This window comes from Stenotrophomonas sp. 2619, assembly GCF_040548725.1.
In the GTDB taxonomy this organism is placed as follows: Bacteria; Pseudomonadota; Gammaproteobacteria; order Xanthomonadales; family Xanthomonadaceae; genus Stenotrophomonas; species Stenotrophomonas maltophilia_AP.
In genome coordinates this window covers 172,720-229,887 of record NZ_JBEPSF010000002.1, presented here as the reverse complement: position 1 = coordinate 229,887, position 57,168 = coordinate 172,720, and the positions used below count along the sequence as shown (strand labels likewise).

Below are 57,168 nucleotides of genomic sequence, written 5' to 3'. Positions count from 1 at the left end.
TGAGCGCCGCACTGAGCGCGCTGGGCAGGGCCTGGGTGGGGTCCAGGCCGGGGAACTCGTCCACCGGATGTGCTTCAAGCAGCCACCCGCCTTCGTCCCACCGGCTCAGCCAGCCTTCGGCAAAACGCGGGGCGTCGCCCGGCAGCGCCAGGGCCAGCCGATGCAGGCGCAGGGTGTCGCGCTCGTCACGGGCCAGGAAGTGGGCCAGCGCCTCGCCCTGCACTTCCAGGGAGGCCAGCGGCTGGCCGATCAGGCGGCGCACGCTGACGCCCAGCCAGCGCGCGAACGCCGGGTTGCAGCCCACCACGCGGCCGCTGGCGTCGGCCCAGGCAACCGGGGTGCCCAGGACGTCGAGGGCGGGAGGGGCTAGTGCGGAGGTCATTGCACCAATGTAGTGCAAAAGTGGAGGGGGTTGAATCACAAGCAGCGGGCCGCGGGGGAGAGCACTGTGTCGCGCGTCTTCGTTCATCCTGGTCAGCTGGCCGCTAGGGCCCGACAGATCGTAGATCTGTCAGGCAGCACACGAATACTTCTCGAGTGCGTCAACAAGCTCGACTTTAATCTCCGCAGCCGTGCCGATGATGCCATTGGCCAACTTGACCAGCTCGTCATCGAGATCGTCGAGAGCGTAGTAGACCTCCTCGGGAAGCCGCGCGGTGCTTGCTACCTGCATGGCGGCCCGGGAAGTTTCGAGTGCTGAACGCCGGCCGGACCGGAACTGCACCAGCAGTTCGCGTAGAAGCCAGCGTCCAGCGGTTTGCCACTCCGCGTTATAGGTGACGGCCTGCAGCGCCTCCATGGCTGCATCGCGGTCACGTGCCGTGGCAATCTCGATGATCTCGATGGCCGGGGTATCCCGCGCGTCGATTCTGGCGAATGCCCATTCCCTACCGGCATCCACGTGCAGTATGCCCAGCGCCAGCCCGGTCCAGAAGAACGCGCAGGCAGTGGCATCATCTGCGATGTCCACGTACGTCGGATACGTCGCGTCCATGACCGCCTACGCGTGCTGCAGGATGTTGACCAGCCGCCCGAACGGGTCGCGTACGTAGAACCGCCGCACGCCCCAGGGTTCATCGGCCGGCCCGTATTCGAGCGCAATGCCCGCGTCACGCACCCTGCGCAGCGCCTCCTCCAGGTCGTCCACCTCCACGGACAGGTCGGGCACGTCGGTCCCCGAACCGCCCTCCTGCGCGACGCTGACCTGCACGGTCATGGCATTCGGGCTGGCGTAGGTACGGATCCAGCCATGATCCATGGCCAGCTTCAGCCCCAGGATGTCCCGATAGAAGCGATCGGCGAGCGCTGGGTCTTCGGTGCGGAGATTGGCGATGATGCGTTTGACCTGCATGGAGATTCCTTTCCATCTGCGAGGGCGGAGCATGCGCGGGCTGCGTGTGCGACTGTAATGCAGGACGGGGACACGGAGCAGCAGAGGCAATGCGGGGGGCGCACGCGCACAGGCGGCGCCTCAGTCCAGCAGACCCACCAGTGAATGATGCACGGCCACGCCGGCGAGCGCGCCCTCGCCGACCGACAGCGCGATGTTGCCCGCCATGCGGGCCGCGTCGCCGCAGGCGAACACGCCTTCCACGGTGGTCTGCTTGGCCGAATCGGCGGTGATGCAGCCGGCGTCCTGCAGCTCGCACCCCAACTGTTGGGCCAGGTCGCAGGACAGGCGCGACACCGGGGCGACGAACAGCGCATCGGTGACAATGCGGCGGCCATCGGTCAGCACCACGGTGGCCTGCTCATCCACGCGCAGCACGGGCGTGGTTTCGATGACTACGCCGCACGCGTCCAGCCGCGCCTTCTGCGCCGGATCGATGCGCGCGGCATCGCTGCAGAACAGGGTGACGTTGCCCCAGTCGCACAACAGCAGCGCCTGCCCGGCCCCGCCGTCGTCGGAGCAGCCGACCACCCCGATGCGGCCTTCCTGCAGCTCGTAGCCGTGGCAGTACGGGCAGTGCAGCACGCTCCTGCCCCAGCGCTCGGCGAGGCCGTCGATGGTGGGCAGCGTATCGGTGACGCCGTAGGCCAGGATCAGCCGGTGGGCCGAAAAGCGCTGGCCGCCGTCGCACTGGATGCCAAAGCGCTTGCCGCCGTCCAGGACCTCGGCACGTACCGCGCGCCCGGTGAGCCAGGCCAGGGTCGGATAGCGCATCAGTTCGCCACGCGACTGCGCGGCGATCTCGGCCGGGGCCATGCCTTCGCGGCCCAGGAAGCCATGGGCGACTTCCGCGTTGCGGTTGCGCGGGGTGCCGCTGTCGATGACCAGCACGCTGCGCCGGGCCCGCACCAGTTGCAGGGCCGCGGACATGCCGGCATAGCTGCCGCCCACGATGATGACGTCGAATCGGTCGGGGAGTGCGCTCATGGAGCCGGATCACCTTGCCAGGGAGCAGCCCGGGCGGGATGCGAACGGCGAGCATAGGACCGGTGCGTGAAGCAGGCCTCACGCCCTGGGGCTACGGCGCGGTCGGCAACGCCGCACCCTTGGGCCACAGCATCCAGATGGCCCCCTTCTGCTTCATGTCCCCGGCCAGTTTGCCGGCCACATCGCCGGTGCCCCAGAACAGGTCGGCACGCACTTCGCCGGCAATCGCACCGCCGGTGTCCTGCGCGGCCACCGGGCGCACCACCGCCGTGCCGTCCGGGCGCGTGGTGGACAGCCACAGCAGGCTGCCCAGCGGCACCACGGTGCGGTCCACCGCGACGCTGTAGCCGGCGGTGAGCGGCACGTTCAACGAACCGCGCGGGCCTTCGTCGCCGTCGGGGCCCTTGGTGAAGAACACATAGCTGGGATTGCTGGCCAGCAGCTCGGGCACGCGCGCCGGATGGGCGATGGCCCAGGCACGGATGGCGTCCATGGTGACGTCGTCCTTCTTCAGCTCGCCCTGCTCCACCAGCCAGCGCCCGATCGGGCGGTAGGGGTGGCCGTTCTGGTCAGCGTAGGCGATCCGCAGGTGGCGGCCATCGGCCAGCACGATGCGGCCCGAGCCCTGGATCTGCAGGAACTGCAGGTCCATCGGATGGGTGAGCCAGGCCAGTACGGGGGCTTTGACGCCTTGGGCGGCAATCGTCGCGGCATCGTCGTAGGGCTTGAGTACGCGCCCCTCCACACGGCCGCGCAGGCGCTTGCCCTTGAGCTCGGGATACACGCTGTCCAGCTGCACGCTGACCATGTCGCCGGGCACGCCATAGACGGGCACGGTGGCCTGCGCGGTACGGGTCAGGCTGCCGGGGTAGATGGGTTCGTAGTAGCCGGTGATCAGGCCATCGGCGCGGTTGCCGGCGGCGCGCAGGGCGTAGACGTCCAGGCGTTCCTGCAGGAACTGGCGGATGGCGGCCGGGGTGGTGCCGACACTGGCTGCCGCCGTGCAGGTGGATGCCCAGGTGGTGTCGGTCTTCAGGCGCGGGCACCCGTTGCGCCACGCCGCGAAGCCGGCCTGCAGGTCGGCATCGGAGACGGCGGGCAATGCGGTCCAGGCCGCCTTGACGTAGGTGTTGGCGGGCGCGCTGGGGCGCTGCGGGGACACGGCGCAGCTGGTCAGCAGGGCCAGGCCGATGAGCAGTGCCGCGGGAAGTCGGCGTGCGGCGATGAGGCGGGTAATTGTCATGGGCGAGGGTCCTGAAATCGTGGCGCCGATGGTGGGTCGGCTGGCGCAGCTGGAATCGTAGAGCCGACCGTTGGTCGTCTGGCGCGGCTGGGATCGCGTGGCGGTCACGGCGTCTGCCGCAGCAGCGAATGCAGGATGCGGGCGTCTTCGGCATCCAGTGTGGCGGGCAGGTCATCGCGGCCGCGGAAGCGGCGATGGAACGCGCCGACGGCGGCATCGCGGTCGTCCAGCGGGTAACCGAAGGCCTGCAGCGCGAGGTACGCATCGAATCCCGCCGGTGCGGGTCCGTCGCTGTCGCGCGGCCACACGCCGAATCCGGCCTGGGCCAGCTGCTGCCAGGGGAAGAAGCGGCTGGGGTCCTGCTTGCGGGTGGGGGCGAGGTCGGCATGCCCGATCACCTGCGTGCGCGGGATGCGCAGGCGGGTGCACAGGTCGTCCAGCAGGCCGATCACGGCGTCGATCTGCGCGGGCGCGAACGGGGTGTCGCCATCGTTGTCGATCTCGATGCCGATCGAGGTCGAGTTGAGATCGGTGAGGGTGCCCCAGCGGCCCGGCCCGGCGTGCCAGGCGCGGCGGTCGTCGCCCACCAGCTGGTAGATGTGGCCGTCGGCACCAACCAGATAGTGCGCGCTGACTTTGCCCCCGCTGTTGGCGCTGCGCAGGGTGTCCAGGCTTTCCTGCACCGAGTGCTGGTCGGTGTGGTGCAGCACGATGATGACCGGGCTGCGGGCGTTGTAGTTGGGCGACGGTACCCAGCTGGCGAGCGGGCTGCGAATGCCGGGGCTGGCGCACGCAGCGAGCAGCAGGCAGGCGAACAGCGGAAGTACGGTGCGGATGAGGCGCATGCCTGCATTGTGCGGGATTCTGCGCGCGGTTGCCGGCGGGCGGGTGTGTCTGCGTGGGCGGTAGAGCTACGCCATGCGTGGCTGATTGCGAACGCCCAACAAAAAGCCGGCGACCCGAAGGCCGCCGGCGAAGGTACTGCTTCTCTCTCGCTTTTCTTGTTTCTTTCGTTGCCGGGCAGAGCCCGGCACTACGGTGGGTTGCTTGCCGGGCAGAGCCCGGCGTTACGTTGGTTGGTTGCCGGGCAGAGCCCGGCGCTACGTGCCGGTGGCGGTCAGGCCTCGTAGGCGGATTCGCCGTGCGAGGTGACGTCCAGGCCGGTGCGCTCGGCTTCTTCGGTGACGCGCAGGCCGAACACCATGCGTACCACCAGCAGGATCACCGCGGTGACCACGGCGCACCAGACGATGGTGAAGCCGACGCTGACCAGCTGCACCCAGACCTGGTGGCCGATGTCGAGATCGGCCTTGGTGCCGCCCAGCGACTGCGCACTGAACACGCCGGTGAGCAGGGCGCCGACGATGCCGCCGATGCCGTGCACGCCGAATACGTCGGCGGTGTCATCCACGCGCAGCAGGCGCTTGAGACCGGTCACGCCCCACACGCAGACCACGCCGGCCGCCAGGCCGATCACGATCGCGCCCAGCGGGCCAACAGTGCCGCAGGCCGGGGTGATGCCGACCAGGCCGGCCACCGCGCCGGACGCAGCGCCCAGCGCCGACGGCTTGCCCTTGCTCACCGCTTCCACCAGCGTCCAGCCCAGCACCGCGGCGGCGGTGGCCAGGATGGTGTTGAGGAAGGCCAGCGAGGCCACGGTGTCGGCGGCGGCGGCCGAGCCGGCGTTGAAGCCGAACCAGCCCACCCACAGCAGCATCGCGCCGATGTAGGTGAACGGCACGTTGTGCGGCTTCAATGCGGTCTGGCCGTAGCCGATGCGCTTGCCGACGAAGTACGCGCCGACCAGGCCGGCCACGCCCGCATTGATGTGGACCACGGTGCCGCCGGCGAAATCGATCGCGCCCATCGCGCCCAGATAGCCGCCGCCCCACACGATGTGGGCCATCGGGATGTAGCTCAGGGTGAACCACAGCGCCGAGAACAGCAGCACTGCCTTGAACTTGATGCGCTCGGCGAAGGCACCGACGATCAGCGCGGTGGTGATGCCGGCGAAGGTCGACTGGAAGGCGACGAACAGGTAGTCGGGCAGGCCCTTGATCGGGGTGTTGCCGACCGAATCGGGGGTAAAGCCCTTGAGGAAGGCGAACTCGGTGAACGAGCCGAAGAAGGCGTTGCCTTCACTGAACACCGCGCTGTAGCCGTAGGCCACCCACAGGATCAGGATCAGCGAGAACACCACCAGGATCTGGCTGAGGATGGACAGCACGTTCTTGGAGCGCACCAGGCCGCCATAGAACAGGGCCAGGCCGGGCACCACCATCAGCAGCACCAGCAGGGTGGAGGTGAGCATCCAGGCGACGTCGCCGTGGTCGAAGCTGGGCGCGGCAGCGGCCGCGGCGTCGGCGGCCGGTGCAGCCGGCGCGGCGGCAACGGGCAGCGGCTCGACCGCGACCGTTTCCGAGGGTGCCGGGGTGACCTGCGCCTGGGCCTGCGCGGTGCTGGAGAACGCACCAACGGCCAACGCGCTGACCAGCATCAACAGGCACACGGCATGGAACCGGGCTTGCCACCCGGTGAACAAAGAGGTCTTCATTGTGGGCTCCGAGTGGGGTTAGAGCGCGTCAGCGCCGATTTCGCCGGTGCGGATGCGAACGACCTGTTCGACCGCGGTCACGAAGATCTTGCCGTCACCGATCTTGCCGGTGCCGGCCGCGTTCTGGATCGCCTCGACCACCGCGTCCAGGCGGTCGTCGGTGACCACCGTTTCGATCTTGATCTTCGGCAGGAAATCCACGACGTACTCCGCGCCGCGATACAACTCGGTGTGGCCCTTCTGGCGCCCGAAGCCTTTCACTTCGGTCACGGTGATGCCCGACACGCCTGCATCGGAGAGGGCCTCGCGGACCTCGTCGAGCTTGAACGGCCGGATGATGGCGGAGATCAGTTTCATGCGCATGTCCCGATGGTGGATGGAACCGGCGGTGTGTTGCTGGCCGGTGTCAGGTCAGCGGGCGGCCACTTGCACATGGCCGCCCCCTGGTGCGCCGAACGATGCATGGGCCTCGCCACTGCCGTGGTCCTTGCGGGCCACGGTAGCGGTGACGCGGGAGGGAGGAGGGGCCCATGGCACGCGTCCGGTCTCTCTTGCCCCTGGTGGTGCAGCGGACCAACGGTCCGCTCTACCTTTACAGCGGACCAACGGTCCGCTTTGCGGCGTGCCTTGCCGGCTCCCCAGCCGGAAAGGCAGTGACGATGACGAAGGTGGGAGGGAGGTCCTTCGTCATCGTCACCGGTTGCTCAGTTGGCGTAGTACATCTGGTACTCGAGCGGGTGCGTTGCGGCGCGGAAGCGGGTCACTTCCTGCATCTTCAGCGCGATGTAGCCGTCGATGAAGTCGTCGCTCATCACGCCGCCGGCCTTCAGGAACTCGCGGTCCTTGTCCAGCGCTTCCAGGGCCTGGTCCAGCGAGGAGCAGACCTGCGGGATCAGCTTCTCTTCTTCCGGCGGCAGGTCGTACAGGTCCTTGTCGCTCGGTGCGCCCGGGTCGATCTGGTTCCGGATGCCGTCCAGGCCGGCCATCATCAGCACGGTGAAGGTCAGGTAGCCGGACTGGATCGGATCGGGGAAGCGCATTTCGATGCGGCGCGCCTTCGGGTTGGACACCCACGGAATGCGGCACGATGCCGAGCGGTTGCGGGCCGAGTAGGCCAGCATCACCGGGGCTTCGAAGCCCGGGACCAGGCGCTTGTAGCTGTTGGTGCCGGAGTTGGCGAAGGCGTTGATGGCCTTGGCGTGCTTGAAGATGCCGCCGATGTACCACAGCGCCATCTGGCTCAGGCCGCCGTAGCCGTCGCCGGAGAACAGGTTGGTGCCGCCCTTGGACAGCGACTGGTGCACGTGCATGCCGCTGCCGTTGTCACCGACGATCGGCTTGGGCATGAAGGTGGCGGTCTTGCCGTTGCGGTGGGCGACGTTCTTGATGACGTGCTTCATGCGCAGCAGTTCGTCGGCCTTCTGCACCAGGGTGCTGAACTTGGTGCCGATCTCGCACTGGCCGGCAGTGGCCACTTCGTGGTGCTGCACTTCCACTTCGATGCCGACCTGTTCCAGGGTCTTGCACATTTCAGCGCGCAGGTCGTGCAGCGAGTCGGTCGGCGGCACGGGGAAGTAACCGCCCTTCACCGCCGGACGGTAGCCGCTGTTGGCGCCGTCGTACTTGTCACCGGTGCTCCACGCGGCTTCTTCGGAATCGATCTTGAAGAAGGTGTGGCCCATGTCGTTGGCGAAGCGGACCGAGTCGAAGATGAAGAACTCCGGCTCCGGGCCGAAGAAGGCCTGCTCGGCGATGCCGGAGGACTTCAGGTAGGCCTCGGCGCGCTTGGCGATGCCGCGCGGGCAGCGGCCATACGGCTGCATGGTGGCCGGGTCGAGGATGTCGCAGCTGATCACCAGGGTCGGGTCGGCGTAGAACGGGTCGATGTAGGCGCTGGCCGGGTCCGGGAGCAGGACCATGTCCGATTCGTTGATGCCTTTCCAGCCGGCGATCGAGCTGCCATCGAACATCTTGCCTTCTTCAAACAGCGACGGCTCCACGATGCTCACCGGGAAGGTGACGTGCTGTTCGATACCGCGCATGTCGACGAAACGCAGGTCGATGAACTCGATCTGGTTGTCCTTGATCAGCTTCTCAACGTTTTCCACGGACATCGGTGAAACCCTCGGATGGATGATTGCGTAAGTGGATAGAGCAATCGCCGTGCCAACTTTTGAATCTTCACAAGCCGTTGATTTCATTGGGCGCGCACCCGGCTCGCCACTGAAGCGGCCGCACCACATCGGTGCAACGGCCGCACCACGCACACATTTGGTGCGGCGTTTGATGTTTTATGCTCTACCGCGATTTCATCCATTCCGAGTCCCCGCACCCGATGTCCGACCTGCTCTCTGCCCTGTTGTTGGGCATCCTCGAAGGCCTTACCGAATTCCTCCCGATCTCCAGCACCGGCCACCTGCTGATTGCCCAGCACTGGCTGGGCGCGCGGTCGGACTTCTTCAACATCGTGATCCAGGCCGGCGCGATCCTGGCCATCACCCTGGTGTTCCGCCAGCGGCTGTGGTCGCTGGCCACCGGCCTGCACGAGCGCGCCAACCGCGACTACGTGATGAAGCTGGGCACGGCCTTCCTGGTCACGGCCGTGGTCGGCCTGCCGGTGCGCCTGGCCGGCTGGGAACTGCCCGAGACGGTCACCCCGGTGGCTTGGGCGCTGATCATCGGCGGCATCTGGATGATCCTCGTGGAAACCTACACCGCGCGCCTGCCCGACCGCGACGAGGTGACCTGGAAGGTGGCCATTCTGGTGGGCCTGGCGCAGGTGGTGGCCGGGGTGTTCCCGGGCACCTCGCGCTCGGCGGCGGCGATCTTCATCGCGATGCTGTTTGGGCTGAGCCGACGCGCGGCAGCCACCGAGTTCGTGTTCCTGGTGGGCATTCCCACCATGTTCGCCGCCAGTGCCTACGCGTTCCTGGAAATGGCCAAGGACGGCAAGCTCGGCAACGAGAACTGGACCGACGTGGGCGTGGCCTTCCTTGCCGCCGCCGTCACCGGCTTCGTCGTAGTGAAGTGGCTGCTGGGCTATATCAAGTCACACAAATTCACCGCGTTTGCGTTCTATCGCATCGCACTGGGCGCGGCACTGCTGCTGTGGTTGCCTGCTGGCAACTGAACACGGCCGATGCCGGCCTGACCCCGTTTCGCACGCTGCACCGTTTTTCCCCGGGTTCCCAAGGAGATGTCCATGAACCGCACCCGCACCCTGATGCTGATCCTGCCGCTGGCCCTGATGGCCGCCTGCAGCAACCCGTCCACCAACGCACCGGCCGGTACCGGCAGCGACGACCTCGCCCCCGCACCGACCGCTGCGGCCGACACCCAGGCCGCCGCCAAGCTGGACGTGCAGCGCCTGCAGGGCAACCACTGGCTGCTCGACAGCGCCACCGATGCCAGCGGCAAGCGCGTGGACGCCCTGTTTGCCCGTGCCGACAAGCCGGTCACGCTGGACTTCCACGATGGCCGCCTGTCGGTCAGCAACACCTGCAACCGCATGGGCGGCGGCTATACCCTGGCCGACGGCACCCTGACCGTGTCGCCGATGGCGTCGACCATGATGGCCTGCACCGACAAGGCGCTGATGGCGCTGGACCAGGCCGTGGGGGCGCGGCTGGAAGGCGCGCTCAAGGCTGAACTGGCCGGCCAGGGCCAGCTGACCCTGCGCACCGCCGCCGGCGACGTGCTGGTCTTCAACCCCGAGCCGACCGCCGAAACCCGCTATGGCGGACAAGGCGAGACGGTGTTCCTGGAAGTGGCCGCGCAGACCAAGCCGTGCTCGCACCCGATGATCCCGAACATGCAGTGCCTGCAGACCCGCGAAGTGTCGTTCGATGACAAGGGCCTCAAGCAGGGCACCCCCGGCGCGTTCGAGAACTTCTACGGCACCATCGAGGGCTACACCCACGAAGACGGCGTGCGCAACGTGGTGCGCGTGAAGCGCTACAAGATCGCCAACCCGCCGGCCGACGGCTCGTCGCTGGCGTATGTGCTGGACATGGTGGTCGAGTCGGAAACGGTCAGGAATTGACACGCGGAAGGGCGGCCAGAGGCCGCCCTTCTTCGTTTTACCACCGGATCGTGTGTGCCGGGTGGATCAGACCAGCGCCGGGTTCAACGTGTAGGTGCCATGCAACGCCGCTTCGGCCAGCACATGGCCGTGCATCGCCCGATGCACATCGGCAGCGGTGAACGGGGTCGGCAGGTCCAGCTGCGCCACGTCGAGTGCGAACAGCCGGAAGAAATACCGGTGCACGCGTTCGTCGTTGAACGGCGGGTACGGGCCGTCGTAGCCCAGGTACTGGCCGGCCATGTCCGGGTTGCCGGCAAACCAGCCGGTGAAGTCATTCAGGCCCTGCCGCGACCCGGCCGGACCGGCCGGCGTGGTCTTGCCCTTGACCGTGAAGCCTTCGCTGCAGCTGCCGGCCGCGATCTCGCGCAACGTGGCCGGAATGTCGGCCATGGCCCAGTGCACGAAGTCGGCGCGGGGCTGGTCGCGGGGCACGGTGCAGTCGTGCCGTCCCACCGTGTCCGGTACGGTCGGCACATCGGGGTCGATGCACAGCAGCGCGAACGAACGGGTACCCTCGGGCACCTCGCTCCAGGCCAGCTGCGGGTTGCGGTTGGGGGCGAAGCCAGCGGCGTCGCCCGCGGCGAATTCGGCCGCGATCGGCTGGCCATTCTGAAGGCTGGTGCTGCTCAGGCGCATGCGGAACTCCTCATTCTTCCGGGTAACCAAGGCGCACCGCGACCGGCGTCAGCAGCGCGAACGGCGCGGCCATCACGTCGCGGTACTGGCGCCAGTGGCCGGCAGGCAGGCGTGCCGGACCCAGCGTGGGCGCCGGCGGGAAACGCATGCCGAACAGACGGCCGAGGTGTTCGGCCATGACGGCCGGGTCGTTGCCGATGCCGTCGATGTTGACCAGCGCATGCGGGTACAGGTCCTGCTCGTGCAGGGTGGCCACCTGGGCCAGCGAACGCGCCAGCCATTCGGCCGCTTCGTCGATCCCGTTGACCGCGAACGGCGCCGGTGCGCCATGCGCCAGCCAATGCAGCAGCATGTCGCGCGGGTCGCGCAGCACCACCAGCAGGCGGCCTTCGGGCAGCTGCGGGCGCAGCGCCCACAACAGCGCGTTGTCCCACCACAGCAACCAGTCGATCACGTTGGCGTCGGCCAGGCCGCGCGACGGCAGCTGCTCGCGCCACTGCGCCACCAGCTGTTCGGGGCTGAGCGCGCCGGTCGAGAGGTTCTGCAGGGTGTGGTAGCTCTGGAAGGCGTCGTCCGGCGGGGTCTGGCCGAATCGATCGCCACGCAGCACGCCGCTGGCGGTGGCGATGGCCGCGATCACCCGCTCCACGCCCGACCCGGGGGCACCCCAGACCAGCATCGGGCGGGCCACGGTGTCCTCGCCGATGGTGCCCATGTCCGGCCAGCTCAGCGGCGCCTTGGCCTGCGGCGGCAGCGGCAGGCGTTGGCCGGCTTCGGCGGCGTGCGCGCCCACCCAGCTGCGCAGGGCGTCGGCATGCTGCCCGGCCTGGTCCTGGACCGCGCCCAGCCAGGTACGCAGGGTCGGCTTGGCCGCGTCCGGTGCGCTGTCATGGATGGCCTGCACGTGGGCGATCGCCGCCTGCGGGTCGCGTGCCAGCAGGCCGTCCACGATGCGGGTCTCGCCGCTGGCGCGGCCCGGCTCAAGCGCCACGATGCGGCGGGCCATCGCCTCGGCCGCCTCGCCTTCGCCGGCCATGTCGTGCAGGCGCATGCGCGTTTCCAGGGCCGGCAGGTGCTCGGGCATCGCCTGCAGCCAGCGCTCGCCCACGGCAACCGCCTCGGCGGCACCCACCACTTCGATGGACAGCCGCGCCAGCCACAGGTCGTGCAGCTGCGAGTGGGTTTCCAGCAATGCGTCCAGGGTGTCGCGGGCCTGCTGTTCGCGGCCCAGGCGCTGCCAGGCCATCAGCAGCAGCTGCAGCGTGTGGCGATCGGCGGGCGACTGTTCCAGCACCGGCAACAGATGTTCCAGGGCCTGCAGCGGCTGGCCGGACTGCAGTTCCAGCTCACCGGCCAGGCGGCGCGTGGCCGGGGTGTCGCCGTCGGGCTCGGCCAGCACCTGGCGCAGCGTGGCCGCGGCCGATTCGCTGTTGCCCTGGCGCAGCGCCAGCTGCACCAGCAGCGCGCGCAGCGAGGTCACGGCCGGATTGAGCTCCAGCACGCGGCGGAACGCCTGCTCGGCGAAGGCCAGCATGTCCTTGCTCATGTAGGCAAACCCGAGCGCGTACAGCACCCGCGCGTCGTCCGGCAGTGCTCGTGCGGCGGCCGACAGCAACGCCAGCGCGCGGTCGCCCTCGCCCCGGCGCAGCGCGATCATGCCGTTCAACGCGGCCAGCTCGGGGTTGTCCTCGTCCAGGCGGGTGGCGGTGCGGGTGATGCGCTCGGCTTCGTCCACGTCGTTGCGGAGCAGCGCCATGTGCGCCTGCATCAGGTAGGCGGAAAGCTCATTGGGATTGAGCGACGCGGTGCGGTCCAGCGCCGACCCGGCCGCGTCGAACTGGCGCAGCGCCAGCAGCAGGCCGGCGTGCTGCAGGTGCAGGTCGGCGTTGTCGGGGGCCAGCGCCAGGGCCTGCTGCAGGCTCTCCAGGGCGGCATCGAACTGGCCCTGCTGCTGCAGCGACAGCGCCAGCCAGCGGTGCGCCTGCGGCTGCTCCGGCTCGTCGGCGGTCCACTGGCGCGCAAGCTGCACGGCATCGTCGGCCGCATTGCGGCGCAGGGCTTGGAGGATCTTGTCTTGCATGACGGTCCAGCGTGGGTCAAACCTCGATTGTAGAGCACGCCCGCCGGGCCAAGCTCGCTCAGCGCACGGCTTCGGCGCGCAGCCGTTGGGAGACCCAGCGTTCGGAGAAGCCGTCGCCGCGCCAGTTCTCCAGGAAGCCGCAATGGCCGCCCCACGGGGCGATTTCCAGGTGGGCGTGGGCCGGCAGGCGCCAGTTGTCGAAGGTGGCGAACGGGATCACCGGATCGTCCTGCGCCATCAGGATGTCGGCCGGCACGTCCAGCCCGGCCAGCCGGTCGCCGGCAATCGAGTACCCGTCGAAGTAGGCCTGCAGCGAGCCGAAATCGGTGTGGTGCTCGACCAGCCAGGCAGTGAGGGCGCGGATGTCCAGCTTGAGCACCCGGTCGTCCCAGTCGCTCAGCTCGGGGAACAGGTCGCGCTTGCGGCGCAGCGAGCCGGCCCATTTGCGGCGGAAATACCAGTCGTACATCGCCGGGCCGTTCTCGATGCTCTCCATGGTGATGGCCGGGTCCAGCACCGGGCAGACCGACGCCACCCGGCGCAGCGGCACCCCGGCCGACGGCGCCCGCAGCGCCAGGCGCAGCACGAAGTTGCCGCCCAGCGAGTAACCGGCCGCGACCAGCGGCAACTGCGGCCAGCGCTGGGCGATATCGCCTGCGGCATGGACCACTTCGTCGATGCGGTTGGAGTGGAAAATGCCCGGGTTGAGGTGGTGGGTGTTGCCGTGGTCGCGGAAATTCAGCCGCACCACGTCGAACCCTTCCTCCAGCATGCGCGCGGCGGTCATGCGCATGTAGCTGGACTCGGCACTGCCTTCCCAGCCGTGCAGCAGCAGCGCCATGCCGATCGGCTCGCGGCCTTCCACGTGGCTGTGCCAGCCCTGCAGGCGAACGCCCTGACCGCCGTCCAGGATCAGCTCTTCGGTCATCGCCCCGGTGGCGGCAAGCAGCATCAGGCCGCGCTGCATGCGCATGCGGCTGGAGCTGAGCATCGACTGCAGGTGCGGATTGCGCAGCCAACGCGGCGGGCGGTAGTCGGCAGCGGTCAACATGGGCGGCAGCCTGCTCCCGGTTGCGACGCTGGCGCGTGAAGAGCCGACATGCGCTACTCGGCGTTCATCGCCGCCAGGATGCGCGTCCGCGAAGTTTCAGCGATGCGGCGACGGCCTTCCAGGTCGTGCGTACCAATGGGCGCGAGGAAATGCACCTCGGCGCGGCGGGCCGGCTCACCCAGCAGGCGCAGGAAATTGGCGAAGAAGCTCTCGCCCGGGCCGAACGCCACGATGGTCTGGGCGTCGCCGCGCCAGCCATAGCGCAACGCCACCGGCTGCACCGGGACCTGGGCTTCCACCGCGGCCTGGAAGATGCGGGCGTGGAACGGGCCCACTTCATGGCCGCCGCGGGTGCGCCCTTCGGGGAACACGCCCACGGCCTTGCCCTCGCGCAGGCGGACCACCATTTCCTGCATCACCCCGCCCAGCGACTCGGTGCTGCCGCGCTGGTGGAAGATGGTCTGGCCGCGGGCGGCCAACCAGCCCACCACCGGCCAGCTGGCGATCTCGCGCTTGGCCACGAAGCCCATCATGCGCTGGCTGTGCAGCATGTTGATGTCGACCCAGCTGACATGATTGGCCACGAACAGCACCGCGCCCGGCAGCGGCGTACCGATCCGGTGCAGGCGGAAGCCGAAGATCCACATCAGGCCGCTGGACCATGCGTTGACCGCGACGTGCTCGAACGGACGGTTGCCCACGCGCATGCGTCCCCACGGGGGCAGCATGGCGATCAGCAGCATCGGCAGAAACAGCAACAGGTGGACCAGCAGCAGCGGTACGCGGTACAGGTAACGGCACACACGCGCCACGCCGCCACGTGAGGCCGGGGTGGGGGAATTCATCCGCGCACGATACCCGAGCGCCGCAGGGTCTGCCAGCCGCAAGCGGCCAAATCGATAACGCGGGAGGGCCAGCGACCGCAAGGGGTCAAGCCGCTGCCCGGTTGCGGCACAGCGCCCGCGCCGACAGTGCGCCGGCGCACTGTGGCGGCCAACGCAACACAGCATCCATGCAGTGCCGCGATCAGCCCGGCGCGACCGCCGGCACCACGGCCAGGGTAAGCCGTGAGGTGCACACCAGGCGGCCACCGTCGTCTTCGATGCGGATGTCCCACACATGGGTGCTGCGGCCCACGTGCACCGCGCGCGCCGTGCCGGTGACCACGCCCCCGCGCATGGCGCGGATGTGGTTGGCGTTGATCTCCAGGCCCACGCACACCTGCTGGGTGGTGTCCACGCACAGGTTGCCGGCGCTGCTGCCGAGCGTTTCGGCCAGCACCACCGAGGCGCCGCCGTGCAGGATGCCGTAGGGCTGGCGGGTGCGCGCATCCACCGGCATGGTGGCGCTGACCCAGTCCTCACCGGCGGCGGTGAAGACGATGCCCAGGTGGTCGATGAGGGTGTTGCGGCTGAGTGCGTTGAGTGCCTCGATCGACACCGCCTCGCGGAATACCTGGGACATGCAGCAGCTCCGTGGAACCAAGGGTTTACAGGATGGGTACCAGGCCGGCGCCGAAGGCGGTCAGCATGCGCACCAGCAGCCATTTCGGGCCGACGTTGACCTCGGGGAAGTCGCCGACGGCCACGTAGCACTTATGGAAATCCTCGTGCTGCCGGCGCAGCGGGGCCGGGCAGTCCGGGCCGGGCTGGAACTCGTAATCGGTGGCGTAGCGCCACGGCCAGAAATCCAGCACGGGCAGCGCTTCGGATGCCTTGCCGACGCTGTAGTTCAAGCCGGACAACACCGGCGGCTTGGTGCGTGGCGCCACCGTCCACGAGTTCTGCGGGTGGATGTCGCGCAGGATGCTCTGCGCCAGCGCTTCGGCAAACACCGGGTCGTCGATGATCACCGCGCCTTCGGTGTTGTAGTTCTCGCTGCGCGGATCGAAGTTGTGCGTGCCGATCACGCCGATGCGGCGGTCCACCACCATCGACTTGGCATGCAGGCCCATGCGCGCGCCGGTGCGGGTGACCGGCAGCGGCTTGTTGACCGCCTTGGTGCCCAGGAACGACGGCCGGGTTTCGGCGCGCAGTACCCGGCGCTCGACCACGCTGCCGTCGGTGCGGCGGCGCGCGGCCGGGCCAGGGGTTGTCTGGCGCGGCGTGACGCTGGCCGTCGCATCCGCGTCAGGCGCGGCGCGCCGGCGGTCGCCGTTGCCGGCACTGCCGCGCGCGTTGCTGCCCGCCGCACTGCCACCGATCAGGCTGCTGCGCTTGCCGTCCGACGGCGGCGCCTCGCCCAGCGGGGCCGGCAGCAGGTTGCGGTAGTCCACCGGGGCATCGAGCGGGAACGGCTTGTACTCGTAGATGTTGAAGCCCAGTTCGCGCAGGTTGCGCCGCTTGTACTTGTAGGACAGCGCGTAGACGATCGGGTTGTCGGTGGCCGCCAGGCTGTTGGACGACACCACGATGCGCGGCGGCTGCGCGCGCTTGCGCAGGTCGGAGAACAGCTTGCGCGCAGGCTTGGACAGTACCAGGTAGGGCGTCTGCAGCAGCACTTCGGTCTGCGCGCTGGAAATCAGTGCGTCCAGCTGCGGCTCGGTGACGTGCTGGCCGTTGGTCGGTTGGCTGGGCCGTTCGCGGCGGTGCTTGCGCGGCAGGTCGGCCACGTAGCGCACCGACGCCACCGGCAGGGCGGTGTCGACAAACGCACGGGTGACGTAGGCGGGGTCGTTGGCTTCATCGCTGACCCGCGCGATCCGCTGCGGGTGGCGGAACTCGGCCGGGGGCATCGGCGGTGCGCCGTGCTTGAGCAGCAGGCCGCCGACGTCGTTGAGGCGTTCGGCCGGCACGCTGCGCGGCGCACGCCAGAACGCATCGAAGTTGGCCGCCATTTCGCGCACTTCCGGGCCCGCCACGAGGACGTCGCGGTCGCGGAAGTTGTATTCGCTGTCCCAGTCGTAATAGTCGTCCTGGTAGTTGCGGCCACCGACCACGCCAAGTGCGTCGTCGATTACCAGCAGCTTGTTGTGCATGCGCTGGTTGAAGCGACGGAAGCAGCACAGCACGCTGCCGGCGTAATCGAAGTAGTTCAACCGCGCCTTGCCGAAGGTCGGGTTGTACACCCGCAGCTCGAAGTTCTGGTGGCTGCTGGCCAGTGCCCCCAGGATCTCCAGGTCCGAGATCGCCGAGAGCTGGTCGATCAGCACCCGTACCTTGACCCCACGCCGGGCCGCCCCCAGCAGTTCATCCAGCACCAGCCGGGCGCTGTCGTCCTTGTCGAAGATGTAGGTCTGCAGATCAATGCTGCGGGTAGCGCTGCGGATCAGGTTCAACCGCGCCACCAGCGACACCTCGCCCTCATCGATGATGGTGGCGTAGTGCTGCGGGGCGGCCTCGGTGGAGGCAGCGAACGCCTTGCCGCCCAGGCCGCGCAGCGGCGAGTCGAGCGCGCAGCGGTCCGCCTGGCTGCACTCGACCACGGTGGACCGCGCCTGCACGGCAATGCCAGCCGCGCGGTCACGCTCGGCGTTGGACAGCGAAGCACAGCCGCTGACCAGCAACAGCAGTGCCAGCAGCCCGATCTTCAACAATGGGTTCACGGTTTCGGCGCCTCGCTCAGACGCGCTCGCAATACGAAGGTCACTCGATCACTCAAGGCAAGCTGCCAGCTGTCCATTCCATACCGGCCTCGCTGCACATTGCCGCGGCTGACCACGTCGCAATCATACCCGGCCCGGGGGCACTCCGCCGGCTCCACCCGCAGGGTCTCGGGGTGGCTCACCCCGCGCAGGATCAACCGGCCCTCCACCCCGCCGCCCTTGTCCACGACCTCGGGCCAGTAAGGCACCGAGTCGAACTCGACCACCGGGTAACGCGCCGAATCGAAGAACTCTTCGCCGCGCATCCAGCCGGTGTAGCGGGCCTTGCCGGGGATTTCCACGTAGCGGGTGAACATCCGCAGGTGCACCTGGTGGCGCCCGTCGGACAGCACCTCGATACGCCCCTCGAAGCGCGGGAACACCCCTTCGATGCGCTGCCCCAGCCGGGTGCGGATCTCGAAACCGAAGCGCGAGCGCGCGGTATCGAACTCCAGCACCTGGCGCGGGGCAGGCGCCGGTGGTTCAGCGCAGGCCGCTTCGGCTGCCAGTGCCAGCAGGCAGCCCAACAACACGCGCACTACCGCCATGGGCTACGGCCACCAGAACGCGGTCAGGGTGGCCACGCCGGGCTCGATGCTGGCCTTGCCGTCGACCGACAGCACCGCGATGCCGCCGGGCGGCATGCCACGGTAATCGCTGCTGGTGCCTTCACTGAGCAGCGCCACCAGCTGTTCCAGGCCGGGGTTGTGCCCGACCACCAGCAGCCGGTCGACATCGCCACGGGCCTCGATCAGGCCCATCAAGGTGCCCGGGGTGGCGTCGTAGACGGCATCCTCCAGGCGCTTTTCGACAAAGCCGGTGATGCCCAGCACGGCCTCCAGGGTTTCACGGGTGCGCCGCGCCGGCGAGCACAGCACGCAATCGGGCAGCAGGTTGTTCTCCTTCAGCCAGCGGCCGGCCGCTTCCGCTTCGGCCAGGCCGATCGGTGACAGCGGACGGTCAAGGTCGGCCTGGCCGGTACTGGCGGCTTCGGCGTGGGCATGGCGCAGCAGGATCAGTTCTCGCATAAAGGCTCTCTTCCGGATCAGGCTTTCTTCAGCCACTTCAACAGTGGCTCCCAGTCACTCTGGTGCTCGCGCACCTGCGCGGAGCGGTAATCGAACAGGCTGCGTCCCAGCCCGACCATCACCACGTAACTCTGGCTGTCGCGCAGCTGCGCCACAACGTCATACGGCCACTCGGCCAGCATCTGGATGGCCTGCTGGGAGGTCTGGGTCCACGGCTTGGTGCGGTTGAGCACCAGCCCCACCGGCAGCGCGCGGCGATGCACGCGCGGCACCTTGGACAGGCTGTTGAGGAAGCCGACGATGGCTTCGATGTCCAGCGCCGAGGGCAGCACCGGCACCACCACGGCATCGGCAACGTCAAGGAAGTGGCCCAGATCGTCGGCCAATGCCCCGGCCGGTGCGTCGATGATCACTTCATCGGTGCCGTCGGGGATCAGCTTCTCCCAGGCCTTCTTGCGGTAGACGTCCACCGGCAGCACGGCGCTTTCCAGCACCGCGCGGCGCTGCGCCCAGCGGGTGCTGGAGCCCTGCGGGTCGGCGTCGGCCAGCACGGTCCGTTTGCCGTCCAATGCGGCATGCGCCGCCAGGTGGGTGGCGACGGTGGTCTTGCCCACCCCACCCTTGGAACCGGCTACCAGGATCGTCTTCATGCCAGCCTCGCTTCCGGGGAACGTCGTCGCAGCGTACACCGCCGTCCGTGACGGAGATAGTCGCGCTGCTGAACCCCTGCACGGGGCGGCGCTTTGCTATCGTGCGCGATCCAATGGACTGCAAGCCGGCATGAGCGAGTTACAGGACCTGAGCGCGCTGATCCGCGCCAACACCCCGCTGATCATCATCGAGACCCAGGACGAGGGTCGCATCGTGGAGCTGTTCCGGCAGACCCTGATGCATGTCTGGCGGGCCCTGCACCGCTGGTCCATCACCGAGGGCCTGCGCCGCATCGACATGGACCGCGAGGACGACGCAGTCGGCCCGCCCGATGCCAGTTCCGCGCTGCAGATGATCCGCCAGGCCGAACAGCGCGGCATCTACCTGCTGCTCGATTTCCACCCCTACCTGGGCTATGCCAGCCACCAGCGCGCCCTGCGCGACCTGATCCAGCGCCGCCACTGCGAAGCCCACGTGCTGGTGCTGATCGGGGCCAAGGTGGAGCTGCCGGCCGAACTGGAAGCCCTGGCCACCCGCTTCAACCCGCGCCTGCCCGACCTCAACGCGCTGCTGAAGATGCTGCGCGAAGAGGCCGAAGCCTACGCCCGCGAGAACGGCGGGCGGCGGGTGGAAGTGGACAACGAGGCGGTCAAGAAGATCCTGCACAACCTGCGCGGCCTGAGCATGGTGGATGCGCGACGCATCGGCCGGCAGTTGATCTTCGCCGACGGCGCGCTGAGCCAGGACGACCTGCCGCAACTGGCCCGGCTCAAGTTCGAGCTGCTCAACCGTGCCGGCCACCTGCACTTCGAATACGACACCACGCGCTTCGCCGACGTGGCCGGGGCCAACCGGCTCAAGCGCTGGGTCAACCAGCGCCGCCCGGTGTTCCTCGGGGGTCAGGGCCCGGCCGGGCTGGACCCGCCCAAGGGCATGCTGCTGCTGGGGGTACAGGGCTGCGGCAAGTCGATGCTGGCCAAAGCCACCGCCGCCGGCTTCGGGGTGCCGCTGCTGCGGCTGGATTTCGGCAGCCTGTACGACAAGTACCACGGCGAGACCGAGAAGAACCTGCGCGACGCCCTGGCCTCGGCCGAGCAGCTGGCGCCGTGCGTGCTGTGGATCGACGAGATCGAGAAGGGCCTGGCCAGCGGTGGCGAGGACGGCGGGGTGTCGCGGCGCGTGCTGGGCTACCTGCTGACCTGGCTGGCCGAGCGCAAGGGCGCGGTGTTCATCGTGGCCACCGCCAACCAGGTGCATGAGCTGCCGGCCGAGCTGCTGCGCAAGGGCCGCTTCGACGAGATCTTCTTCGTCGACCTGCCCGACGCCAACACCCGGGTGGAGCTGCTGCGCCTGCACCTGGGCCGGCGCCAGCTCAATGCCGACGAGTTCGCGCTGCCGGCCCTGGCCGCCGCGGCCGACGGCTTCTCCGGCGCCGAGATCGAACAGGCGGTGGTGGCCGGGCTGTACGCTGCCCATGCCGAGGAACGCGTGCTGGATACCGACCTGCTGATGGCCGAGATCCGCAGCAGCCGGCCGCTGTCGGTGCTGATGGCCGAACAGGTCACCGCACTGCGCGAATGGGCGCGCGGCCGCACCGTAAGCGCCGACGAGTAAACTTCGCCGCCGCGCCGAGGTAGAGCCGACCGTTGGTGGGCTCACGCGCGCCGGCGTGTCGGTGGCCTTGGTAGTGCAGCCGACCAACGGTCGGCTCTACCGGTTTCTAGGCGGGGTGCTGCAGCACTGCTACCCACGCCGGCAGCGTCACCAGCGACACTAGAATGCCGTACCCCACCATCGCCGCGGCCAGCCGCGGAGCCAGCCGGTGCGAGATCGCCAGGGCGGCAGCGGTGATCATGGTGGGCATCGCCGATTCCAGCACGTTCACCTGCGCCATCGTGCCCTGCAGGCCCAGCAACCACGAGATCGGCACCGCCAGCGCGGGCATCACCAGCAGCTTCAGTCCCAGCCCGATCCCCAGCGGGGTGAGTTCCTCGCGCGACAGCCGCAGCCGGATCGACAGGCCCACCGCCAGCATCACCAGCGGCAGCATGGCATCGGCCAGTTGTTTGAGGCCGTTGCCGATCCACGCGGGCGGCTGTTCGGGCATCAGCAGCAGCGCGAACAGCAGCGCCCACAGCGGCGGGAACCGTGCGATGCGCGCCAGCACCTGGGCCGCCGTGGGCGGGGTGTCGCCGCTGTAACGGGCAATCACGTACAGGCCGAAGGTGGACAGCAGCAGGAACGTGCCGAACTGGTCGTAGACCACCGCGTAGGGCAAGGCGGCGTCGCCCAGCAGGGCGCGCACCATCGGGTAGCCGATGAAGCTGGAGTTGGCCAGGGTCACGCAGATCAGCAGCACCGCGTGCACGTCGCGGGCAAACCCGCAGAGGCGCGTGGCCAACGACACCAGCGCCCAACTGGCCAGCATCAGCAGCCAGGGCGTGGCCATCAGCCCGATCAGGCTGGCATCCAGGTGCAGCCGCGGCACGTAGGTGAGCACCGCCGCGGGCAGGCACACATACAACACCACGCGGTTGAGCACCTCGGCGCTGGTGTCAGGCAGCGCGCGCAGGCGCGCAAACAGCATGCCCAGGCCAAGCATGGTCAGGATCAGGGCGAATGCATCGAAAGCCATCGCAACAGCCTAGCCGATGCGCAGGCCGCCGCCGCTCCGACCTTGGTCGAAGCGACGTGCCACGTGACCGGTCCGGGCGGGCGCCGCAGGCGCCGCCCGGTGGCTCAGGGCCAGGCCGGCGGTTGTGCCGCCCAGGCCTGTTGCACCTCGGCCAGGGTGGCCCGCTCGCTGTCGCGCCAGCTGGGCAGCAGGTCGGCGTAGCGTGCCGAACTGCCCCATTGCTGCGGCTCGGTGCGTGCCGCCGCGGCGTACCACTGCACGGCCTCGTCTTTGCGCCCCAGGGTCCACAACGCCAGCGCGTAGGTGGCCGGCACCCAGGACGGGTTGCCGCGCATGCCGCCCTGGGCCGTGCTCCACTGCGCCAGCGCCGCCTCCACCTCGCCCAGCCGGAACAGGTCCCAGCCGTAGTTCCAGCGCACCGCGCGCCCCGCCGCCGTGGTCGGCAGCGCGCTGCTGCTTGCCTCCGCGTACAGGGTGCGGCCCAGCTCCGGGCGCCCCTGCGAGAACGCGACGCCCGCCAGCTGCACGGTGGCATCGAGCGCTTTGCGCCCGCGCTCGCGCTGCTTCATGAGCTGGTCCACCAGGTCACTACTGTCGGCAGGCACCACCACCATTGGAACGGCGGCGGCGTCGGTGTCGAAGTAGAACTCCTGCACTGCGGGCAGCGGCTGCGCTGCCACCCCGAATGTCGTCATTGCGGCGATCAACGCCGCAGCCAAACCAGCCGCCAGCGTCACGCCGGCGCGCCCCTGTCTTGCCACTGCCATGCAAACTCCCCCGGGTTGTCACAACAACCTCCCATCCCGATCCTAACCCCAGCGTGCGCCCGGATGCGAGTGCCCGAGGTCCATTTTGGCGCCACTGCTACAATCCGCGCCTTTCCGGTCGTGTTTGCTGCGGCCGTGCCAGCCGACTTCCCGGGCCAGCCATGACCAGTACCGCCGAACTCACCTCGCCCTCCTCCGCCAACCAGCCCGACGCCGGTGGCCTGGACGCCAGCTATACGCTGGACCACAAGTACACCCGTACCGATGGCCGCATCTACCTGAGCGGGGTACAGGCGCTGGTGCGGCTGCCGTTGATGCAGCGCCTGCGCGACGAGGCCGCCGGGCTGGACACCGCCGGCTTCATCAGCGGCTACCGCGGCAGCCCGCTGGGCGGCTTCGACCTGGAACTGTGGCGGGCCCGCCAGCACCTGGAGGCGGCGCGGGTGAAGTTCACCCCCGGCCTCAACGAGGACCTGGGCGCCACCATGGTCTGGGGAACCCAGCAGACCAACCTGTTCCCGGGCGCCAAGGTCCAGGGCGTGTATGGCATGTGGTACGGCAAGGGCCCCGGTGTGGACCGCTGCGGCGACGTGTTCAAGCATGCCAACGCGGCCGGCACCTCGGTGCATGGCGGCGTGCTGGCGCTGGCCGCCGACGACCATGCCTGCCGCAGCTCGACCCTGCCGCATGGCAGCGAAGATGAATTCGTCAGCGCGATGATGCCGGTGCTGAACCCGGCCGGGGTGCAGGACATCCTGGACATGGGCCTGCTCGGCTGGGCGATGAGCCGGTATACCGGCCGCTGGATCGGCTTCAAGACCATTGCCGAGACCGTGGAATCCTCGGCCTCGGTGCAGGTGGACCCGTTCGCGCGGAAGATTGTGCTGCCCGAAGACTTCGAGATGCCGGCCGGGGGCCTCAACATCCGCTGGCCGGATCCGCCGCTGGACCAGGAAATGCGCCTGCACCGGTATGCGGTTGCCGCCGCGCAGGCCTTCGCCCGTGCCAACAGCATCGACCGGGTGGTGATGGATTCGCCGCGCGCGCGGCTGGGTATCGTCACCACCGGCAAGAGCTACCTGGACGTGCTGCAGGCGCTGGAATACCTGGGGCTGGACGAGCAGGCCTGTGCCGACATCGGCATCCGCGTGTACAAGGTCGGCATGACCTGGCCGCTGGAGCCGGTGGGCATCGCGCGCTTCGCGCAGGGCCTGGAAGACATCGTGGTGGTGGAGGAGAAGCGGGCCTTCATCGAGCGCCAGATGAAGGAACAGTTCTACAACTGGCCGGCCAGCGCCGGTCCGCGCCCGTCGATCGTGGGCAAGTACGACGAGGCCGGCACCTGGATCCTGCCGTCCACCAACGAGCTGACCCCGGCCACCATCGCCGGCGTCATCGGCCGTCGCATCCAGCGTTTCTTCACCAATGAATCCATCGAACAGCGCCTGCGCTGGATGGACGAAAAGGAAGCCGAGCTGGCCCTGCCGCGTGCCAGCTTCCCGCGCGTGCCGCACTACTGCTCCGGCTGCCCGCACAACACCTCTACCCGCGTGCCGGAAGGCTCGCGCGCGCTGGGCGGGATCGGCTGCCATTACATGGTCACCTGGATGGACCGCAGCACCGACACCTTCACCCACATGGGCGGCGAAGGCGTCACCTGGGCCGGGCAGGCCGCGTTCACCGACACCGAGCACGTGTTCCAGAACCTCGGGGATGGCACCTACTTCCACAGTGGTTCGCTGGCGATCCGCCAGGCCATCGCGGCCGGGGTCAACATCACCTACAAGATCCTCTACAACGACGCGGTGGCGATGACCGGCGGGCAGCCGGTGGACGGCACCCTGAGCGTGCCGCAGATCGCCCACCAGATGCGTGCCGAAGGCGTGCAGACGATCGTGCTGGTGAGCGATGAGATCGGCAAGTGGAACAAGCGCGAGCTGTTCCCCGAGGGCGTGGAGTTCCATGACCGCGCCGAACTGGACGCGGTGCAGAAGCAGCTGCGCGAGGTGAAGGGCACCAGCATCCTGATCTACGAACAGACCTGCGCCACCGAAAAGCGCCGCCGCCGCAAGCGCGGCAAGCTGGTCGACCCGCCCAAGCGGGTGGTGGTCAATTCGCTGGTCTGCGAAGGCTGCGGCGACTGCGGGCAGAAGAGCTTCTGCGTGTCTGTGCTGCCCAAGGAAACCGAATTCGGGCGCAAGCGCGACATCGACCAGTCCAACTGCAACAAGGACTACAGCTGCACCACCGGCTTCTGCCCGAGCTTTGTCACCGTGCACGGCGGCAAGCCGCGCAAGGGCGCGCGCAGTTCGAAGACCGCGCTGCTGGACAACCTGCCGTCGCCGACCTTCCGCACCACGCTGGACCAGCCCTGGAACATCCTGATCACCGGCGTCGGTGGCACCGGCGTGGTCACCATCGGTGCGTTGCTGGGCATGGCCGGGCACCTGGAGGGCAAGGGCGCCAGCGTGCTCGACCAGACCGGGCTGGCCCAGAAGGGCGGCGCGGTGACCACCCATATCCGCATCGCGCGCACACCCGAAGACATCCACGCGGTGCGCATCGCCGCCGGCGAGGCCGACCTGGTGGTGGGCTGCGACATGGTGGTGGTGAACGACTACTGGGCACTGTCCAAGGTGCGCGCCGAGCGCTCGCAGGTGGTGCTCAACACCTATGAAGCGATGCCGGGCACCTTCACCACGCGCCCGGACATGCAGTTCCCGGCGGCGGACATCATTGCCGGCATCCGCGTGGCGCTGGGCGGGCGCGAGCCGCTGCTGCTCGATGCCACCCAGCTGGCCACCGCCCTGCTCGGCGATGCGATCGCGTCGAACCTGTTCATCCTGGGCTATGCCTGGCAGCAGGGGCTGGTGCCGATCTCGTTCGAGGCGCTGATGCGTGCGATCGAACTCAACGGCGCGGCCGTGCAGATGAACCAGCAGGCGTTCGCCTGGGGCCGCCTGGCCGCGGTGGACCCGCAGGCCGTGCAGCAGGCCGCTGGCCTGGTCCGCAACGGCCACACCGATGCCGAGCGCACCCCCGGCCCGCTGCATGACCTGCCGCCGGGTGAGTGGGAAGGCAACGAATGGGGCGCCAATGCGGCCCCGCGCGACACCGGCGACGAACGCGAGCTGCGGGGCCTGCCCGGCCATGGCGTGGGCGAAGAGGTGGCGTTCCTGCCGCTGGACGACGAGCGCCTGTCGCGTTCGCTGGACGAGCTGGTGGAGCGCCGCGTGCGCTTCCTCACCGACTACCAGGACAGCGCCTACGCCGCGCGTTACCGCGCGCTGGTGGACAAGGTGCGGGCCGCCGAGTGGGACGCGGTGGGCAGCACCGCGCTGACCGAAACCGTGGCGCGCTATTACTTCAAGCTGATGGCCTACAAGGACGAGTACGAAGTGGCGCGGCTGTACACCAGCGGCGAGTTCCAGCGCCGCCTGCAGCAGCAGTTCGAGGGCGATTTCCAGGTGCGCTTCCACCTGGCCCCGCCGCTGTTTGCGAAGAAGGATGAGCAGGGCCGCCTGATCAAGCAGGAATACGGCCCGTGGATGCTCAAGGCGTTCGGCCTGCTGGCCAAGCTGAAGTTCCTGCGCGGCGGCACCTTCGACGTGTTCGGCCGCACCGCCGAACGCCGGGGCGAGCGCCAGCTGATCGCCGACTACGAACAGACCGTGGCGCTGCTGCTGGACGGCCTGCGCGATGACCGCGTGGCGCTGGCGGTGGAGATCGCCAGCATCCCCGAACACATCCGCGGCTACGGGCACGTCAAGGAAGCGCACCTGCACAAGGCCAAGGCCCGCGAAGCCACGCTGCTGGCGCAGTGGAAGAACCCGCGCGCCCTGCATATCGTGCAGGTGGCATGAGGACAACGGTCGCACCGCACCGGCAACCGTTACCACGCCGGGGGTAGCGCCCCCCGGCCGACTACCCCGGGTAGAGCCGACCGTTGGTCGGCTGCTGGAGAACCCCGGCCACTACCCCGGTAGCGCCGATCGTTGGTCGGCTGCTGCAGAGCCCCGGCCCACTACCCCGGTAGAGCCGACCGTTGGTCGGCTACCCGCCACACCCGCAGCCGGTTGTTGGCCGGCATCGCCACATCCTCAACCAATGCCAGCCCCTGCGCCGCGGCCAGCGCGTCCACCGCTTCCGCATCGCGGATGCCCGACTCGGGATCGCGCGCCTTCAACCACGCATCGAACTGGCGGTTGCTCTCACTGCTGAACGCACCGTGGTAGTTGAACGGCCCGTAGATGCACAGCAGCGCGTTGTCCGCCATCACCGCCGGCAACCCGGCGAACAACGCCTGCACGTGCGCCCAGCTCATGATGTGCAGCGTGTTGGCGCTGAACACTGCATCGAAGCCCAGCGGCGCCGCCGGCAGCGGGGCCAGGCCGGGGCGGGGCGACAGCACCGCCTGCAGCGGCCACGGTGCGGGTGCATTGGGCAGGGCCGCCTTGGCGAGACGCTCGGCAATGCCCGCCAGGTAGTCCGGGTGGTCGCTGGCCTGCCACTGCAGGTGCGGCAGCTGCGCGGCGAAGTACGCCGCGTGCTGCCCGGTGCCGCTGCCAATCTCCAGTACGCGCGTGCGGTCGTGCAGGTGGCGCTGCAGCACCGCCAGGATCGGCGCGCGGTTGCGTTCGCAGGCCTCGGACCACTGTTGCTGGCTCATGCAGTGCTCAAGATGAATTGGACAAGACACATCCAACCATGACCGCAGTCACTTGTGCCACTGCCGCGTGCCACCGAAAGTCGAGGACTTGTCCACTGTCGCCGGCCTCTCGCCCGCGACCGTACCCGGGGAATCGCAAGCTGTGCAACGCCGTGAGTTTCTGACGCTGTCTGGAATGGGCCTGGCTGGCCTGATGCTGCCGCACTCCCGCCTGATCGCCGCCGAGCAGCTGCTCGAGCCGGGCGACGTGGCCCGCAAGAAGGCCTTGGCCGAGGCCGCACTGGGCACCGCCAAACGGTTGGGCGCCAGCTACTGCGACGTGCGCATCGGGCGCTACCTCAACCAGGCGGTGATCACCCGCGAGGCGCAGGTGCAGAATGTCACCAACCGCGAATCGTCGGGCATCGGCATCCGGGTGATCGTCAACGGCGCCTGGGGGTTTGCCGCGACGCACCAGCAGACGCCGGCAGCGGTGAAGGCCGCGGTGGAGCAGGCCGCGGCCATCGCCCGGGCCAACGCCAGCGTCCAGACCCGTCCGGTCCAGCTGGCGCCGGTGCAGGGCGTGGGCGAGGTGAGCTGGAAAACGCCGCTGCGCAAGAACGCGATGGCCGTGCCGATCCAGGACAAGGTGGATCTGCTGCTGAGCTTGAACGCCGCCGCGCTCAATGCCGGCGCCAACTTCATCAATTCCACCCTGTTCCTGGTCAACGAACAGAAGTACTTCGCTTCCAGCGACGGCTCCTTCATCGACCAGGACGTGCACCGCATCTGGCTGCCGTTCACCGCGACCGCGATCGACAAGAGCAGCGGCACGTTCCGGACGCGCGCCGGGTTGTCCTCGCCGATGGGCATGGGCTACGAATTCCTGGATGGCGACGCCAGCGGCAAGATCGCCCTGCCCGGCGGCATCACCGCCTACCGCGATTCCTACGACCCGGTGGAAGATGCCATCGCCGCAGCGCGACAGGCGCGCGAGAAGCTCAAGGCCCCGTCGGTCAAGCCGGGCAAGTACGACCTGGTGCTGGACCCGTCCAACCTGTTCCTGACCATCCACGAAAACGTCGGCCACCCGCTGGAGCTGGACCGCGTGCTGGGCTACGAGGCCAACTACGCCGGCACCAGTTTTGCCACCCTGGACAAGCGCGACGCCGGCTACCGCTGGGGCAGCGAACGGGTCAACTTCTTCGCCGACAAGACCGCCCCCGGCAGCCTGGGCGCGGTGGGCTACGACGATGAGGGGGTCAAGACCAAGCGCTGGGACCTGGTCAAGGACGGCATCCTGGTCAACTACCAGGCCACCCGCGACGAGGTGCACCTGCTGGGCGAGACCGAATCGCACGGCTGCAGCTACGCCGATTCCTGGTCGAGCGTGCAGTTCCAGCGCATGGCCAACGTGTCGTTGGCCCCGGGCAAGACCCCGCTGAGCGTGGCCGACATGATCAAGGACGTGGAGAACGGCATCTACATCCACGGCCGCGGCTCGTACTCCATCGACCAGCAGCGCTTCAACGCGCAGTTCGGCGGCCAGCTGTACTACCAGATCAAGAACGGCCAGATCGCCGGCATGGTCGAAGACGCGGCCTACCAGATCCGCACGCCGGAATTCTGGAATGCCTGCAGCGCCATCTGCGACGAACGCGACTTCCGCTTCGGCGGCTCGTTCTTCGATGGCAAGGGCCAGCCCGGCCAGGTGTCGGCGGTGTCGCACGGCTCGTCGACCACGCGCTTTGATGGCATCAACATCATCAACACCGCGCGCAGCCTGGGATGAGCATGCCCTGCCCACCGTGCATTTCGTCATTTGACGCCCCCTTCCGATGGCCGCAAGAATCGGGGCCACCGCCCCGGCGGTCGCTGTGATGTCGCCGTTTCCCTGCCACCCCCACACCGACGTGGAGAGCTGCCTTGCAAAGACGTGACTTCCTTGCCCTGACCGGGCTTACCGCTGGCGGACTGATCGTGCCGTCATTCTTCGGCAAGGTGATCGCCGCCGAGCAGCTGCACAGCACGCTGGACCTGGGGCTGAAGAAGCGCCTGGCCGATGCCGCGCTGGCCGCTGCCCGCCAGGCCGGCGCCACCTACTGCGACGTCCGCATCGGGCGCTACCTGCGCCAGTTCGTGATCACCCGCGAAGACAAGGTGCAGAACGTGGTCAACACCGAATCGACCGGTGTGGGCATCCGCGTGATCGTCAACGGCGCCTGGGGCTTTGCCGCCACCAACCAGCTGGGCACCGCCGACGTGGCACGCGCCGCACAGCAGGCGGCCGCCATCGCCAAGGCCAACTCAGGTGTGCAGACCGCGCCGGTACAGCTGGCCGCCGCGCCGGGCGTGGGTGAAGTGAGCTGGAAGACGCCCATCCGCAAGAACGCGATGGACGTGCCGATCAAGGAGAAGGTGGACCTGCTGCTGGACGTCAACGCCGCGGCGATGGCCGCCGGCGCCAGCTTCGTCAACTCGATGCTGTTCCTGGTGAACGAGCAGAAGTACTTCGCCTCCACCGATGGTTCCTACATCGACCAGGACGTGCACCGCATCTGGGCCCCGATGACCATCACCGCCATCGACAAGGCCAGCGGCAAGTTCCGCACCCGCGAGGGCCTGTCCGCGCCGATGGGCATGGGCTACGAGTATCTCGATGGCGCCGCCGCCGGCAAGGTGCTCACCCCCAACGGGGTGGTCAACTACAGCTCGTCCTACGACATGAAGGAAGACGCCATCGCTGCGGCCAAGCAGGCGCAGGAGAAGCTGAAGGCGCCGTCGGTCAAACCGGGCAAGTACGACCTGGTGCTGGACCCCTCGCACACCTGGCTGACCATCCATGAATCGGTCGGCCATCCGCTGGAACTGGACCGCGTGCTTGGCTACGAAGCCAACTACGCCGGCACCAGCTTCGCCACCCTGGACAAGCGCGAACAGCACTTCCAGTACGGCAGCGACAAGGTCAACATCTTCGCTGACAAGACCCAGCCGGGCAGCCTCGGCGCGGTGGCCTACGACGACGAAGGCGTCAAGACCAAGCGTTGGGACCTGATCAGCGACGGCAAGCTGGTGGACTACCAGACCATCCGCGACCAGGCCCACATCCTGGGCAAGACCGCCTCGGACGGTTGCTGCTATGCCGATTCCTGGTCCAGCGTGCAGTTCCAGCGCATGGCCAACGTGTCGATGGCGCCGGGCAAGACCCCGCTGAGCGTGGCCGACCTGGTCAAGGACGTGGAAAACGGCATCTACATCATCGGTGATGGCTCCTTCTCCATCGATCAGCAGCGCTACAACGCGCAGTTCGGTGGCCAGCTGTTCTACGAGATCAAGAACGGCAAGATCACCCGCATGCTCGAAGACGTGGCCTACCAGATCCGCACGCCGGAATTCTGGAACGCCTGCAGCGCCGTGGCCGACGAACGCGACTACCGCCTGGGCGGCTCGTTCTTCGACGGCAAGGGCCAGCCGGGCCAGGTCTCGGCGGTCTCGCACGGGTCGTCCACCGCGCGCTTCAACGGCATCAACGTCATCAACACCGCGCGCAGCCTCGGCTGACCGGTCAGGAGCCTACGAATCATGAGTATCTTCACCGAAGCACAAGCCAAGGCCATCCTCGACAAGGTCATCGCGCTGTCCAAGGCCGATGAATGCACCGCCGTGCTGGCCGGCTCGATCAACGGCAACATCCGTTTCGCGCTGAACAACGTGTCCACCAGCGGCATCGTGGACAACACCGAACTGGCCGTCACCGTGGCCTTTGGCAAGCGCGTGGGCACCGCCTCGATCAACGAGTTCGACGATGCCGCGCTGGAACGCGTGGTGCGCCGCGCCGAAGACCTGGCCCGCCTGGCCCCGGAAAACCCGGAGTTCATGCCGGCCATCGGCAAGCAGACCTACACCTCCAGCCCCACCTTCAGCGCGTCCACCGCCGCCATCGACCCGGCGTTCCGCGCCAAGGTCGCCGCCGACTCGATCGCCCCGTGCCGTGGGAAGGGCCTGATCGCCGCCGGCTTCCTGGAAGATGGCCAGGGCTTCTACGCCACCGCCAACAGCAACGGCAACTTCGGTTACCAGCGCAGCACCAACTTCGATTACACCTGCACCGTGCGCACCGAAGATGGCCGCGGTTCGGGCTGGGTGGGTCGCAACCTCAAGGATGCGGCCGACTTCAAGGCCGACCAGGACATCCAGATCGCGATGCGCAAGGCCACCGAGTCGTCCGAGGCCAAGGCACTGGAGCCGGGCAAGTACACGGTGATCCTGGAGCCGGCCGCTGCCGCCGGCCTGATCAGCTTCATGATGAATTTCTTCAGTGCGCGCTCGGCCGACGAAGGCCGCAGCTTCCTGTCCAAAAAAGGCGGCGGCAACAAGCTGGGCGAGCAGGTCTACGACCCGCGCGTGAACATGCATGCCGACCCGTGGCACCCCGAAGCCCCGGTTCTGCCGTGGGACGGCGAAGGCATGCCGCGCGGCAAGCTGCCGATCATCGAGAACGGCAAGGTCGCCAACCTGGAATACACGCGCTTCTGGGCGCAGAAGCAGGGCAAGACCGCCAATGCCACCCCGGGCAACCTGCTGATGAGCGGTGGCGACAAGAGCACCGCCGAGCTGGTGCGCGGCACCCAGAAGGGCATCCTGGTCACCCGTACCTGGTACATCCGCATGGTCGATCCGCAGACCGTGCTGCTGACCGGCCTGACCCGCGACGGCACCTTCTACATCGAGAACGGCCAGATCAAGTACCCGGTGAAGAATTTCCGCTTCAACGAGTCGCCGGTGATCATGCTCAACAACATCGAAGAGTTGGGCAAGCCGGTGCGCGTGGCCGGTGACGAGTCGAACTTCGTGATGATGATTCCGCCGATGAAGCTGCGCGATTTCACCTTCACCTCGTTGTCCGACGCGGTCTGATGCACGGATGAACCGCGCGCAGTTCCTGCGCCTGCTGCTGGGCAGCGCCGCATTCGCGGCGTTGCCCTCACCGGCGCGCGCCCAGGCCGGACGCTACGACTTCTGGTTCACCCGCCTCAAGTACGACTCCGGCGACTGGGACGTGGATGCGCGCATGCCGTCCAACGTGATCACCTCGCTGATCGACTACACCTCCCTGCGCGTGGACCCGACCGAGCATGTCATCGCCCTGTCCGACCCGCGCATGCTGGAAGCGCCGTTCTGCTACCTGGCCGGGCACAAGCTGGTGGAGTTCAACGCCGCCGAACGGCAGAACTTCGTGCGCTATGTACGCAACGGGGGTTTCGTGTTCGTGGATGACTGCAACCACGACATCGACGGCCTGTTTGCGAAGTCGTTCGAGGCGCAGATGGCCAGGCTGTTCGGCCCCAGGGCGCTGAACAAACTGCCCAACAACCATGCGCTGTACCGCAGCTTCTTCCGCTTCCCCGACGGGCCGCCCGCCACCGGCTTCGAGCTCAATGGCTGGGGCGATGACCTGGTGCATGACTACCTCAAGGGCATCGAGGTAGATGGCCGGCTGGGCCTGCTCTACAGCAACAAGGATTATGGCTGCGAGTGGGACTACGACTGGCGCAACAAGCGGTTCCTGGCCGAAGACAACACCCGTTTCGCGGTCAACATCGTGATGTACGCGTTGAACAACTAGCTTTCTTCCTGATTCTCCAGCCACGCATGGCGTGGCTCTACGCCGATTGATGCGAGCGCCTTATGACCACCGACCGCCTGGATGACCTTCTCCCCAAACTGCAGCACCTGCGCACCGCGCTGGGCCAGGCCGTGGTGGGCCAGCACGCGGTGGTGGAGCAGCTGCTGATCGGCCTGCTGGCCGGCGGCCATTGCCTGCTTGAAGGTGCGCCCGGGCTGGGCAAGACCCTGCTGGTGCGCTCACTGGGCCAGGCGCTGGAACTGCAGTTCCGCCGGGTGCAGTTCACCCCGGACCTGATGCCCAGCGACATCCTGGGCACCGAGCTGCTGGAGGAAGACCACGGCACCGGCCACCGCCACTTCCGGTTCCAGAAGGGCCCCATCTTCACCCACCTGCTGCTGGCCGACGAGCTCAACCGCACCCCGCCCAAGACCCAGGCCGCGCTGCTGGAAGCCATGCAGGAACGCACGGTCAGCTACGCCGGTACCACCTACACCCTGCCTGCCCCGTTCTTCGTGCTGGCCACGCAGAACCCGATCGAGCAGGCCGGTACCTATCCTCTGCCCGAAGCGCAGCTGGACCGTTTCCTGCTGCACGTGCGCGTGGATTACCCCACCGAACAGGAAGAGCGCGACATCCTGCTGCAGACCACCGGCAGCGCCACGGGCAGCGTGCCCAAGGTGATGGACGCCGAGAACGTGCTGGCCCTGCAGGCCGCCGTGCGCCAGGTGCATGTCAGCGATGACGTGCTCACCTGGATCACCCGGCTGGTGCGCGCCAGCCGTCCGGGCACCACCGCCCCGGAGGCGATCAACCAGTGGATCAAGTGGGGCGCCGGCCCGCGTGCCGGGCAGTCGCTGGTGCTGGCGGCCAAGGCGCGCGCGTTGCTGCAGGGGCGCTTCGCCGCTACCCGTGAGGACGTGCAGGCGCTGGTGGCACCGGTGATGCGCCATCGCCTGCTGCTGTCCTTCGCCGCCGAGGCCGAGCAGAAGAGTGCCGACGATGTGATCGCCGCGCTGCTGCAGGCCGTGCCGTTCCCCGCCTGAGCACGCCGTGACGCTGCACGCCCCCATTGCCATTCCCGCCGACGTGCGCAGCCGCCTGAAGGCGCTGCGCCTGGTGCCGCGGCGCGCGCGCGGTGCGCACGGCATTGGCCAGCATGCCAGCCGCAGCCGCGGTGCCGGGCTGGAGTTCGCGCAGTACCGCGCCTACGAGCCGGGTGACGAACTGCGCCAGATCGACTGGAAGCTGTACGCCCGCTCGGACCGCTTCTTCGTGCGCGAATCCGAGCGCGAAAGCCCGATCACCAGCTGGGTACTGGTGGATGCCAGCGCCTCGGCCGCCCAGTACGACCGCGCCCGCCCGGACTGGTCGCGCCTGGACCATGCCTGCGCCACTGCCGCGTGCCTGGTCGAACTGGCGCTGCAGCAGGGCGACCGTTTCGGCGTGATCGCCGTCAACGGACACGGCGTGCAGCTGGTGCCGGCCGGCAGCGGCCCACGCCAGCGCGACCGTGTGCACCTGCTGCTGCGCCAGCTGCGCGCGCACGGCGGCTGGCCGTCCATGGACATGTTGCGCCCGGTATGGGAGCGCGTGCAGCCCGCCGACCTGCTGGTGGCCCTCGGCGATGGTTTCGACGCGGCCGGCACCGTGCTGCTGGAACGCCTGGCTGCCGCGCGCCGCGAGGTGCTGCAGGTGCAGCTGTTGAGCGCCGACGAGCGCGACTTTCCGTTCACCGACGGCCATCGCTTCCGCGATCCGGAAACCGGCGAGGAACTGCTGGGCGACGGGCGCGCCATCCGCGCCGATTACCTGGTCCGCTTCGCCCAGGCCCAGCGCGAACTGCAGGCACGCCTGCACGCCAGCGGCATCGCCCATGCGGTGGGCTACCTGGACCAACCGCTGGATGCACCGCTGCGCCCGCTGTTCGGCGCGGGCGGCGGCGCATGAGCCTGGCGCTGCTGTTCCCGCTGGGCCTGCTGGCGCTGGCCGCGTGGCTGGTGCCGCTGCTGGTCCACCTGGCGCGTCGCCATCAGTACGCACCGCTGGATTTTGCCGCCCTGCGCTGGCTGCGCGCCAAGGTGCGGCCGCGCCAACGCGTGCGTTTCGACGAGTGGCCGCTGCTGCTGGTGCGCCTGGCGCTGCTGGCGGCCCTGGCCCTGCTGCTGGCGCGCCCGGTACTGCAGGGCAGCGCTGCCGATACGCATCCGGTGGTTGTCGTGGCCCCCGGGCTTGACGTCGCCGCACAGCAGGCACGGCAGCCGAACGCGGACTGGCGCTGGCTGGCACCGGGCTTCCCACCGCTGGAACAGCCCGCCCCCACTGGCGCGCAACCGCTGGTGAGCCTGCTGCGCGAGCTGGATCAGCAGCTGCCTGCCGGCACCCCCTTGACCGTTTACGTGCCCGACCCGATGCCGGGCGCGGACGCCGAACGCCCGCGACTGTCGCGCAATGTGCAGTGGCAACCTCTGGCGGTGGCCCCACCAAGCGCGGCGCGGCCAACGACACGCGCGCCGCGCCTGCACCTGGGCGTCGATGCCGATGCACAGGCGCAGCGCGTGTTCAGTGCGGTGCAGCGCGCCTGGAGCGCCGCGCCGCTCGCGCCGGCCAGCACGGCCGTGCCGGGCACCGACGCGATCGGGGTGTGGCCGTCCACGGCGCCGCTGCCGCCGGCGTGGCAGGCCTGGCTGGCGGGCGGCGGCACCGTGCTGGGCAGCGCCCCGACGCCGCCCGGCGCGGCCGGAGTTGTGGTGCTGCGCGATGCACAGGGCCAGGCGGTGCTCAGCGAGTACCGGGTCGGCAGCGGGCGTCTGCTGCGCTTCCACGCGGCGGTCTCGCCCGCGGCGTCGCCCGCCCTGCGCGACCCGCACTTCCCCCGGCAGCTGCTGCATCTGGTGCGCCCGGTTGCCGCGCCGCAGTGGGTTGCCGCCAGCGCGCATGCACCCGTGCGCGGTGCGCGCGCGCCCGCGCCGCAACCACGCGACCTCGCGCCGTGGCTGCTCGGCGTGATCGTGCTGCTGTTTGCGCTTGAGCGCTGGCTGGCCACGTCGCCCCGGCGCGGGGGGACGGCATGATCGCCGCCCTGCAGAAGCGCTGGCGGCAGGCACGCCGACGCCGGTGGTGGTCAACGCTGCTGCTGGCGTTGCCGCTCGCGTTGGGCGCCACGGCCGTGGCGTTGCGCCTGGGCGGATTCGACATCGCCACGGGGGTGCTGCTGGTGACGCTGCTGGCCGGTGCCGCACTGGCCACGTGGCGCAGCCGCCAGCTGGACCGACGCTGGCTGGTCCGCCAGCTCGACCGCCACGCCGCGCTGCAGGACAGTGCCGACCTGCTGTTCGCGCCCGACGATGCGCTCAACCCCCTGCAGCACCGCCAGCGCGCGCATGTGCACGCCGCGTTGCAGGCACGAACGCCCGACCTGCGCGCGGCGTGGCCGCGCCGCGCCTTGCTGGTGGCCTGGCTGGCTGCACTGGTGGTGATTGCGCTGGCACTGGGATGGCCGCGCAGCAGCGGCGGCACGACGCTGCCAGCGCTGGCCACCGCCCCGCCTGCCACCCCCGCACAACCGCCCCGCCTGCAGTCCAGCCGGCTGGCGATCAACGCCCCGGCCTACACCGGGCAGCCGGCGCGGGTGCAGAGCACGCTGGATGCAAAGGTCGCCCAGGGCAGCGCCCTGCAGTGGTCGCTGCGCTTCAGCGCACAGCCCAGCGAGGCCGTGCTGCAATTCCACGATGGCCGCCGTGTCGCCCTGCGTCGCGAGCGCGACAGCTGGACCGGCACATGGACCGCCGACCGCCCCGCGCTGTACCGCGTGGTCACCGTACCTGCACTGGCAGGGCAACGCCTGTACCGCCTGGATGTGCTGCCCGACCAGCCGCCCCGCGTGCGCGTGCTCGCCCCGGACCGCACGCTGGTGCTGGGCACGGCCGGGCAACGGCAGTGGGCGCTGCAGTTCGAGGCCAGCGACGACCACGGCGTGGTCGCCGATGCCCAGCTGAAGATCACCCTGGCCCAGGGCAGCGGCGAGAACATCACCTTCCGCGAACACACCCTCACCCTGGCCGGCAGCGGCACGCCCACGCTGCGCCGCTTCGCGCGCACGCTCGATCTGGCCGCGCTGGGTGCCGAGCCGGGCAACGATGTGATCGCCCAACTGCAGGTGCGCGACAACCGTGCACCCACGCCACAGACCGCGCAGAGCACCAGCGTGATCCTGCGCCTGCCCAGCGTGGAGCAGGTGCAGGGCGCGGAACTGGAAGGCATGGTCAAGAAGACGTTGCCCGCCTACTTCCGCAGCCAGCGCCAGATCATCATCGACGCCGAGGCACTGATCAAACTGCGTCGCCAGCTGCCTGCCGAAGAATTCATCAAGCGCGCCGACGCCATCGGCGTGGACCAGCGTATCCTGCGCCTGCGCTACGGCCAGTTCCTGGGCGAGGAAAGCGAGGGCGGCGCCAAGCCCCCGCCGACCAGCGACGCGCTGCCCACCAGCGACATCCCGACGGCCGACGCGCACGACGCCACCGATGACCACGCCCATGCGCAGACCGACACCAACCAACACGCACAGGCCGGCCATGACGGCCATGACCATGCGGCCGCCACGGCGGAAGCAGCGCCGGTGTTCGGCAGCGCCACCGACGTGCTGTCCGAGTACGGCCACACCCACGACCACGCCGAAGCCGCCACCCTGCTCGACCCGCAGACCCGCGCCACGCTGAAAGCCGCACTGGACCAGATGTGGTCGTCCGAAGGCGAACTGCGCCAGGGCCGACCCGACGCCGCGCTGCCCTACGCCAACAAAGCCCTGGCCTTCATCAAGCAGGTGCAGCAGGCCGAGCGCATCTACCTGGCACGGGTGGGCCCGGAGCTGCCGCCCATCGATGAAAGCCGCCGGCTCAGCGGTGACCGCACCGACCTGGCCAGCCGCACCCTGCCCATCGCTGCGGTGCCCGCGCCGGAGCCGGCCATCGTGAGCGCCTGGCAACAGCTTGCCGACCCGGCCAGCACGCCCGACCTGGATGCCATCGCGCAGTGGCTGCAGCGCAACGACAGCCGCCTGCCCGATCCGCTCAGCCTGGCCGCAGCCATCGAAGAGCTGCGGGTCGCGCCGGACTGTGGCGCGTGCCGTGCGGTACTCCGCGCGCGTCTGTGGCGGGCGTTGTCACGGCCCACGCCACAGGTGTCGCGGCGCACGCCGCCCGATCGCATGGGCCAGGCCTACCTGGATGCGCTGGAGACGACGCGATGAATGACGCCGCCTGGATCGCGTCGGCATTGCTGGCCATCGTGTTGATCGGCAGCGTTCGCACGCTTCTGCAGCAGCGTCGCAGCCGCACGCGCAGTACCGCGCGCATTGTTGCGCTGTTGGTGCTGCAGGTCGGCGCGGCCGCGCTGCTGTACTTCACCCTGTTGCCGCCGCCGGTGCACATCGCGGCCCAGCACCTGACCGTCCTGACCGGCCACGCAACGACCGCATCGAACACAGCCGCCGACGGCACCGTGATTGCACTGCCGGAAGCATCCTCGCGCAGCGGTGCCCGCGTCGCGCCCGACCTGGCCACTGCGTTGCGCCTGCACCCCGGCACGCAGGCGCTGGTAGTGCAGGGCGATGGGCTGGCGGCGCGTGACCGCGACATTGCGCTGCCCACGCAGGTCACGCTGCAGCCTGGGGCCGCGCCCCGTGGCTGGGTCGCTCTGGAACCACCGGCCATCACCGTCCCCGGCGCACCGTTCACGGTGCGGGCGCGGGCGCAGGGCGTGGCCGGTGCGCGCGCCGAACTGCTTGATCCGGCCGGCATCGTCGTGGACCGCGCCGCGCCCGGCCGCGATGGCAGCGTCGCGCTGGACGGCGTTGCCCGTGCCAGCGGCCGCAGTGAATTCAGCCTGCGCCTGCTCGACGCCGACAGGCACGTAGTGGATACCGTGCCCGTGCCGTTGCAGACCGACGACGCCCCCGGCGTGCGGGTGCTGGTGCTGGCCGGCGCCCCCACGCCGGAGCTGAAGTACCTGCGCCGCTGGGCAGCCGATACCGGTCTGGAGCTGCATGCCCAGGCCAGTGCGGGCGCCGGGGTGGTGCTCGGCGACGCACCGGTGGCCTTCACCGCCGCGCGCCTGGCCGCGACCGATGTGCTGATCCTCGATGAGCGCAGCGTGGCCGCGCTTGCCCCGGCCCAGCGCACGGCCGTGCAGCAGGCGCTGCGCGACGGCCTCGGGGTACTGGTGCGGAGCAGCGGCCCGCTCACCGATGGCGCGCGGCAAACACTGGGTCGCTGGGGCATGGCGACAAGCGGCAGCAACCAGAGCCTGCCGCTGCGCCTGGCCGCCGATCCGGATCCTGCGCTGCTGCAGGCGCGGCGTGGGCCACAGCGCGCGGCCAGCGCCCCCACCGCGGCCATCGACGAGGCGGACAGCACCTCGCACAACGCGCCGTTGCCTGCGCTGGAGCAGTTCAACCTGCGCGCCCTCGATGCCACGCCGCTGCTGCACGATGCCAGCGGTGCCGCGCTGGGCGGCTGGCGCGACGTCGGCCGCGGTCGCCTCGCGCTGCTGCCCGTTACCGACAGCTACCGTCTGGTACTGGCCGGCCGCGACGATCGTCATGCCGAGCTGTGGAGCAGCGTGGTGGCCACCCTGGCGCGCCCGCTGGCGGTCCCGGCCTCAGTGCGCGTGGGCAGCGCCACCCCATGGGCCGGCGAACGCATCGCGCTGTGTGCGCTGGCCGACGGCACCACGGTACGCAGCCCGCAAGGCACCACGGTGGCACTGCACATCGATCCGGACACGGCGGGCGACCGCTGTGCCGGCTACTGGCCGCAGCAGGCAGGCTGGCACCACCTGCAGATCGGCACGCGCACCCAGGCGTTCTACGTGTTCGACCCGGCGCACGCGCAGGCCATGCACCGCCAGCAGACACGCGATGCCACTGCGCTGCGCGTCGCGACCGCCGGCAGCACCGGCGCGCAGGCCGCACGCGCGGTGCCGGGACCGCGCTGGCCCTGGTTGCTGGCCTTCGTGCTGGTGGCGGGCCTGCTGTGGTGGCTGGAACGCCGCCGAGGGCCGACTACCACCGGCTAGGCATTCCGCCGGCTGTGTCCGGCGTTACCTCTACCGGGTGCGGCGGTATACCCCGTTGAAGCGCACGTTCATGCCGCCACACTCGCTGTTGTCGGCCACGATCAGGTAGTCGCCCAGCAGCTGGGCGCGCAGCGTGCAGGTGGTGTCCTGGAACACCACCGTGTCGCCCGTCGGCACGGCCAGCGCCTCCACCTGGCCCATGTTCGGCCCATACGGACGCACCTCCGGGGTCGGATTGGCCGACGGCCAGTAGGCATCGCCCTCCACGTGCAACTGGCCGCGACGCACGTTGATGACCAGCTGGTCATCGCCATCGCGCCAGTGCCCGGCCCATGACTGCAGCGTCGGCGCCGGCAACGGCTGCGGCTGCAGGCGCGCGCTGGCCACCCAGCCCGCGCTGCCGCCCCCGTTGTTGGGGAAGAACGCGCAGCGATGGCGGCCCAGGTCCCGCCCGGTGATCACCGTATCGCCCTGCACCACGTAGCTGCGCTGGCGGCACGCCGGTTCGCCGTTGGCCGGGCAGCCGTCCGCGTCGCCGAGCAGGTACAGGCGCGGTGCGCCGATCACCCTGGCAAGCGCGAAGTTGCTCTGCTCGGCCGGAAAGGCGCCGTTGCGGCAGCTGCCGTTGTCGGCGCTGCCGGCCAGGGCAGTGACGGGAAGCACGGCGGCAAGCAGGAACAGGGAGCGCAGGGACATGGCAGCGGGCGTGTGGGAGGGGGCGACAGGATAGCCCTTCACTTCTGCGGCGGCGCCACGCAGCCCTGCTGCGGATCGCAGAATTGCAGCGCACGTCGTTGCTGCTGCTCACTCAGCTGCGGCGGCGGCCGGGCGATGGCCGACTGGATCTGGTCCGGCCCGCCGGTGATCTTGTTGATGCCCTGCGCGGTTTTGACGATGCCGTAGACAATTCCCATCATCACGTAGCCGCCGCTCATGCCCACCTGCTCGGGGCTCGGCGGTTCGCGCCAGTCGCGGCTGAAACGGTTGCTTTCCGCCTGCACCGGGCTCTTGAACCGGTACAGGTCCAGCGGCACGTCTTCATCGGGCTTGATGGCGCGTACTTCGCCCAGCGTGGTGACGTCGCCCTGCGCGGGAGCTGGGACAACGGGCGCGTCATTCGCGCCCGGCGGCGCAGCAGGCGCCGTTGTCGGCTCCGGTGGGGCTGCGGGAACGGTGACCGGCGCTACCTGTTGCGCCTGCGCGATGCCCGCCAGCAGCATGCCGGCCAGAAGTGCTCCCTGCGTTGAACGTAATGCCACCGCCATCCGCCCTTGCCTGTTGCGTCCAGTGGTCGAGGATACGGATACGGGCTTCAGATTTCGTTGGGGCCGTGCAGCCGTTCAGCGGGTGTCCGCCGCGATCCGCAACAAGTTTCATTGCACGGCCTCCGTAACCGCTTGAAACTGCTCGCCCTCGTTGCATCCGGGTCGATCCGATGTCGCCGTTTGCCGTCCTGATCCTGATCGCCGTGCCGATCGTGCTGGTGCTCGGCTACCTCCATTGGCGATCGGTGCGCAGCGAGGCCCTGCACGCACTGCGCAGTGGCGGTCCGCTACGCCAGCTCAGTGAAGCGGAGCGCGCCGCGTTCGCCCCGATCCGGGCCATCACCGGTGCCGTGCACGACGACCAGGTGCGGCGCCTGTCCGGGGCGCTCGATCCCGGCTCGGCCGCGGCCATCGGCGATTGGCCACTGCATCGGATCCTGCTGGCGGGCGTGGAGGCCATCCTTCCTTTCGACGGCTGGCGCCATCTGGCCACGGACAACCATGCCGAGGTAGTCATGGCGGGCGATGTTGCCTGGGTGGTGCGCGTGAACGGCTTCCACATCGTCGGCGCACAGGGGCGCTGCGAACGACACCGCGCCCGCGAAGAGGCTGCGCTCGAACCCGCACCGACGGCCCCGCGCCCTCCGCGTGCACGTGCCCTGGCCGCCAGCCAACCCAGCGGCGATCGCCTGGAAAGCACGGCCGAAGTCGCGCTGCGGCGCAGTGGCGGGCTGCGTTGGGGCGGTCTGATGGTCGCGCTGGTGGCCCTGTGGTCGCTTTTTCTCGGGCCCGATACCGGATCGACGATGGGGTGGCTGGCCCTCAACAGCCCCGCCATCATCGCCGGAGGAATCGCCGCGTTGCGGGTCATCCCACGCGGTCGGGGTCCAGCAGGACCACTGCGCGTCATCCAGATCCCCGGGGTGCTGTACCGGCTGCACCTGCACCCCCGCTGCGATGGCATATGGCTCATCGGCACCGACCGTCAGGTGGTCGTTCCGCCGGAGTGGGCGCACTCCGGGCGTTTCGACGGTCGGCCCCAGCTCACACTGGAGGTGCGCGAAACCGACGGGGCCGTCCTGGCAGCAGGCCCGCACTGGTCCCTGGCCGAAGACCGGCACGCGTTTCCGCCGAGCGGAATCGTGGGCTCCCTGGCCTGGCTGGCGTTGCTGCTCGGGGTGCTGGCAACGAGCGCGGTTCCGTTCCCTGGCATCGAAGGAATCGCCGCCTCCCTGGCACGGCTGCACCTGCCCAGCGTGGCCGGCGCGCTCTGGTGGCCCGTGATCGCAGCAGCGCTGGTGTGGCAGTGCCTCCACGTCGCGCGAAAGGCGTGGCAGGTTGTCCGTCGTGATGCTGCACGTCGTATCACGTTCGAGCGCCGCCCTGCCCCGGGGCACTGAACGGTTCACGGCCTGCGGCCGCCAGATCTCACACTCTGAGACGTGTCTGTGGTGCCATGTGACCCCTCGCAATACGTCCCGGCTCTACTTTTCATGGCCTACGAACTCGCCAAGCGCACCGAAGATGCCGAGCGCCGCCTGTCCACCACCGACGGGCTGCCCTCGCGCAACGGCGCGCTGCTCACCGCGCGCCTGCAGCAGCGCTACGCCGACCGCATCACCGGCAGCTTCACCCTCCCCGGCCGCGAAGGGCGCTACGCGCCGATCCCGGCCGACGTGCCGGCCGCGCTCACCGCCGCCCTGAAGGCGCGCGGCATCGAGCAGCTGTACAGCCATCAGGCCGACGCGTGGGACGCCACCCAGCGCGGCGAGCACGTGGCCATCGTCACCCCCACCGCCAGCGGCAAGTCGCTGTGCTACACCCTGCCGGTGGTGAGTGCGGCCATGCAGGGCAAGGCCAAGGCGCTGTACCTGTTCCCGACCAAGGCGCTGGCCCAGGACCAGGTGGCCGAACTGCTGGAACTCAACCGCGCCGGCGACCTGGGGGTGAAGGCCTTCACTTTCGACGGCGACACCCCCGGCGATGCGCGCCAGGCGATCCGTCTGCACGGCGACATCGTGGTCTCCAACCCGGACATGCTGCACCAGGCGATCCTGCCGCATCACACCAAGTGGGCGCAGTTCTTCGAGAACCTGCGTTATGTGGTCATCGATGAAGTGCACACCTACCGCGGCGTGTTCGGCAGCCATGTCACCAACGTGCTGCGCCGGCTCAAGCGCATCTGCGCGTTCTACGGGGTGGAGCCGCAGTTCATCCTGTGCTCGGCCACCATCGGCAACCCGCAGGCGCATGCGCAGGCGCTGATCGAAGCGCCGGTCACGGCCATCACCGAATCCGGCGCGCCCAGCGGGCCCAAGCACGTGCTGCTGTGGAACCCGCCGGTGGTCAACGCCGACCTGGGCCTGCGCGCCTCGGCGCGCTCGCAGAGCAACCGCATCGCCCGCATCGCGATCAAGTCCGGGTTGAAGACACTGATCTTCGCGCAGAGCCGGCTGATGGTCGAAGTGCTCACCAAGTACCTCAAGGACATCTTCGATCACGACCCGCGCAAGCCTGCGCGCATCCGCGCCTACCGCGGCGGCTACCTGCCCACCGAGCGCCGCGAAACCGAACGCGCCATGCGTGCCGGCCTGATCGACGGCATCGTCAGCACCTCGGCGCTGGAGCTGGGCGTGGATATCGGCAGCCTGGACGTGGTGGTGCTCAACGGCTACCCCGGCAGCGTGGCGGCCACCTGGCAGCGCTTCGGCCGCGCCGGGCGCCGCCAGCAGCCTGCGCTGGGCGTGATGGTGGCCAGCTCGCAGCCGCTGGACCAGTACGTGGTGCGGCATCCGGATTTCTTCGCCGATGCCTCGCCCGAACACGCGCGCATCGCCCCGGACCAGCCGCTGATCCTGTTCGACCACATCCGCTGCGCCGCCTTCGAACTGCCGTTCCTGGCCGGCGACCCGTTCGGGCCGATCGACCCGCTGGTGTTCCTGGAGGCGCTGGCCGAAACCGAGGTGATCCACCGCGAAGGCGACCGCTGGGAGTGGATCGCCGACAGCTACCCGGCCAACGCGGTGAGCCTGCGCTCGGTGGCCGACGGCAACTTCGTGGTGGTGGACCGCAGCGACGGCAAGCAGCAGATCATCGCCGAGGTGGATTACTCGGCCGCCGCGCTCACCCTGTACGAAGGCGCCATCCACATGGTGCAGTCCACCCCGTACCAGGTGGAGCGGCTGGACTGGGACGGCCGCAAGGCCTACGTCACCCGCACCCACGTGGACTACTACACCGACAGCATCGACTTCACCAAGCTCAAGGTGCTGGACCGTTTCGACGGCTGTCTGGCCGGGCAGGGCGACGCCCACCACGGTGAAGTGCACGTGGTGCGGCGCGTGGCCGGCTACAAGAAGATCCGCTACTACACCCACGAAAACATCGGCTACGGGCCGGTCAACCTGCCCGACCAGGAACTGCACACCACCGCGGTGTGGTGGCAGCTGCCGCAGGCGTTGCTGCTGACCGCGTTCGAGAGCAAGCAGGAGGCGCTGGATGGCTTCCTGGGCGCGGCGTATGCGCTGCACATCGTGGCCACCGTAGCGGTGATGGCCGACGCGCGCGACCTGCAGAAGGCGGTGGGCAACGGCGACGGCGCGTGGTTCGCGGTGGCCGACCAGAGCGGCCGTGGCCAGCTGCGTGGCGCCGAGTTCGACGCCAGCGCGATCGAACTGCAGCAGCAGTTCGTGCCCACCGTGTACCTGTACGACAACTTCCCCGGTGGCGTGGGCCTGAGCGAACCGCTGTGGCTGCGCCAGGCCGAGCTGCTGCAGCGCGCGCGCGAACTGGTGCAGCGCTGCGACTGCAAGGCCGGCTGCCCGGCCTGCGTGGGTCCGGTGCTGGCCGGGCAGGAAGACGATGCCACCACGCCCCGGGCGCTGGCGATGAAGGTGCTGGACCTGTTCGATGCGCAGGCGCTGCCCGCCACAAAGGCAGACCCCGCGTATGCCGAGGTGGTGCCGCAGTGAGCCTGAGCCTGGACAAGCTGCGCCTGCTGCGCCGGCAGGCCGGTGACGCCACGCCGCCACCGGCCCGCGACCCCGCAGCACCGCCCACCGGAACGGTGGCGGGCGCGGGCGAGGCCCCGGCTGCTGCCGACCGAGGGCCGGCCCTCCCCGCGGCCGCCAACGACGCCCGTGCGCACAAGCCCGCACCGGCCTCGGTATTCGCCTGGGTCGAGCAGGAGATCCGCCACAAGCCCACCGGTGACGCGGCGCCTGTACCGGCAGCGGGAGCGCCCGCACCGGCCCTGCGCACACCCGACGTGGGCAGCCTGCACCGGCTGCTGGGCCTGCGCGGTCGCGGCAGCGCCGCCGCGCCCGGGCCACGCGCCAACGCGCAGGACCGCCACGTGCCCGGCGTGGAGATCGCGCCCGGTCTGTTCCTGATCGAATCGTTCCTGCCGCAGCCCATCCCCACCCAACCGCTGTCGCTGGCGTTTGCCAAGCGCGAAGGCGAACAGGTGCAGCCGCAGGACCTGATGTTCTTCGATACTGAAACCACCGGCCTGGCCGGCGGTACCGGTACCCGCGCCTTCATGATCGGGGCGGCCGACTGGCACGCCCATCCCGAGCAGGGCGACGGCCTGCGCATCCGCCAGCTGCTGATGACCACCATGGCCGCCGAAACCGCCATGCTGCGCACGTTCGCCGGCTGGCTGCAGCCCACCACCGTGTTCTCCAGCTACAACGGCCGCTGCTACGACGCGCCGCTGCTCAAGACCCGCTACCGCCTGGCCCGGCAGCGCTGCCCGATCACCCCGCTGGACCACGTGGACCTGCTGTTCCCGACCCGCCGTCGCTACCGCGGCACCTGGGAAAACTGCCGGCTGGCCACCATCGAACGGCAGCTGCTGCAGATCGTGCGCGAAGACGACCTGCCGGGTTCGGAAGCCCCGGCGGCATGGCTGAACTACCTGCGCGGGGGCAGCGCGGTGAACCTGCGCCGCGTGGCCGAACACAACCACCAGGACGTGGTGACGCTGTCGCTGTTGATGCTGCGGCTGGTGGCCGAGGAACAGCGCGCGCGGGAAACGCTGGCGTTGCAGGGTCAATGAACGCGGCGGTGGGCTTTTGACGCGACGTGAAGCCCGCACCCACCACACTGGCCGCTACTGACCCTGGGAGGAGTACCGCATGCGCCTTACCCTGATGGTGGCCTTAGGTTGTGCCTTGCCGCTGGCCGCCTGCAGCCAGCCGCCGAAAACCAACGCCCCGACCTCCGAACCCATGGCCGCCGGTGCCGACAGTGCCGCCCGCTGCGATGCGCAGAAGTTGAACGGCCTGGTGGGCCAGACCGCCAGCGAGGCGGTGCTCGCCAAGGCCGTCAAGGACAGCGGCGCCCGCCATGCGCGCGTGCTCAAGCCCGGCATGGCCATGACCATGGACTACCGCGAAGACCGCGTCAGCATTGAAGTGGACGCACAGAACAAAATCGTGCGCGCCAACTGCGGGTGATCGCGCGCCGATGAAGGCGGCGGCCTGCGTGGCTGCGCAGGCCGCCGTTCCAGCGCGGTCAGTCGCGCAGGCGCTCGGCCTTGCCGCTGGACAATGCCTGGTCGATCGCCGCGCGCACGTCACGTGCGGCGCGGGCCGAGGCCAGGCTCTGCTGCTGCGCCAGGCGCGCCTGCTCGCGCCCAAGTTCAGCCTGTTCGCGGGCAACGCGCGCGATCTGCTGCGCATCCACCGCTTTGGCGGCAGCCTTGCGCGCCTGTCGTGCCGCCTGGTTGGCCTCGGCGGCCGCGTCCATGTTGGCGTGCTGCGTGGCCGCCTCGGTCACCGCGTCGACATCCAGATGCGCCATGACGTCCGCGGTGACCTGCATGCTCAGCTTGGCCATCTGCTCGCCGATTTCCGATTGGCGATCGCCCAGGTCCGCCTGGGCGTCGCCCAGCGCGGCCACGTCGCTCTGGCTGCGTCCCAGTTGCCGCAGCACGGCCGGATCGCGGATCAGGTAGCGGGCCTGCCCGCGACGTACCCACAGCACCGGTTCGTCATCGCGGGCATCGCGCCGCGCCTGCTTGAGGTCGGCCAACGAGGCGTTGACGAAGTTGTCGCCGTCGCCCATCAGCACGAAGGCCTGCGCCGGTTGCTGGGACAGCGTGAGCTGGCCGTGGGTCACCAGCGGCATGCCATCGTCCAGCGCCTGCGGTGAGGCCGGGGCGCGCGGTGCCTGCGGCGCCATCGGCGGTTCCGGCGGCGCGGGGGCCGCCATCGGCTCCGGGGCCGGCACCGGCGCGGAGGGCGCGGGCGGCGGCGTAGCCGGGGCGCGGGGTGCAGCCGGTGGCGGCGGCGGGGGTGGCGCAACCGCCGCCACCAGCCGCAGCGGCGCCACACCGACCAGCACGAACAGCGCGGTGATCGCCACGGCCGCCATGCGCGGGAAACGACGGGTCTGCTGCAGGCTCAGCAGCCGACGCTTGAGGCTGCGGAAGTTCGGCGACGCACTGGCCACACCCACCGCCGGGCGCGGGGCCACACCCAGCTGGACCAGCAACCGGCCGTAGTCGTGTCGGCAGTGGCCATGCCCGGCCACCACCGCACCATCGCAGGCCTCTTCGCGGGCCAGCGCATATTCGCGGGCGGCCAGGTGCACCAGCGGATGGAAGAAGAACAGGTGCTGCGCCAACGCCGGCAGCAGACCCCACCACAGATCGCGACGCTGCAGATGCACCAGCTCATGGGTCAACGCCATGTCCAGGTCATCGGCGGCCATCGCCGGCAGTTCGCGCGCGGGCAGCAGCAGCACCGGGGCCCAGGGTCCGATCAGCTGCGGCGAGCGGATCTGCGCGGAGATCTTCAAGGCGGGCGCGCGGCGCAGGCCGTGTGCTTCGGCCGCCAGCTGCAATGCATCCTGCAGCGAGGCATCGGTGCACTCCACTGCATCGCGTACCAGCGCGCGGCTGTGGCGATAGCCACGCAGGCTGTGCAGCAGCATCACCAACACACCCGCCGCCCACATCGCCAGCAGCATGGCCGGCCACGACCACAGCACCGATGCCGGCGCCGCCATCACACCCGTTTCGACGGCCGCAGGCACCAGCGCAACGGCCGCGTCCATGGCAGGCAGCGCGATCACCTGCGTGGTCTGCGCCGCGGGCGCGGGCAGCACCGCCAGCTCCAGCGGACTGCTCCAGACCAGGCCCAGTACCGCCTGCAGGGCCACCAGCCACCACAAACGCACCCGCGTGGACGGCGGCAGGCCCGGCAGCAGCCGGCACACGCCCCACACCAGGCCCACCAGCACCGCGCTCTGCACGCTGGTCCAGCCCAGCCGCACCAGCAGTTCCATCATCAGCATGTCCATGGCTCAGCCCTCCCGCTTGCGTGACTGCAACTGCGCGACCAGCGCCTCCAGCTCGGCCAGTTCCTGGTCGCTGACCTCGGCCTTGTGCGACATGAAGGCCACGAACGGCGACACCGAGCCCTGCAGGGTCTTTTCCACGAAGCTGGCCACCGCGCCCTGCACCACGCTGTCCTGGCCGCTGGTGGCCGCATAGCGGTACACGCCCTGCACCTGCTTGCGCTGCAGATAGGCCTTGCCACGCAGGCGCTCCATCATGGTCAGCACGGTCGAGCGGGCCAGCCCGCGTTCTTCGCCAAATCCCGCCGCTACCTCGCCTACGGTGGCGCCGCCCTGTTCTGCTACGTACTGCAACAGGGCCAGTTCCTGGTCCCCGATGGTTTTGCCGCGCATGACACACTCCGATGACTACACGTGTCGCCACCGTGCCAGTGACTACAACTGTCGTCAAGTGCCGGATGGCGCGTGCCGACGAACGGTCGCGTGCGTGCCGGTTAAACCTTTTCGTCCGCCGCCGCATCCAAGCCTGCGAGCCCGGACTGTCCCCGCTCCACCGACGCGCGGCGACCGGTGCACCCGCCCAAGGAAAGCTGCATGCGTTTCAGTGCCCTCCGCACCACCGTCCTGGTGGCCGCGCTCGTTGTGCCCTTGGCGGGTTTCGCCACCCCCTCCACCGCCTGGGAGCCCGCCAACGCGCAGGCCCGGCGGTTCGTGCAGGACACGATGCAGGCCAGGCATATTCCGGGCCTGCAGATCGCGGTGGTCAAGGACGGCCAGCTGGTGTTGTCCGAAGCCTATGGCCTGGCCAACGTCGAGAACGGCGTGGCCGCCACGCGCGACACGCGGTTCCCGCTGAACTCGGCCACCAAGTCGTTTACCGGGGTGGCAATGGCACAGCTGGCCCAGGCCGGGCGCGTGGATCTGCAGGCACCGGTGTCGCGCTACCTCGACGACCTGCCGCCGGCGTGGGGCAAGGTGCAGGTACGCCAGCTGCTCGACCACAGCTCCGGGCTGCCGGACATCCTCGATGCGCAGGGGCTGCTGGGCGGCAGCACCGAACAGGCGGCGTGGACGCAGGTGACCGCCTTGCCGGTGGAGGCAGCGCCGGGCGAGCGTCACCGGTACAACCAGACCAACTACGTGCTGCTGGCGCGGATCATCGCCAGGCAGGCCGGCATGCCGTACCCGCAGTACATGGCCCGGCATCAGTTCGACGTGGTCGGCATGCCACGCACCACCTTCGGCGACAGTTATGACCTGGTGCCCGACGCGGCCACCATCTACAGCAGGTTCCCCCGCAAGACCGACGCTGCCGATGCACCGCAACGGCTGTCGCACTGGTTCTACGACCTCTCACCGGGTCTGTGGGCCGGCGCCGGCATGCTTACCACCGCTGACGAGGTGGGCCGCTGGATCATCGCGCTGTCGCAGGGGCAGCTGCTCACGACCGCGGGCGTGCGCCGCATGTGGACGCCGGAACGCCTGAACAACGGTGATCCCGGTGCCTGGTCGGCCGGCTGGCCGATCATGGGCACCACGCCCGACCTGCAGGTCGGTGGGATGGGCGGCGCACGCGCGGCGTTCATCGTGTATCCCGAACGCCGGCTGGCAGTGGTCGTGCTGACCAATCTGGTCGGCGCCAACCCGCAGGAGTTCATCGCGCCGATCGCCGCGTTCTACGGCCACCCGCCCAGCCCTCAGGGCGCGGCGCGGACCGGCGTGCCGACCACCGATGCCAGCCGGCCATCGACGAAGCGCACGGCCACCCCGTAGGTCTGCGTCGGCGAGGTGAACTGCAGCGTCAGCGCCTGGTGCTGCCGGGTGCAGGAACTGCGCAGGCCCAGGAAGCCCGAGCGCGCACCGATCCGAGCGTTGATCTGCTGTACCTGCGCCGGCGGCAGCGCCACGTCGTTGACCGTGAACGCGGTCACCGGCGCGGCCTGGCCCGCGTCCACGGTGATGTCAAAGCGACTGTCACCGCAGTGCAGTTGATGGCGCGAGACGTAGTGCGTGGCAGGCACGCCGTCCTCGGTGGTGATCGAGGTCAGCGGCGCGACCGCCACGCCCGCCAGCAGCAGTCCCACCCCGGTTGCGATACCCATCGTTGCCTTCCTTGTCCATGTCAGGTCCATCCGCCCACCGGCGGCTGACGCGGCGACGCTCGCTCGCGCCAGCCTTGCAGCGCGACCGCGCCGGACTCAGCCGCGCGGCCCGCCCATCACCGGCAGGATCACCCCACTGATATAGCTGGCGGTCACCGGTGAGGCAAGGAACACATACGCCGGGGACAATTCCTCCGGCTGCGCCGGGCGGCCCATGTCGCTGTCCTTGCCAAACTCGGCCACGTCGGCGGCCTGTTTGTCGGCCGGGTTGAGCGGCGTCCAGACCGGGCCCGGCGCCACGGCATTGACCCGGATCCCGCGCGGCAGCAACTGGCTGGCCAGCGCCTTGGTGAAGGCATGGATGGCGCCCTTGGTGGCCGAGTAGTCGATCAGGGCCTTGCTGCCGAACAGGCCCGTCTCCGACCCGGTGTTGATGATGCAGTCGCCTTCCTGCAGGTGCGGCAGCACCGCGCGGGCCATCTGGATGTAACCGCCGATGTTGGTCTGCAGGGTTTCCTGCAGGTGCGCGTCCTCCAGGTCTTCCAGGCGCTCACAGTGCAGCTGGAAGGCCGCATTGTTGACCAGGATGTCGATGCCGCCGAAGGCCTTGGCCACCTGCTTGGCCGCCTTGGTGCAGAACGCCGGATCGCGCACGTCGCCGGCGATCACCACGCAGCGGCCGCCCTCGGCCTCCACATGCTGGCGGGTGACCTTGGCATCGGCCGCTTCGTCCAGGTGCAACACCGCGACGTCGGCGCCTTCGCGGGCAAACAGCACCGCCACCGCGCGGCCGATGCCCGAATCGGCCCCGGTGATGATCGCGCGCTTGCCGGCCAGCTTGCCGCTGCCTTTGTAATCGGGGGCAAGGAAGCGCGGCGCCAGCGCCAGTTCATGCTCATTGCCCGGCTTGGCGATCTGCTGCGCCGGCATCCGTTCGGGCTGCTTGCGCACGCCGGCCTGGGTGGCCTTTTTGGTCGCCTTTTTGGCCACCTGCTTCTTGGCGGCCTGCTTGGCCACGCGTGCATCCTTGGCCTTCTCCTGGTCCTGCAGGCGGCGCTGGCGCGCGGCCACGCGGGCAGCGCGCGGGTCTTTCGCGGCCGCCTTGCGGGTGGCGGTCTTTACCACCGGGGTGCGCTCGGCCTGGGGTTTGGCGGCCTTGTCGGCGGCGGCGGAAGTGGCGGGGGTGCGTGTCTTGCGGGTGGCCATCTGCGGCTCCTTTGCGAAAGCGTTCAAGTGCACAGGCAGTGTGGCCAACCGCGCGGCCACGCAAAGTGAGTGCAATGTGGGCAAACCGTGCAGGCTTCATCCGCCGCATACGCGTGCCGGGTCACGCTGCAGGCCGGAAAACCTGCTGGAGTCACCCCATGTACCGCACCCTTTTCGCCGCGGCCGCCCTGGCCACTCTTTCCGCCTGCAGCAGCACCCCGGTGGCGCAGGTGCAACCCATCGACGGCGTGATCTCCGGGCAGTGCCACGTGGACAAGGTGCGCGGTGCGGTCGGCCTGGCCGCATCGGCAGCCACCATCGAGCGCGCCCGCGTGGACAGCGACAGCCTGCAGGTGAACGTGGTGCGTGGGCAGCGCGCCGAGAGCGGCGCCACCGCCAGCGGCGCCGCCAACCCGACCCCGGGCGCGGAAACCGGCGGCGAGCGGTTGACCATCGAAACCGGCCGCACCAACAACATCACCGCGCTCTACTGCGGCTGATGGACCCGCTCAGGCCGCCCGCGCGCGCTTGACCGTGCGCCGTGCGGCCTTGAGCACCTTCAATGTCGCCTGCTCCCATTGCCGCTCGCCGCGCAGGCCGGCCAGCGCCTTCAGCGAGCCGGCGCGCCAGCCATCGAACACGCACGGATCGATGTAGGACTTCCTGCACACCGATGGCGTATTGCCCAGCAGGGTCGCCACCTCGCACACCACCTGCTTCTGCAACGCCGCCAGCGCACGTTCGCTGGACGGTTCGGGCAACTCGGTGATGGCCAACTGGCGGATGGCTTCCAGCGTGCCGCCCCAGGTCCGGAAGTCCTTGGCACTGAAATCCTCGCCCATGGCGTCGTGCAGGTAGTCGTTGACCATGCCCGAATCCACCGGCTGCACCGCACCCTCGTCATCGCGGTACTGGAACAGCGCCTGCCCGGGCAGCTGCTGGCAGCCGCGGATCAGCGTCACCAGGCGGCGATCATCCACGTCCACCTCATGGGCCTGTCCGGACTTGCCGCGGAAGCGCATCTGCGCACGCCCGCCCTTGACCAGCGCCAGGTGCCGGTTGCGCAGCGTGGTCAACCCGTAAGAGCGGTTGTCGCGGGCGTATACCTCATTGCCCACCCGCACCAGCGTCTGCGCCAGCAGCGCGACCACGATGGCCAGCACCTTGTCGCGCGGGAAGCCGGTCAGCTTGAGGTCGCGCCGCAGGCGGCGGCGCAGCACCGGCAGTGCGGTACCGAAGGCGATGATGCGGTCGAACTTGCCGTCCCCGCGCACCCGCGCCCAGTCGGCGTGGTAGCGGTACTGCTTGCGCCCGCGCGCGTCGCGCCCGGTGGCCTGCAGGTGGCCATTGGGCAGCGCGCAGATCCACACATCGGTGTAGGCCGGCGGAATGGCCAGCGCGCGGATCCGGGCCAAGGTGGCGGCGTCGCGCACCGCCGCGCCATCGGCGTCGCGGTAGCTGAAGCCCTTGCCGGCGCGCCGCCGCTGCAGGCCCGGCATCTCATCGCTGACGTAACGCAGGCCGGCCTCGCGGGCGGCGGCGACTTCGGGGGTGACGCGACGGGTGGGGCTCATCGGAGGACGCGGCGGTAAGGGCCTGCAGTGATACCCGGTGCGGGTGCGAGGGCGCGTCAATAACACAACACGAACACCTCACGCCCCGCTTGGCGATATCCTCCAAGGTTTCCTGGTTCGATGTCTGGAGTTTCGATGCCGTCCTTGTCGTTCCGCCGCCTGCGGCGTTCCATTGGCCTTGTGGCCGTCATTCCCGCCCTGCTCGTACTGGCCGCCTGCCAGGCGCCGCCCATGGACGAGCAGGAAGCCGTGGGCACCCATGCCCAGAAGGCCGCCGAAGCCGCCGCGGCCCCGACCGATGAAGCGGGCAAGGCGCTGGAAGCGCCGCCGGTCGGCAACTGCGATGCCACCCAGGTGCAGAGCCTGGTCGGCCAGGCCTACAGCGACAAAATCGGCAGCCAGGCCCAGCAGGACGCCAGCGCCAAGCAGCTGCGGGTGCTCAAGCCCAACGACATGACCACCATGGAGTTCGTCGGTGAACGACTGAACATCGAAGTGGACGAAAAGGGCGCGATCAGCGGCCTGCGCTGCGGCTGAACAGGGACGCCTGGAACCCCGGTTCCAGGCGGTTTTTGAAGGGGTTTGGTTGCGCCTGCAACCGTGTATTGCGGCGTTGCAGCAACTGTGATCTAGTCGAGTCATCCGGTGCCTCCAGATGCGCTCGACGGATTGAGCGGGGACGAGTGTCGCCGCTCACCCGACATTGAGGCAGAGATGGCCCCCCGCAACCGCCAAGGGCTTTACGACCCGCAAGATGAGCGCGATGCCTGTGGTTTCGGCATGGTTGCCCAGCTCGACGACCAGCCGTCCCGACTGCTGGTGGACACCGCCATTGCAGCGCTTTCGCGCATGACCCACCGCGGTGGCGTGGCCGCCGATGGCATCACCGGCGACGGCTGCGGCCTGCTGCTGCGCCGCCCCGACGTGTTCCTCAAGGCGCTTGCCGCCGAAGCCGGGCTCAGCCTCGGGGCGCGGTTCGCCGCCGGCGTGGTGTTCCTGCCGCACGACGACGCGGCCGCGCAGACCTGCCGCGACACCCTGGAACAGCAGCTGCGCGATGCCGGCTGTCGACCGGTCGGCTGGCGCCTGGTGCCCACCGATCCCAGCGTGTGCGGGCAACTGGCGCGCGACACCCTGCCGCGCATCGAACAGGTGTTCGTTGATGCCGGTGCCGAGCAGGACGAGGCCACCTTCACCCTGGCCCTGTTCCTGGCCCGCCGCCGCAGCGAACAGCAGCTGCGCGAGCACGCCGACTACTACGTCACCACGCTCAGCCCGAACGCGATCAGCTACAAGGGCATGGTGCTGCCGGACAAGCTGAGCCGCTTTTACGTGGACCTGCAGCGCAACGACCTGGCCTCCAGCGCCATCGTGTTCCACCAGCGCTTCTCCACCAACACCCTGCCGCGCTGGCCGCTGGCACACCCGTTCCGGATGCTCGCCCACAACGGCGAGATCAACACCATCGAAGGCAACCGCCGCTGGGCGCAGGCGCGCAGCAAGGTGTGGAAGACGCCGCGCTTCGACATCGGCCAGTTCGACCCGGTGATCTCCATGCACGGCTCGGATTCGCAGAGCCTGGACAACATGCTCGAGCTGATGGTCAGCGCCGGCATGGAGCTGATCCAGGCGCTGCGCATCCTGGTGCCGCCGGCCACCCAGTCGCTGGAGTTCAAGGACCCCGACCTGGCTGCGTTCTACGAGTTCTACGGACTCAACAGCGAGCCGTGGGACGGCCCGGCCGGCATCGTGGCCTGCGACGGTCGCTATGCGGCCTGTACGCTGGACCGTAACGGGCTGCGCCCGGCGCGCTGGTTGCTCACCTCCGACCGCCATTTCCTGGTGGCTTCCGAAGCGGGCGTGTGGGAAGTGCCGGCCGAGCGCGTGGTGCGCAAGGGCAAGCTGGGCCCGGGCGAGATGATGGCCATCGACCTCAAGCGCGGTGACCTGCTCGACTCCGATGCCATCGACCGCATCAACCGTGGCCGCGCGCCGTACAAGCAGTGGCTGCAGCAGGGCGTGACCTACCTGCAGACCGAGCTGATCGATCCGTCGCTGGTCGAGGAACCGTTCGACGAGCGCACCCTGCGCAGTTACCACAAGCTGTTCCAGCTGAGCACCGAAGAGGTCGAGCAGATCCTGCGGCCGCTGGCCGAGACCGAGCAGGAAGCCACCGGCTCGATGGGCGACGACACGCCCATGGCCGTGCTCAGCCAGCACAGCCGCCCGCTGTACGACTATTTCCGCCAGGCGTTCGCGCAGGTCACCAACCCGCCGATCGACCCGCTGCGCGAAGACTGCGTCATGTCGCTGACCACCCAGCTCGGCAAGGAGACCAACATCTTCCATGCCGGTGCGGAGACGGTGAACCACGTCATCCTCAATTCGCCGGTGCTCAGCCAGCGCAAGCTGCGCCAGCTGATCAAGATGGAGCAGTACGTCGAGAAGAACCGCCTGATCGACCTGTCCTACAGCCTGGACGAAGGCCTGAAGGCGGGCATCGAGCGCATCTGCGCCGAGGCCGAGGCGGCCGCCCGCGAGGGCATCGTGATGCTGCTGCTGAGCGACCGTTACCCGGTCGCCGACCGGCCGATGGTGCATGCGCTGCTGGCCACCAGCGCGGTGCACCACCACCTGTCCAATGCCGGGCTGCGCTGCGACGTCAACCTGATCCTGGAAACCGGCACCGCACGCGACGCGCACCACATGGCCTGCCTGCTCGGCTTCGGTGCCACCGCGGTGTACCCGTACCTGGCCTACCAGACCCTGTTCGACCTGGGCCGGCGCGGCATCCTGCAGTTGAGCAAGGGCGGCGAGCAGTCGCAGATCGGCCGCCGTTACCGCAAGGGCATCTACAAGGGCCTGTCCAAGATCATCTCCAAGATGGGCATCTGCACCGTGGCCAGTTACCGCGGCGCGCAGCTGTTCGAGATCGTCGGCCTGGACGACGAGGTGGTTGGCCTGTGCTTCCCGGACACCGCCTCGCGCGTGGCCGGCGTCGGCTTTGCGCGCCTGGACGACGAAGCCCGCGAACTCACCGTGCGGGCATGGAACGACCTGCTGCGCCCGGACGTGGGCGGCGTGCTCAAGTACGTGCACGGCGGCGAGTACCACATGTACAACCCGGACGTGGTCATGACCCTGCAGCGCGCCGCGCGCAGTGGCGATGCCGCCGACTGGCAGCGCTACTGCGAGGCCGTGCACGGCCGCCCGGTGTCGGCGCTGCGTGACCTGCTGCAGCTCAAGGCCGCGCCCACGCCCACGCCGCTGGACCAGGTGGCCCCGGCCGAAGACCTGTTCCGCCGCTTCGATACCGCCGCGATCAGCCTGGGCGCGTTGTCGCCCGAAGCACATGAAGCGCTGGCCATTGCCATGAACCGGCTCGGTGGGCGCAGCAACTCCGGCGAAGGTGGCGAAGACCCGGTGCGCTACGGGACCGAGAAGCGCAGCAAGATCAAGCAGGTGGCCTCGGGCCGCTTCGGCGTCACCGCCGAGTACCTGGTCAACGCCGAAGTGCTGCAGATCAAGGTCGCCCAGGGCGCCAAGCCCGGTGAAGGCGGCCAGCTGCCCGGCCACAAGGTCAACGAACTGATCGCGCGGCTGCGCTATGCCAAGCCGGGCATCGGCCTGATCTCACCGCCGCCCCACCACGACATCTACTCCATCGAAGACCTGG

Annotated in this window: 49 protein-coding genes (2 of these 49 cut by a window edge); 21 read left to right on the top strand and 28 right to left on the bottom strand. The window is 69.2% G+C overall.

All coding sequences use genetic code 11. From position 1 onward, the window contains the following. The 9 genes from ABIA71_RS03660 to glnA form a co-directional block, all read right to left on the bottom strand. On the bottom strand, positions 1-382 hold the beginning of the coding sequence (locus ABIA71_RS03660) for a two-component system sensor histidine kinase NtrB (RefSeq protein ID WP_354283221.1). It extends 677 nt beyond the left edge of the window; the window shows 382 of its 1,059 coding nt (coding positions 1-382); its start codon is at positions 380-382; its stop codon lies off the left edge, out of view. 129 nt (positions 383-511) lie between these two features. Further along, positions 512-994 carry a hypothetical protein gene (locus ABIA71_RS03655; protein ID WP_354283219.1) on the bottom strand — a complete coding sequence of 161 codons (483 nt, stop codon included), beginning with the start codon at positions 992-994 and terminating at the stop codon, positions 512-514. Between the two features lie 6 nt (positions 995-1,000). Beyond that, entirely contained in the window at positions 1,001-1,351 is a 351-nt protein-coding gene (locus tag ABIA71_RS03650) for a VOC family protein (RefSeq protein ID WP_354283217.1), read from the bottom strand. A 120-nt stretch (positions 1,352-1,471) separates the two neighbouring features. Next, on the bottom strand, positions 1,472-2,377 hold the full coding sequence (locus ABIA71_RS03645) for an NAD(P)/FAD-dependent oxidoreductase (RefSeq protein WP_354283216.1): 906 nt from the start codon (positions 2,375-2,377) through the stop codon (positions 1,472-1,474). Between the two features lie 91 nt (positions 2,378-2,468). Further along, positions 2,469-3,620 (bottom strand): murein transglycosylase A, encoded by a 1,152-nt coding sequence (gene mltA / locus ABIA71_RS03640; RefSeq protein ID WP_354283214.1) that lies wholly within the window; start codon positions 3,618-3,620, stop codon positions 2,469-2,471. Positions 3,621-3,724: 104 nt separating this feature from the next. Beyond that, complete coding sequence (locus ABIA71_RS03635; RefSeq protein WP_354283212.1) at positions 3,725-4,465, bottom strand: N-acetylmuramoyl-L-alanine amidase; 741 nt, start codon at positions 4,463-4,465, stop codon at positions 3,725-3,727. Between the two features lie 272 nt (positions 4,466-4,737). Beyond that, entirely contained in the window at positions 4,738-6,174 is a 1,437-nt protein-coding gene (locus ABIA71_RS03630) for an ammonium transporter (RefSeq protein ID WP_354283210.1), read from the bottom strand. Between the two features lie 18 nt (positions 6,175-6,192). Further along, on the bottom strand, positions 6,193-6,531 hold the full coding sequence (locus ABIA71_RS03625; RefSeq protein ID WP_026070924.1) for a P-II family nitrogen regulator: 339 nt from the start codon (positions 6,529-6,531) through the stop codon (positions 6,193-6,195). A 347-nt stretch (positions 6,532-6,878) separates the two neighbouring features. Next, positions 6,879-8,288, bottom strand: coding sequence for a type I glutamate--ammonia ligase (gene glnA, locus ABIA71_RS03620; protein WP_038691327.1), 1,410 nt, complete (start codon positions 8,286-8,288; stop codon positions 6,879-6,881). A gap of 221 nt (positions 8,289-8,509) precedes the next feature. Between glnA and ABIA71_RS03615 the strand changes: the two genes are divergently transcribed. Then, positions 8,510-9,304, top strand: coding sequence for an undecaprenyl-diphosphate phosphatase (locus ABIA71_RS03615; protein ID WP_354283435.1), 795 nt, complete (start codon positions 8,510-8,512; stop codon positions 9,302-9,304). A 72-nt stretch (positions 9,305-9,376) separates the two neighbouring features. After that, positions 9,377-10,216, top strand: a complete 840-nt coding sequence (locus ABIA71_RS03610) for an META domain-containing protein (protein ID WP_354283208.1) — start codon at positions 9,377-9,379, stop codon at positions 10,214-10,216. A 66-nt stretch (positions 10,217-10,282) separates the two neighbouring features. On the opposite strand, the gene ABIA71_RS03605 is transcribed toward ABIA71_RS03610, so the two are convergent. The 9 genes from ABIA71_RS03605 to ABIA71_RS03565 form a co-directional block, all read right to left on the bottom strand. After that, positions 10,283-10,894 carry a YbhB/YbcL family Raf kinase inhibitor-like protein gene (locus ABIA71_RS03605; protein ID WP_354283206.1) on the bottom strand — a complete coding sequence of 204 codons (612 nt, stop codon included), beginning with the start codon at positions 10,892-10,894 and terminating at the stop codon, positions 10,283-10,285. A gap of 10 nt (positions 10,895-10,904) precedes the next feature. Beyond that, positions 10,905-12,974, bottom strand: a complete 2,070-nt coding sequence (locus tag ABIA71_RS03600; RefSeq protein WP_354283204.1) for a tetratricopeptide repeat protein — start codon at positions 12,972-12,974, stop codon at positions 10,905-10,907. Positions 12,975-13,032: 58 nt separating this feature from the next. Beyond that, complete coding sequence (locus ABIA71_RS03595; RefSeq protein ID WP_354283433.1) at positions 13,033-14,022, bottom strand: YheT family hydrolase; 990 nt, start codon at positions 14,020-14,022, stop codon at positions 13,033-13,035. Between the two features lie 56 nt (positions 14,023-14,078). Continuing rightward, positions 14,079-14,870, bottom strand: coding sequence for a lysophospholipid acyltransferase family protein (locus ABIA71_RS03590; protein WP_354283202.1), 792 nt, complete (start codon positions 14,868-14,870; stop codon positions 14,079-14,081). A 181-nt stretch (positions 14,871-15,051) separates the two neighbouring features. Further along, a complete protein-coding gene (locus ABIA71_RS03585) occupies positions 15,052-15,489 on the bottom strand; it encodes a hotdog fold thioesterase (protein ID WP_354283201.1) in 438 nt (145 codons plus the stop codon). 25 nt (positions 15,490-15,514) lie between these two features. Beyond that, positions 15,515-17,569, bottom strand: a complete 2,055-nt coding sequence (locus ABIA71_RS03580) for a phospholipase D family protein (protein WP_354283199.1) — start codon at positions 17,567-17,569, stop codon at positions 15,515-15,517. Beyond that, a complete protein-coding gene (locus tag ABIA71_RS03575) occupies positions 17,566-18,156 on the bottom strand; it encodes a YceI family protein (protein WP_354283197.1) in 591 nt (196 codons plus the stop codon). The genes ABIA71_RS03580 and ABIA71_RS03575 overlap by 4 nt, the downstream gene beginning before the upstream one ends. Positions 18,157-18,159: 3 nt before the next feature. Next, entirely contained in the window at positions 18,160-18,636 is a 477-nt protein-coding gene (locus ABIA71_RS03570) for a SixA phosphatase family protein (RefSeq protein ID WP_038691340.1), read from the bottom strand. A gap of 17 nt (positions 18,637-18,653) precedes the next feature. Beyond that, complete coding sequence (locus ABIA71_RS03565; protein ID WP_038691342.1) at positions 18,654-19,286, bottom strand: nucleotide-binding protein; 633 nt, start codon at positions 19,284-19,286, stop codon at positions 18,654-18,656. A gap of 130 nt (positions 19,287-19,416) precedes the next feature. Here ABIA71_RS03565 and ABIA71_RS03560 point away from each other — a divergent pair, with 130 nt between their 5' ends. After that, positions 19,417-20,901 (top strand): AAA family ATPase, encoded by a 1,485-nt coding sequence (locus ABIA71_RS03560; RefSeq protein WP_354283194.1) that lies wholly within the window; start codon positions 19,417-19,419, stop codon positions 20,899-20,901. Between the two features lie 106 nt (positions 20,902-21,007). On the opposite strand, the gene ABIA71_RS03555 is transcribed toward ABIA71_RS03560, so the two are convergent. Together ABIA71_RS03555 and ABIA71_RS03550 are read right to left on the bottom strand one after the other, a co-directional pair. Further along, a complete protein-coding gene (locus ABIA71_RS03555; protein WP_354283192.1) occupies positions 21,008-21,922 on the bottom strand; it encodes an AEC family transporter in 915 nt (304 codons plus the stop codon). A 104-nt stretch (positions 21,923-22,026) separates the two neighbouring features. Beyond that, on the bottom strand, positions 22,027-22,689 hold the full coding sequence (locus tag ABIA71_RS03550; protein WP_354283190.1) for a tetratricopeptide repeat protein: 663 nt from the start codon (positions 22,687-22,689) through the stop codon (positions 22,027-22,029). 161 nt (positions 22,690-22,850) lie between these two features. On the opposite strand from ABIA71_RS03550, the gene ABIA71_RS03545 reads away from it, so the two are divergent. Then, the gene (locus ABIA71_RS03545) at positions 22,851-26,552 is read left to right on the top strand and encodes an indolepyruvate ferredoxin oxidoreductase family protein (RefSeq protein ID WP_354283188.1); all 3,702 of its coding nucleotides are present in this window, start codon (positions 22,851-22,853) and stop codon (positions 26,550-26,552) included. Between the two features lie 161 nt (positions 26,553-26,713). On the opposite strand, the gene ABIA71_RS03540 is transcribed toward ABIA71_RS03545, so the two are convergent. Next, positions 26,714-27,358, bottom strand: coding sequence for a DUF938 domain-containing protein (locus ABIA71_RS03540; RefSeq protein ID WP_354283186.1), 645 nt, complete (start codon positions 27,356-27,358; stop codon positions 26,714-26,716). 142 nt (positions 27,359-27,500) lie between these two features. On the opposite strand from ABIA71_RS03540, the gene ABIA71_RS03535 reads away from it, so the two are divergent. The 9 genes from ABIA71_RS03535 (at position 27,501) to ABIA71_RS03495 (ending at position 40,040) form a co-directional block, all read left to right on the top strand. Then, the gene (locus ABIA71_RS03535; RefSeq protein WP_354283184.1) at positions 27,501-29,129 is read left to right on the top strand and encodes a TldD/PmbA family protein; all 1,629 of its coding nucleotides are present in this window, start codon (positions 27,501-27,503) and stop codon (positions 29,127-29,129) included. A 134-nt stretch (positions 29,130-29,263) separates the two neighbouring features. Next, complete coding sequence (locus ABIA71_RS03530; RefSeq protein WP_038691354.1) at positions 29,264-30,898, top strand: TldD/PmbA family protein; 1,635 nt, start codon at positions 29,264-29,266, stop codon at positions 30,896-30,898. A gap of 21 nt (positions 30,899-30,919) precedes the next feature. Then, positions 30,920-32,254 (top strand): TldD/PmbA family protein, encoded by a 1,335-nt coding sequence (locus ABIA71_RS03525; RefSeq protein WP_354283182.1) that lies wholly within the window; start codon positions 30,920-30,922, stop codon positions 32,252-32,254. Between the two features lie 7 nt (positions 32,255-32,261). Further along, positions 32,262-32,963, top strand: a complete 702-nt coding sequence (locus tag ABIA71_RS03520; RefSeq protein WP_354283180.1) for a DUF4159 domain-containing protein — start codon at positions 32,262-32,264, stop codon at positions 32,961-32,963. Between the two features lie 62 nt (positions 32,964-33,025). After that, a complete protein-coding gene (locus tag ABIA71_RS03515; protein WP_354283178.1) occupies positions 33,026-34,009 on the top strand; it encodes an AAA family ATPase in 984 nt (327 codons plus the stop codon). Between the two features lie 7 nt (positions 34,010-34,016). Further along, the gene (locus ABIA71_RS03510) at positions 34,017-34,913 is read left to right on the top strand and encodes a DUF58 domain-containing protein (protein ID WP_354283176.1); all 897 of its coding nucleotides are present in this window, start codon (positions 34,017-34,019) and stop codon (positions 34,911-34,913) included. Positions 34,914-34,915: 2 nt separating this feature from the next. Further along, on the top strand, positions 34,916-36,037 hold the full coding sequence (locus ABIA71_RS03505) for a BatA domain-containing protein (protein WP_354283431.1): 1,122 nt from the start codon (positions 34,916-34,918) through the stop codon (positions 36,035-36,037). After that, on the top strand, positions 36,034-38,214 hold the full coding sequence (locus ABIA71_RS03500; protein WP_502960833.1) for a hypothetical protein: 2,181 nt from the start codon (positions 36,034-36,036) through the stop codon (positions 38,212-38,214). The genes ABIA71_RS03505 and ABIA71_RS03500 overlap by 4 nt, the downstream gene beginning before the upstream one ends. Further along, on the top strand, positions 38,211-40,040 hold the full coding sequence (locus ABIA71_RS03495; RefSeq protein WP_354283174.1) for a hypothetical protein: 1,830 nt from the start codon (positions 38,211-38,213) through the stop codon (positions 40,038-40,040). The genes ABIA71_RS03500 and ABIA71_RS03495 overlap by 4 nt, the downstream gene beginning before the upstream one ends. Positions 40,041-40,070: 30 nt before the next feature. On the opposite strand, the gene ABIA71_RS03490 is transcribed toward ABIA71_RS03495, so the two are convergent. Together ABIA71_RS03490 and ABIA71_RS03485 are read right to left on the bottom strand one after the other, a co-directional pair. Further along, positions 40,071-40,736: a hypothetical protein gene (locus tag ABIA71_RS03490; RefSeq protein WP_354283172.1), complete on the bottom strand. Its 666-nt coding sequence runs from the start codon at positions 40,734-40,736 to the stop codon at positions 40,071-40,073. A gap of 38 nt (positions 40,737-40,774) precedes the next feature. Next, positions 40,775-41,305: a hypothetical protein gene (locus tag ABIA71_RS03485; RefSeq protein WP_354283170.1), complete on the bottom strand. Its 531-nt coding sequence runs from the start codon at positions 41,303-41,305 to the stop codon at positions 40,775-40,777. 170 nt (positions 41,306-41,475) lie between these two features. On the opposite strand from ABIA71_RS03485, the gene ABIA71_RS03480 reads away from it, so the two are divergent. From ABIA71_RS03480 to ABIA71_RS03465, 4 genes are all read left to right on the top strand, one after another. Beyond that, positions 41,476-42,705: a hypothetical protein gene (locus tag ABIA71_RS03480; protein ID WP_354283168.1), complete on the top strand. Its 1,230-nt coding sequence runs from the start codon at positions 41,476-41,478 to the stop codon at positions 42,703-42,705. A 93-nt stretch (positions 42,706-42,798) separates the two neighbouring features. Beyond that, positions 42,799-45,276, top strand: coding sequence for a DEAD/DEAH box helicase (locus tag ABIA71_RS03475; RefSeq protein WP_354283166.1), 2,478 nt, complete (start codon positions 42,799-42,801; stop codon positions 45,274-45,276). Next, complete coding sequence (locus tag ABIA71_RS03470; protein WP_354283164.1) at positions 45,273-46,364, top strand: ribonuclease H-like domain-containing protein; 1,092 nt, start codon at positions 45,273-45,275, stop codon at positions 46,362-46,364. The genes ABIA71_RS03475 and ABIA71_RS03470 overlap by 4 nt, the downstream gene beginning before the upstream one ends. Positions 46,365-46,443: 79 nt before the next feature. After that, positions 46,444-46,764, top strand: coding sequence for an I78 family peptidase inhibitor (locus ABIA71_RS03465; protein WP_354283162.1), 321 nt, complete (start codon positions 46,444-46,446; stop codon positions 46,762-46,764). 58 nt (positions 46,765-46,822) lie between these two features. Here ABIA71_RS03465 and ABIA71_RS03460 read toward each other — a convergent pair whose 3' ends face one another. Next, a complete protein-coding gene (locus ABIA71_RS03460; RefSeq protein ID WP_354283160.1) occupies positions 46,823-48,613 on the bottom strand; it encodes a M56 family metallopeptidase in 1,791 nt (596 codons plus the stop codon). A 3-nt stretch (positions 48,614-48,616) separates the two neighbouring features. Continuing rightward, a complete protein-coding gene (locus tag ABIA71_RS03455) occupies positions 48,617-49,003 on the bottom strand; it encodes a BlaI/MecI/CopY family transcriptional regulator (protein ID WP_038691382.1) in 387 nt (128 codons plus the stop codon). 201 nt (positions 49,004-49,204) lie between these two features. Between ABIA71_RS03455 and ABIA71_RS03450 the strand changes: the two genes are divergently transcribed. Beyond that, complete coding sequence (locus ABIA71_RS03450; protein ID WP_354283158.1) at positions 49,205-50,383, top strand: serine hydrolase domain-containing protein; 1,179 nt, start codon at positions 49,205-49,207, stop codon at positions 50,381-50,383. Here ABIA71_RS03450 and ABIA71_RS03445 read toward each other — a convergent pair. Both ABIA71_RS03445 and ABIA71_RS03440 read right to left on the bottom strand, forming a co-directional pair. Continuing rightward, a complete protein-coding gene (locus ABIA71_RS03445) occupies positions 50,308-50,712 on the bottom strand; it encodes a hypothetical protein (RefSeq protein ID WP_354283156.1) in 405 nt (134 codons plus the stop codon). The two genes, ABIA71_RS03450 and ABIA71_RS03445, sit on opposite strands and share 76 nt — an antisense overlap. A gap of 96 nt (positions 50,713-50,808) precedes the next feature. Then, positions 50,809-51,918 (bottom strand): SDR family oxidoreductase, encoded by a 1,110-nt coding sequence (locus ABIA71_RS03440; protein WP_354283154.1) that lies wholly within the window; start codon positions 51,916-51,918, stop codon positions 50,809-50,811. Between the two features lie 158 nt (positions 51,919-52,076). Here ABIA71_RS03440 and ABIA71_RS03435 point away from each other — a divergent pair, with 158 nt between their 5' ends. Then, positions 52,077-52,418 carry a hypothetical protein gene (locus tag ABIA71_RS03435; protein WP_354283152.1) on the top strand — a complete coding sequence of 114 codons (342 nt, stop codon included), beginning with the start codon at positions 52,077-52,079 and terminating at the stop codon, positions 52,416-52,418. 9 nt (positions 52,419-52,427) lie between these two features. On the opposite strand, the gene ABIA71_RS03430 is transcribed toward ABIA71_RS03435, so the two are convergent. After that, positions 52,428-53,492, bottom strand: coding sequence for a DNA topoisomerase IB (locus ABIA71_RS03430; RefSeq protein ID WP_128097638.1), 1,065 nt, complete (start codon positions 53,490-53,492; stop codon positions 52,428-52,430). A 135-nt stretch (positions 53,493-53,627) separates the two neighbouring features. Between ABIA71_RS03430 and ABIA71_RS03425 the strand changes: the two genes are divergently transcribed. Both ABIA71_RS03425 and gltB read left to right on the top strand, forming a co-directional pair. Continuing rightward, positions 53,628-54,029: an I78 family peptidase inhibitor gene (locus ABIA71_RS03425; protein ID WP_354283150.1), complete on the top strand. Its 402-nt coding sequence runs from the start codon at positions 53,628-53,630 to the stop codon at positions 54,027-54,029. A 177-nt stretch (positions 54,030-54,206) separates the two neighbouring features. Then, positions 54,207-57,168 carry the 5' portion of a glutamate synthase large subunit gene (gltB, locus tag ABIA71_RS03420; protein ID WP_354283148.1) on the top strand. Its footprint extends 1,493 nt past the window's final position, so only the first 2,962 of its 4,455 coding nucleotides appear in the window; the start codon lies at positions 54,207-54,209; its stop codon lies beyond the right edge, outside the window.

What these genes read in the sequence shown, in the direction of transcription:
- ABIA71_RS03425 (WP_354283150.1), top strand. Translation starts at nt 53,628, where the DNA reads ATGCCGTCCTTGTCGTTCCGCCGCCTGCGGCGTTCCATTGGCCTTGTG.
- ABIA71_RS03575 (WP_354283197.1), bottom strand. Translation starts at nt 18,156, where the DNA reads ATGGCGGTAGTGCGCGTGTTGTTGGGCTGCCTGCTGGCACTGGCAGCC.
- ABIA71_RS03465 (WP_354283162.1), top strand. Translation starts at nt 46,444, where the DNA reads ATGCGCCTTACCCTGATGGTGGCCTTAGGTTGTGCCTTGCCGCTGGCC.
- ABIA71_RS03500 (WP_502960833.1), top strand. Translation starts at nt 36,034, where the DNA reads ATGATCGCCGCCCTGCAGAAGCGCTGGCGGCAGGCACGCCGACGCCGG.
- ABIA71_RS03600 (WP_354283204.1), bottom strand. Translation starts at nt 12,974, where the DNA reads ATGCAAGACAAGATCCTCCAAGCCCTGCGCCGCAATGCGGCCGACGAT.
- ABIA71_RS03625 (WP_026070924.1), bottom strand. Translation starts at nt 6,531, where the DNA reads ATGAAACTGATCTCCGCCATCATCCGGCCGTTCAAGCTCGACGAGGTC.
- ABIA71_RS03585 (WP_354283201.1), bottom strand. Translation starts at nt 15,489, where the DNA reads ATGTCCCAGGTATTCCGCGAGGCGGTGTCGATCGAGGCACTCAACGCA.
- mltA (WP_354283214.1), bottom strand. Translation starts at nt 3,620, where the DNA reads ATGACAATTACCCGCCTCATCGCCGCACGCCGACTTCCCGCGGCACTG.
- ABIA71_RS03615 (WP_354283435.1), top strand. Translation starts at nt 8,510, where the DNA reads ATGTCCGACCTGCTCTCTGCCCTGTTGTTGGGCATCCTCGAAGGCCTT.
- ABIA71_RS03645 (WP_354283216.1), bottom strand. Translation starts at nt 2,377, where the DNA reads ATGAGCGCACTCCCCGACCGATTCGACGTCATCATCGTGGGCGGCAGC.
- ABIA71_RS03655 (WP_354283219.1), bottom strand. Translation starts at nt 994, where the DNA reads ATGGACGCGACGTATCCGACGTACGTGGACATCGCAGATGATGCCACT.
- ABIA71_RS03445 (WP_354283156.1), bottom strand. Translation starts at nt 50,712, where the DNA reads ATGGGTATCGCAACCGGGGTGGGACTGCTGCTGGCGGGCGTGGCGGTC.
- ABIA71_RS03545 (WP_354283188.1), top strand. Translation starts at nt 22,851, where the DNA reads ATGACCAGTACCGCCGAACTCACCTCGCCCTCCTCCGCCAACCAGCCC.
- ABIA71_RS03475 (WP_354283166.1), top strand. Translation starts at nt 42,799, where the DNA reads ATGGCCTACGAACTCGCCAAGCGCACCGAAGATGCCGAGCGCCGCCTG.
- ABIA71_RS03455 (WP_038691382.1), bottom strand. Translation starts at nt 49,003, where the DNA reads ATGCGCGGCAAAACCATCGGGGACCAGGAACTGGCCCTGTTGCAGTAC.
- ABIA71_RS03560 (WP_354283194.1), top strand. Translation starts at nt 19,417, where the DNA reads ATGAGCGAGTTACAGGACCTGAGCGCGCTGATCCGCGCCAACACCCCG.
- ABIA71_RS03430 (WP_128097638.1), bottom strand. Translation starts at nt 53,492, where the DNA reads ATGAGCCCCACCCGTCGCGTCACCCCCGAAGTCGCCGCCGCCCGCGAG.
- ABIA71_RS03610 (WP_354283208.1), top strand. Translation starts at nt 9,377, where the DNA reads ATGAACCGCACCCGCACCCTGATGCTGATCCTGCCGCTGGCCCTGATG.
- ABIA71_RS03440 (WP_354283154.1), bottom strand. Translation starts at nt 51,918, where the DNA reads ATGGCCACCCGCAAGACACGCACCCCCGCCACTTCCGCCGCCGCCGAC.
- ABIA71_RS03480 (WP_354283168.1), top strand. Translation starts at nt 41,476, where the DNA reads ATGTCGCCGTTTGCCGTCCTGATCCTGATCGCCGTGCCGATCGTGCTG.
- ABIA71_RS03495 (WP_354283174.1), top strand. Translation starts at nt 38,211, where the DNA reads ATGAATGACGCCGCCTGGATCGCGTCGGCATTGCTGGCCATCGTGTTG.
- ABIA71_RS03605 (WP_354283206.1), bottom strand. Translation starts at nt 10,894, where the DNA reads ATGCGCCTGAGCAGCACCAGCCTTCAGAATGGCCAGCCGATCGCGGCC.
- ABIA71_RS03550 (WP_354283190.1), bottom strand. Translation starts at nt 22,689, where the DNA reads ATGGCAGTGGCAAGACAGGGGCGCGCCGGCGTGACGCTGGCGGCTGGT.
- ABIA71_RS03490 (WP_354283172.1), bottom strand. Translation starts at nt 40,736, where the DNA reads ATGTCCCTGCGCTCCCTGTTCCTGCTTGCCGCCGTGCTTCCCGTCACT.
- ABIA71_RS03570 (WP_038691340.1), bottom strand. Translation starts at nt 18,636, where the DNA reads ATGCGAGAACTGATCCTGCTGCGCCATGCCCACGCCGAAGCCGCCAGT.
- ABIA71_RS03435 (WP_354283152.1), top strand. Translation starts at nt 52,077, where the DNA reads ATGTACCGCACCCTTTTCGCCGCGGCCGCCCTGGCCACTCTTTCCGCC.
- ABIA71_RS03460 (WP_354283160.1), bottom strand. Translation starts at nt 48,613, where the DNA reads ATGGACATGCTGATGATGGAACTGCTGGTGCGGCTGGGCTGGACCAGC.
- ABIA71_RS03630 (WP_354283210.1), bottom strand. Translation starts at nt 6,174, where the DNA reads ATGAAGACCTCTTTGTTCACCGGGTGGCAAGCCCGGTTCCATGCCGTG.
- ABIA71_RS03590 (WP_354283202.1), bottom strand. Translation starts at nt 14,870, where the DNA reads ATGAATTCCCCCACCCCGGCCTCACGTGGCGGCGTGGCGCGTGTGTGC.
- ABIA71_RS03650 (WP_354283217.1), bottom strand. Translation starts at nt 1,351, where the DNA reads ATGCAGGTCAAACGCATCATCGCCAATCTCCGCACCGAAGACCCAGCG.
- ABIA71_RS03565 (WP_038691342.1), bottom strand. Translation starts at nt 19,286, where the DNA reads ATGAAGACGATCCTGGTAGCCGGTTCCAAGGGTGGGGTGGGCAAGACC.
- ABIA71_RS03520 (WP_354283180.1), top strand. Translation starts at nt 32,262, where the DNA reads ATGAACCGCGCGCAGTTCCTGCGCCTGCTGCTGGGCAGCGCCGCATTC.
- glnA (WP_038691327.1), bottom strand. Translation starts at nt 8,288, where the DNA reads ATGTCCGTGGAAAACGTTGAGAAGCTGATCAAGGACAACCAGATCGAG.
- ABIA71_RS03540 (WP_354283186.1), bottom strand. Translation starts at nt 27,358, where the DNA reads ATGAGCCAGCAACAGTGGTCCGAGGCCTGCGAACGCAACCGCGCGCCG.
- ABIA71_RS03515 (WP_354283178.1), top strand. Translation starts at nt 33,026, where the DNA reads ATGACCACCGACCGCCTGGATGACCTTCTCCCCAAACTGCAGCACCTG.
- ABIA71_RS03635 (WP_354283212.1), bottom strand. Translation starts at nt 4,465, where the DNA reads ATGCGCCTCATCCGCACCGTACTTCCGCTGTTCGCCTGCCTGCTGCTC.
- ABIA71_RS03485 (WP_354283170.1), bottom strand. Translation starts at nt 41,305, where the DNA reads ATGGCGGTGGCATTACGTTCAACGCAGGGAGCACTTCTGGCCGGCATG.
- ABIA71_RS03555 (WP_354283192.1), bottom strand. Translation starts at nt 21,922, where the DNA reads ATGGCTTTCGATGCATTCGCCCTGATCCTGACCATGCTTGGCCTGGGC.
- ABIA71_RS03450 (WP_354283158.1), top strand. Translation starts at nt 49,205, where the DNA reads ATGCGTTTCAGTGCCCTCCGCACCACCGTCCTGGTGGCCGCGCTCGTT.
- ABIA71_RS03525 (WP_354283182.1), top strand. Translation starts at nt 30,920, where the DNA reads ATGAGTATCTTCACCGAAGCACAAGCCAAGGCCATCCTCGACAAGGTC.